At 37.9% G+C, this 57,671-nt stretch carries 54 protein-coding genes, 1 pseudogene and 1 riboswitch (1 of these 56 only partly in view); of the genes and pseudogenes, 20 read left to right on the top strand and 35 right to left on the bottom strand.

The window, feature by feature from the left end; genetic code table 11:
• A protein-coding gene (locus RT445_RS00345) for a carbon-nitrogen family hydrolase (RefSeq protein WP_274795475.1) crosses the window boundary here: on the bottom strand, positions 1 to 331 show its start. 464 nt of this gene lie to the left of the window's left edge; 331 of the gene's 795 nt are visible here — the first part of the coding sequence; its start codon is at positions 329 to 331; its stop codon lies beyond the left edge, outside the window.
• 96 nt (positions 332 to 427) lie between these two features.
• Here RT445_RS00345 and RT445_RS00340 point away from each other — a divergent pair, with 96 nt between their 5' ends.
• Positions 428 to 1,597 carry a pyridoxal phosphate-dependent aminotransferase gene (locus RT445_RS00340; protein ID WP_274795474.1) on the top strand — a complete coding sequence of 390 codons (1,170 nt, stop codon included), beginning with the start codon at positions 428 to 430 and terminating at the stop codon, positions 1,595 to 1,597.
• A 40-nt stretch (positions 1,598 to 1,637) separates the two neighbouring features.
• On the opposite strand, the gene RT445_RS00335 is transcribed toward RT445_RS00340, so the two are convergent.
• Positions 1,638 to 2,141: a PPC domain-containing DNA-binding protein gene (locus tag RT445_RS00335; protein WP_274795473.1), complete on the bottom strand. Its 504-nt coding sequence runs from the start codon at positions 2,139 to 2,141 to the stop codon at positions 1,638 to 1,640.
• A 122-nt stretch (positions 2,142 to 2,263) separates the two neighbouring features.
• A riboswitch (SAM riboswitch) is annotated at positions 2,264 to 2,369 on the top strand.
• An 89-nt stretch (positions 2,370 to 2,458) separates the two neighbouring features.
• On the opposite strand from RT445_RS00335, the gene RT445_RS00330 reads away from it, so the two are divergent.
• From RT445_RS00330 to RT445_RS00305, 6 genes are all read left to right on the top strand, one after another.
• Positions 2,459 to 3,289, top strand: coding sequence for a MetQ/NlpA family ABC transporter substrate-binding protein (locus RT445_RS00330; protein ID WP_274795472.1), 831 nt, complete (start codon positions 2,459 to 2,461; stop codon positions 3,287 to 3,289).
• 92 nt (positions 3,290 to 3,381) lie between these two features.
• Complete coding sequence (locus RT445_RS00325; protein ID WP_274795471.1) at positions 3,382 to 4,407, top strand: methionine ABC transporter ATP-binding protein; 1,026 nt, start codon at positions 3,382 to 3,384, stop codon at positions 4,405 to 4,407.
• Positions 4,400 to 5,071, top strand: coding sequence for a methionine ABC transporter permease (locus tag RT445_RS00320; protein ID WP_274795470.1), 672 nt, complete (start codon positions 4,400 to 4,402; stop codon positions 5,069 to 5,071). Before RT445_RS00325 ends, RT445_RS00320 begins: the two co-directional genes overlap by 8 nt.
• 10 nt (positions 5,072 to 5,081) lie before the next feature.
• Complete coding sequence (locus tag RT445_RS00315) at positions 5,082 to 5,861, top strand: enoyl-CoA hydratase/isomerase family protein (RefSeq protein WP_274795469.1); 780 nt, start codon at positions 5,082 to 5,084, stop codon at positions 5,859 to 5,861.
• A 14-nt stretch (positions 5,862 to 5,875) separates the two neighbouring features.
• Positions 5,876 to 7,036 carry an alpha-hydroxy acid oxidase gene (locus RT445_RS00310; protein ID WP_274795468.1) on the top strand — a complete coding sequence of 387 codons (1,161 nt, stop codon included), beginning with the start codon at positions 5,876 to 5,878 and terminating at the stop codon, positions 7,034 to 7,036.
• Entirely contained in the window at positions 7,033 to 8,229 is a 1,197-nt protein-coding gene (locus RT445_RS00305; protein WP_274795467.1) for a CaiB/BaiF CoA transferase family protein, read from the top strand. Before RT445_RS00310 ends, RT445_RS00305 begins: the two co-directional genes overlap by 4 nt.
• A gap of 77 nt (positions 8,230 to 8,306) precedes the next feature.
• Here the strand turns inward: RT445_RS00305 and RT445_RS00300 are convergent, their stop codons facing one another.
• The 19 genes from RT445_RS00300 to RT445_RS00210 form a co-directional block, all read right to left on the bottom strand.
• Positions 8,307 to 9,506 (bottom strand): glycine C-acetyltransferase, encoded by a 1,200-nt coding sequence (locus tag RT445_RS00300; RefSeq protein ID WP_274795466.1) that lies wholly within the window; start codon positions 9,504 to 9,506, stop codon positions 8,307 to 8,309.
• Positions 9,507 to 9,564: 58 nt separating this feature from the next.
• Complete coding sequence (locus tag RT445_RS00295) at positions 9,565 to 10,641, bottom strand: nucleotide kinase (RefSeq protein WP_274795465.1); 1,077 nt, start codon at positions 10,639 to 10,641, stop codon at positions 9,565 to 9,567.
• Positions 10,642 to 10,742: 101 nt separating this feature from the next.
• Complete coding sequence (locus RT445_RS00290; RefSeq protein ID WP_274795464.1) at positions 10,743 to 11,378, bottom strand: YczE/YyaS/YitT family protein; 636 nt, start codon at positions 11,376 to 11,378, stop codon at positions 10,743 to 10,745.
• Positions 11,379 to 11,495: 117 nt separating this feature from the next.
• Positions 11,496 to 11,990 (bottom strand): Cys-tRNA(Pro) deacylase, encoded by a 495-nt coding sequence (ybaK, locus tag RT445_RS00285; RefSeq protein WP_274795463.1) that lies wholly within the window; start codon positions 11,988 to 11,990, stop codon positions 11,496 to 11,498.
• A 24-nt stretch (positions 11,991 to 12,014) separates the two neighbouring features.
• A complete protein-coding gene (locus RT445_RS00280; protein ID WP_274795462.1) occupies positions 12,015 to 12,740 on the bottom strand; it encodes a hypothetical protein in 726 nt (241 codons plus the stop codon).
• Positions 12,741 to 13,019: 279 nt separating this feature from the next.
• A complete protein-coding gene (locus RT445_RS00275; RefSeq protein ID WP_274797259.1) occupies positions 13,020 to 13,595 on the bottom strand; it encodes a VanZ family protein in 576 nt (191 codons plus the stop codon).
• 123 nt (positions 13,596 to 13,718) lie between these two features.
• Complete coding sequence (locus RT445_RS00270; RefSeq protein ID WP_274795461.1) at positions 13,719 to 15,257, bottom strand: acyl-CoA carboxylase subunit beta; 1,539 nt, start codon at positions 15,255 to 15,257, stop codon at positions 13,719 to 13,721.
• A gap of 49 nt (positions 15,258 to 15,306) precedes the next feature.
• Positions 15,307 to 16,089: an enoyl-CoA hydratase gene (locus RT445_RS00265; protein ID WP_312505046.1), complete on the bottom strand. Its 783-nt coding sequence runs from the start codon at positions 16,087 to 16,089 to the stop codon at positions 15,307 to 15,309.
• Positions 16,086 to 17,003, bottom strand: coding sequence for a hydroxymethylglutaryl-CoA lyase (locus RT445_RS00260; protein ID WP_274795459.1), 918 nt, complete (start codon positions 17,001 to 17,003; stop codon positions 16,086 to 16,088). The genes RT445_RS00265 and RT445_RS00260 overlap by 4 nt, the downstream gene beginning before the upstream one ends.
• 14 nt (positions 17,004 to 17,017) lie before the next feature.
• Complete coding sequence (locus RT445_RS00255; RefSeq protein ID WP_004225532.1) at positions 17,018 to 17,230, bottom strand: acetyl-CoA carboxylase biotin carboxyl carrier protein subunit; 213 nt, start codon at positions 17,228 to 17,230, stop codon at positions 17,018 to 17,020.
• A gap of 67 nt (positions 17,231 to 17,297) precedes the next feature.
• On the bottom strand, positions 17,298 to 18,656 hold the full coding sequence (locus tag RT445_RS00250; protein ID WP_312505051.1) for an acetyl-CoA carboxylase biotin carboxylase subunit: 1,359 nt from the start codon (positions 18,654 to 18,656) through the stop codon (positions 17,298 to 17,300).
• A gap of 15 nt (positions 18,657 to 18,671) precedes the next feature.
• Entirely contained in the window at positions 18,672 to 20,306 is a 1,635-nt protein-coding gene (locus RT445_RS00245; protein ID WP_312505052.1) for an AMP-binding protein, read from the bottom strand.
• 220 nt (positions 20,307 to 20,526) lie between these two features.
• Complete coding sequence (locus RT445_RS00240; RefSeq protein ID WP_274795456.1) at positions 20,527 to 21,669, bottom strand: acyl-CoA dehydrogenase; 1,143 nt, start codon at positions 21,667 to 21,669, stop codon at positions 20,527 to 20,529.
• A gap of 110 nt (positions 21,670 to 21,779) precedes the next feature.
• Positions 21,780 to 22,397, bottom strand: a complete 618-nt coding sequence (locus RT445_RS00235) for a TetR/AcrR family transcriptional regulator (RefSeq protein ID WP_312505053.1) — start codon at positions 22,395 to 22,397, stop codon at positions 21,780 to 21,782.
• Between the two features lie 306 nt (positions 22,398 to 22,703).
• Positions 22,704 to 23,756: a YkvI family membrane protein gene (locus tag RT445_RS00230; protein WP_312505055.1), complete on the bottom strand. Its 1,053-nt coding sequence runs from the start codon at positions 23,754 to 23,756 to the stop codon at positions 22,704 to 22,706.
• A gap of 38 nt (positions 23,757 to 23,794) precedes the next feature.
• Entirely contained in the window at positions 23,795 to 24,901 is a 1,107-nt protein-coding gene (gene menC, locus RT445_RS00225) for an o-succinylbenzoate synthase (protein ID WP_313469224.1), read from the bottom strand.
• Between the two features lies 1 nt (position 24,902).
• A complete protein-coding gene (locus RT445_RS00220) occupies positions 24,903 to 25,715 on the bottom strand; it encodes a GNAT family N-acetyltransferase (RefSeq protein WP_274795453.1) in 813 nt (270 codons plus the stop codon).
• A gap of 23 nt (positions 25,716 to 25,738) precedes the next feature.
• Positions 25,739 to 26,854 carry a M20 peptidase aminoacylase family protein gene (locus RT445_RS00215; RefSeq protein ID WP_312505058.1) on the bottom strand — a complete coding sequence of 372 codons (1,116 nt, stop codon included), beginning with the start codon at positions 26,852 to 26,854 and terminating at the stop codon, positions 25,739 to 25,741.
• Positions 26,855 to 26,859: 5 nt separating this feature from the next.
• Positions 26,860 to 27,729 carry a MurR/RpiR family transcriptional regulator gene (locus tag RT445_RS00210; protein WP_312505059.1) on the bottom strand — a complete coding sequence of 290 codons (870 nt, stop codon included), beginning with the start codon at positions 27,727 to 27,729 and terminating at the stop codon, positions 26,860 to 26,862.
• Between the two features lie 235 nt (positions 27,730 to 27,964).
• Here RT445_RS00210 and RT445_RS00205 point away from each other — a divergent pair, with 235 nt between their 5' ends.
• Entirely contained in the window at positions 27,965 to 30,154 is a 2,190-nt protein-coding gene (locus RT445_RS00205; protein ID WP_312505060.1) for a DNA topoisomerase III, read from the top strand.
• Between the two features lie 346 nt (positions 30,155 to 30,500).
• Here the strand turns inward: RT445_RS00205 and RT445_RS00200 are convergent, their stop codons facing one another.
• The 5 genes from RT445_RS00200 to RT445_RS00180 all read right to left on the bottom strand — a co-directional run bounded on the left by RT445_RS00200 (position 30,501) and on the right by RT445_RS00180 (position 37,895).
• The gene (locus tag RT445_RS00200; protein ID WP_312505062.1) at positions 30,501 to 31,571 is read right to left on the bottom strand and encodes a glycosyltransferase family 2 protein; all 1,071 of its coding nucleotides are present in this window, start codon (positions 31,569 to 31,571) and stop codon (positions 30,501 to 30,503) included.
• Positions 31,572 to 31,729: 158 nt separating this feature from the next.
• Positions 31,730 to 32,485: a hypothetical protein gene (locus RT445_RS00195; RefSeq protein WP_274795448.1), complete on the bottom strand. Its 756-nt coding sequence runs from the start codon at positions 32,483 to 32,485 to the stop codon at positions 31,730 to 31,732.
• A 1-nt stretch (position 32,486) separates the two neighbouring features.
• On the bottom strand, positions 32,487 to 36,269 hold the full coding sequence (locus tag RT445_RS00190; protein ID WP_312505064.1) for a DEAD/DEAH box helicase: 3,783 nt from the start codon (positions 36,267 to 36,269) through the stop codon (positions 32,487 to 32,489).
• 112 nt (positions 36,270 to 36,381) lie between these two features.
• Positions 36,382 to 36,936, bottom strand: a complete 555-nt coding sequence (locus RT445_RS00185) for an NADPH-dependent FMN reductase (protein ID WP_274795446.1) — start codon at positions 36,934 to 36,936, stop codon at positions 36,382 to 36,384.
• A 125-nt stretch (positions 36,937 to 37,061) separates the two neighbouring features.
• A complete protein-coding gene (locus RT445_RS00180) occupies positions 37,062 to 37,895 on the bottom strand; it encodes an oxidoreductase (protein ID WP_274795445.1) in 834 nt (277 codons plus the stop codon).
• 231 nt (positions 37,896 to 38,126) lie between these two features.
• Between RT445_RS00180 and RT445_RS00175 the strand changes: the two genes are divergently transcribed.
• The 5 genes and pseudogenes from RT445_RS00175 (at position 38,127) to RT445_RS00155 (ending at position 42,427) form a co-directional block, all read left to right on the top strand.
• Positions 38,127 to 39,173 (top strand): PseG/SpsG family protein, encoded by a 1,047-nt coding sequence (locus RT445_RS00175; protein ID WP_274795444.1) that lies wholly within the window; start codon positions 38,127 to 38,129, stop codon positions 39,171 to 39,173.
• Between the two features lie 198 nt (positions 39,174 to 39,371).
• Positions 39,372 to 39,557: an SE1832 family protein gene (locus RT445_RS00170; RefSeq protein ID WP_274795443.1), complete on the top strand. Its 186-nt coding sequence runs from the start codon at positions 39,372 to 39,374 to the stop codon at positions 39,555 to 39,557.
• A 46-nt stretch (positions 39,558 to 39,603) separates the two neighbouring features.
• Positions 39,604 to 41,157: pseudogene (locus tag RT445_RS00165) on the top strand (ABC-F family ATP-binding cassette domain-containing protein); the annotation flags it as partial.
• 395 nt (positions 41,158 to 41,552) lie between these two features.
• Positions 41,553 to 41,957: a transcriptional regulator Spx gene (gene spx / locus RT445_RS00160; protein ID WP_274795441.1), complete on the top strand. Its 405-nt coding sequence runs from the start codon at positions 41,553 to 41,555 to the stop codon at positions 41,955 to 41,957.
• Between the two features lie 23 nt (positions 41,958 to 41,980).
• Positions 41,981 to 42,427, top strand: a complete 447-nt coding sequence (locus RT445_RS00155) for a MarR family winged helix-turn-helix transcriptional regulator (protein ID WP_274795440.1) — start codon at positions 41,981 to 41,983, stop codon at positions 42,425 to 42,427.
• Positions 42,428 to 42,903: 476 nt separating this feature from the next.
• Here RT445_RS00155 and RT445_RS00150 read toward each other — a convergent pair whose 3' ends face one another.
• Together RT445_RS00150 and RT445_RS00145 are read right to left on the bottom strand one after the other, a co-directional pair.
• The gene (locus tag RT445_RS00150; RefSeq protein WP_155592487.1) at positions 42,904 to 43,452 is read right to left on the bottom strand and encodes an RNA polymerase sigma factor; all 549 of its coding nucleotides are present in this window, start codon (positions 43,450 to 43,452) and stop codon (positions 42,904 to 42,906) included.
• Between the two features lie 302 nt (positions 43,453 to 43,754).
• Positions 43,755 to 44,879 carry a helix-turn-helix domain-containing protein gene (locus RT445_RS00145; protein ID WP_312505071.1) on the bottom strand — a complete coding sequence of 375 codons (1,125 nt, stop codon included), beginning with the start codon at positions 44,877 to 44,879 and terminating at the stop codon, positions 43,755 to 43,757.
• Positions 44,880 to 45,069: 190 nt separating this feature from the next.
• Between RT445_RS00145 and RT445_RS00140 the strand changes: the two genes are divergently transcribed.
• The 3 genes from RT445_RS00140 (at position 45,070) to RT445_RS00130 (ending at position 47,621) form a co-directional block, all read left to right on the top strand.
• Complete coding sequence (locus tag RT445_RS00140; RefSeq protein WP_313469219.1) at positions 45,070 to 45,825, top strand: SDR family NAD(P)-dependent oxidoreductase; 756 nt, start codon at positions 45,070 to 45,072, stop codon at positions 45,823 to 45,825.
• A gap of 20 nt (positions 45,826 to 45,845) precedes the next feature.
• Positions 45,846 to 46,589 (top strand): SDR family NAD(P)-dependent oxidoreductase, encoded by a 744-nt coding sequence (locus tag RT445_RS00135; protein WP_274795437.1) that lies wholly within the window; start codon positions 45,846 to 45,848, stop codon positions 46,587 to 46,589.
• Positions 46,590 to 46,727: 138 nt separating this feature from the next.
• Complete coding sequence (locus RT445_RS00130) at positions 46,728 to 47,621, top strand: AraC family transcriptional regulator (RefSeq protein ID WP_312505076.1); 894 nt, start codon at positions 46,728 to 46,730, stop codon at positions 47,619 to 47,621.
• 200 nt (positions 47,622 to 47,821) lie between these two features.
• Here the strand turns inward: RT445_RS00130 and RT445_RS00125 are convergent, their stop codons facing one another.
• The 4 genes from RT445_RS00125 to RT445_RS00110 all read right to left on the bottom strand — a co-directional run bounded on the left by RT445_RS00125 (position 47,822) and on the right by RT445_RS00110 (position 50,468).
• Positions 47,822 to 47,998 carry a Rid family hydrolase gene (locus tag RT445_RS00125; RefSeq protein ID WP_274797258.1) on the bottom strand — a complete coding sequence of 59 codons (177 nt, stop codon included), beginning with the start codon at positions 47,996 to 47,998 and terminating at the stop codon, positions 47,822 to 47,824.
• A gap of 86 nt (positions 47,999 to 48,084) precedes the next feature.
• On the bottom strand, positions 48,085 to 49,278 hold the full coding sequence (gene dpaL / locus RT445_RS00120; RefSeq protein WP_274795435.1) for a diaminopropionate ammonia-lyase: 1,194 nt from the start codon (positions 49,276 to 49,278) through the stop codon (positions 48,085 to 48,087).
• Positions 49,279 to 49,312: 34 nt separating this feature from the next.
• Positions 49,313 to 49,669, bottom strand: coding sequence for a M20/M25/M40 family metallo-hydrolase (locus RT445_RS00115; RefSeq protein ID WP_312505079.1), 357 nt, complete (start codon positions 49,667 to 49,669; stop codon positions 49,313 to 49,315).
• 64 nt (positions 49,670 to 49,733) lie between these two features.
• The gene (locus tag RT445_RS00110; protein WP_312505081.1) at positions 49,734 to 50,468 is read right to left on the bottom strand and encodes an amidohydrolase; all 735 of its coding nucleotides are present in this window, start codon (positions 50,466 to 50,468) and stop codon (positions 49,734 to 49,736) included.
• Between the two features lie 439 nt (positions 50,469 to 50,907).
• Here RT445_RS00110 and epsC point away from each other — a divergent pair, with 439 nt between their 5' ends.
• Together epsC and RT445_RS00100 are read left to right on the top strand one after the other, a co-directional pair.
• Positions 50,908 to 51,834: a serine O-acetyltransferase EpsC gene (gene epsC / locus RT445_RS00105; protein ID WP_274795433.1), complete on the top strand. Its 927-nt coding sequence runs from the start codon at positions 50,908 to 50,910 to the stop codon at positions 51,832 to 51,834.
• Between the two features lie 264 nt (positions 51,835 to 52,098).
• On the top strand, positions 52,099 to 53,481 hold the full coding sequence (locus RT445_RS00100) for a dipeptidase (protein WP_274795432.1): 1,383 nt from the start codon (positions 52,099 to 52,101) through the stop codon (positions 53,479 to 53,481).
• A gap of 51 nt (positions 53,482 to 53,532) precedes the next feature.
• On the opposite strand, the gene RT445_RS00095 is transcribed toward RT445_RS00100, so the two are convergent.
• Both RT445_RS00095 and RT445_RS00090 read right to left on the bottom strand, forming a co-directional pair.
• Complete coding sequence (locus RT445_RS00095; RefSeq protein WP_274795431.1) at positions 53,533 to 54,105, bottom strand: nitroreductase family protein; 573 nt, start codon at positions 54,103 to 54,105, stop codon at positions 53,533 to 53,535.
• 96 nt (positions 54,106 to 54,201) lie between these two features.
• A complete protein-coding gene (locus RT445_RS00090; protein WP_274795430.1) occupies positions 54,202 to 54,696 on the bottom strand; it encodes an amidase domain-containing protein in 495 nt (164 codons plus the stop codon).
• Positions 54,697 to 54,878: 182 nt separating this feature from the next.
• Here RT445_RS00090 and RT445_RS00085 point away from each other — a divergent pair, with 182 nt between their 5' ends.
• Positions 54,879 to 55,901 carry a DUF2804 domain-containing protein gene (locus tag RT445_RS00085; protein WP_274795429.1) on the top strand — a complete coding sequence of 341 codons (1,023 nt, stop codon included), beginning with the start codon at positions 54,879 to 54,881 and terminating at the stop codon, positions 55,899 to 55,901.
• A 94-nt stretch (positions 55,902 to 55,995) separates the two neighbouring features.
• Here RT445_RS00085 and RT445_RS00080 read toward each other — a convergent pair whose 3' ends face one another.
• Positions 55,996 to 56,712, bottom strand: coding sequence for a glycerophosphodiester phosphodiesterase (locus RT445_RS00080; protein ID WP_274795428.1), 717 nt, complete (start codon positions 56,710 to 56,712; stop codon positions 55,996 to 55,998).
• 169 nt (positions 56,713 to 56,881) lie between these two features.
• Between RT445_RS00080 and RT445_RS00075 the strand changes: the two genes are divergently transcribed.
• A partial coding sequence (locus tag RT445_RS00075) for a UvrD-helicase domain-containing protein (RefSeq protein ID WP_313469214.1) occupies positions 56,882 to 57,671 on the top strand: 790 nt, incomplete at its 3' end.

Genomic DNA, 57,671 nt, shown 5'->3' with positions numbered 1-57,671 from the left:
CCTTACTATATTCCCCTACAAGCTCTCCATGGCAATCAAATGTATACATCGTATTATAAAATTTATCGCCTTTTTTTATTGATACGGAACCACCTACAATATGTACACCAAGTTCCTTCGCTAAGTGTGCCAAAAAGGCTTTCGTTCGCTCACCATTGACATCTGCTAAGTCAGGCAATTTCTCTAGTGCATAGCCTGTATTCCACATTTCAGGTAGCACAATGATTTCTGCACCTTGTTCTGCCGCTTCTCGAATCTTGTTTTCTGCTCGTGCAAAATTTTCTTCTACTTTGCCAAAGCCAACGTTTAATTGAATACAACCTATTTTCATATCTATTCCTCCTCTAGACAATTAACAGAAAAAGTAATACTATTTGCTTCATATTCTTCATTAATAATTATTATATTCTGAAAAAGGTGATCATGCATGGAATTCTCTAAAAAACTACAGCAACTACCTCCCCAATTTTTTGCGGCACTCGTCCAAAAAGTAAACAGTGCCCTAGAGGAGGGACGTGATGTCATCAATCTCGGGCAAGGTAATCCCGACCAACCGACGCCACCTCACATCATTCAAGCTTTACAGGAAGCAGCAGACAATCCTCAAAATCACAAATATTCGCCGTTTCGTGGTATCGCCGAATTACGCCAGGCAGCTGCCAATTTTTACAAACGGGAATATAATGTTGATATAAATCCCGACACGGAGGTAGCAATTCTTGGCGGAACAAAAATAGGTCTTGTTGAGCTACCTCTAGCCGTATTAAACCCTGGTGATACCATGCTATTACCGGACCCAGGCTATCCAGACTACTTATCAGGTGTAGTATTAGGTGATGTAAATTTTGAGGTTATGCCACTTTTTGCTGAAAATAATTTCTTACCTGATTATCATGCATTACCTAATGAAGTGAAAGAAAAAGCCAAGCTACTTTATTTAAATTACCCGAATAACCCTACAGGTGGTACAGCAACACTGGCATTTTTCGAAGAGACTGTTCGCTTTGCCAAGGAACATAATATTATCGTATCACATGATTTTGCTTATGGGGCAATAGGATTTGATGGCAATAAACCTATTAGCTTCCTACAGGCAGAGGGTGCAAAAGACATTGGTATTGAAATGTATACACTATCGAAAACCTTTAATATGGCTGGCTGGCGTATAGGCTTCGCCGTTGGTAACGCCGATATTATTGCGGCTATTAATCTCGTTCAAGATCATTTGTTTTGTAGTCAATTCCCTGCAATTCAGCAAGCAGCAGCAGTGGCACTAACAGCCTCTCAAGAATGTGCAGATGAACTAAGGGCTACTTATGAACGTCGTCGAAATGTATTAATTGAAGAAGCTCAAAGAATTGGCTGGCAAGTTACGGCTCCGAAGGGCTCCTTTTTTGCTTGGCTTCCTGTACCTGTAGGCTACACTAGTGAACAATTTGCTGATTTATTGCTAGAAAAAGCTGATATTGCAGTAGCCGCAGGCAATGGCTTCGGTCAATATGGCGAAGGGTATATACGTGTTGGCTTACTTGTCAGCGAGGAACGCTTACGTGAAGCCATTCACAGAATTGAACAATTACAATTATTTACCGCTTAATACTACTATGTCCTGTAGCATACATTCTCTACAGGGCATGCTATTTTTCGATTTTTCTTGGTAGCTCTAAACCTTGCTCTAGCGGATAAAATTGTATATGTCCTGTTTCTTCATCCAATCTACGAATATGCTGAACGCCTTGAATCTCAGCCAGTACAATGTCCGCTGTAATAACGGGATTTCTACCTTTCAGAAAGTGTCCCCCTGATACTACACCCCATTGATCACTCATCGAACCATGGAAATGTGTTTCATATCCTCCATCTCGTTTACAGACAACACCAGATCCTTGAATAAATTCGAGTGGTCCCTCTTTTTCAATGACTTCACTAAAACGGACTTTAATGTGCGATGTTTCATCAGGTACTAAATAAACAAAGCTACTTTTTTGGAAGCTCCCAATACAACTTACAATTGTAGCAGACTCTATATGATTCTCCTCACAGAGCGCCTCAATTCCTTCCATGATGTCTGTTCCCATTAGAATACGAGCACTAATAACCTTGCCAAATGAACCAATTCCATAATTTACTCTTACAGACATTGTTCTCCCTCTTTCATAACAAAAAATTATAATAATATAAAAAATTTTAAAAATATTTATTGACTTACTATACCCCATAAATTATATTAGTTCTATCGGAATTACAAAAAAATATTATAAATCTCTTATCAAGAGTAGCTGAGGGACTGGCCCTATGAAGCTCGGCAACCTCCTTTTTAAAAGGAAGGTGCTAAATCCTGCAAACGAATTTCGTTTGATAGATAAGAGAGGACATCTTTTTCATGAGCCTCTCTTAGTTTGTAAGAGAGTTTTTTTATTTTCAAAAAACCGATAAAAACATTTTGGAGGTCATTTTCATGAAAAAGAAAAATAAATTTTTAGTAGGTTTAGCAAGTCTTACATTAGTAGCAGCTCTAGCCGGTTGTGGCTCTAAAGAAGATAGTAAAGGTCAAGCTGAGGCAATCGATGAAAATAAAATCGTCGTTGGTGTCACTTCTGGCCCACACGAGCAAATTGCAGAAGTAGCAGCTAAAGTAGCAAAAGAAAAAGGCTTAGAAGTTGAGCTAAAGTCGTTTTCTGATTATGTTTTACCAAATACATCGTTAGCTGAAGGCGATCTCGATGCAAACAGCTACCAACATGAGCCTTTCTTGGACACATTTAATAAAGATCACGATACAGATTTAGTACCAGTAGGCAAAACTATTTTAAATCCAATGGGTATTTACTCTGAAAAATATAAATCATTTGATGATATTCCTGATGGTGCCACATTTGGCTTACCGAACGACCCAACAAATGGGGCCCGTGCCCTCTTTGTTTTACAAGAAGCTGGCTATATTAAGCTAAAGGATGGTGCAGACTTAACAGCCTCTATCCGTGACGTTGAAGAAAATAAAAAGAATTTACAGTTCATTGAACTAGAGGCGGCTCAAATTCCTAAACAGCTTAGTGAAGTAGATGTAGCAGCCATTAATACAAACTTCGCACTAGAAGCCGGCATTAATCCTAAAGAAGACTCTATTCTATTAGAATCTACTGACTCACCATACGTGAATTACATTGTAGTACGTGCTGAAAATGAAAACGACCCAACCATTAAAAAGTTTGTTGAGGCTTACCAATCTGAGGAAGTACGTCAATTCATTGAAGAAGAATTCAAAGGTTCTGTGATTCCTAGCTGGTAATATGCTTCTATTAGCAGAAGAATCTGCTGTATTCCTCATGAGAAAACGAGCAGATTCTCACTTTTAGAAGGACGAGAAAGGAGCAATATCGTATGATTCAATTACAAAATATATCGAAAGAATTTAAGACGAAAAAAGGGATCATTAAAGCTGTGGATGGAATCAATCTTCATGTGAAAAAGGGACAAATTCATGGGGTTATCGGCTATAGTGGTGCTGGTAAAAGTACACTTATTCGATGTGTCAATTTACTGGAACGTCCTACTTCGGGAAAAGTACTGATAGACAATGTGGACATTACAGCCCTTTCGCTAAATGAATTACGTCAAACACGACAAAAAATAGGAATGATTTTCCAACATTTTAATCTATTAAAAACTGCAACAGTTTACAACAATATTGCTGTGCCTTTAAAACTACTAGGCTATAACGACAAGGAAGTAAAAAACCGTGTAGCAAAATACGCCGAAATTGTAGGATTAACAGAGAAACTGGATAGCTATCCTAATCAACTTTCTGGTGGGCAAAAGCAACGAGTTGCTATTGCACGTGCCTTAGCACAAGAGCCAGAGATTTTACTTAGTGACGAGGCAACAAGTGCACTCGATCCTGAAACGACCGAGGCCATCCTTGAATTGTTGTTAAAAATTAACCGCGAGTTAGGCATTACGATCCTACTCATCACACATGAAATGAATGTCATTCAGAAAATATGTGATGAGGTATCTGTTCTCGAATCAGGTAAGGTCGTGGAGTTTGGTACTGCTATTGAGCTTTTTGCAAAACCGAAGCACCTTACTACTAGAAAGTTTTTAAATACAATTTCTCAGCGTAATTTATCCCCTTCACTCATTGAGCAGTTAAACGTTTCTGGAAGTGTCATTCGTTTAACATTCCTTGGTGATAGTACGGGTAAGCCATTACTAGCAGAAGTCACGAAGGTGTACGATGTGCAACCGAATATTTTAACAGCTAATATTATTGAATTAAAAAACGGCATTGTTGGGAATATCGTGGTGCATTTACATGGAGAAACCCATATCGTCCAAAAGGCCCTAACCTATTTTACAGAAAATGGTGTTGCGGTAGAAGAATTAGGAGGCGAATTCAATGAGTAGTATTCAAAGCTTCTTTTCAGATTGGTCAGATGTCATTGGAAAATCAATTATCGAAACATTCCAAATGGTCGGAATTTCGCTACTCTTCTCCATTCTAATTGGTATTCCCTTAGGGCTATTAATCGTTTTAACACGACCAGGTCAATCCTTTGAAAATAAAATTATCTATCAGCTTTTTAATCTCATCATCAATATTATTCGTTCTGTTCCATTTATCATTTTATTATTCTTCATCTTACCATTTACCAAATTAATTGTTGGTACAACGATTGGTGTTAAAGGTGTTATAGTCCCACTAGTTGTTTATACAGCTCCTTATATTGCACGCTTAATGGAATCTGCTCTTTTAGAGGTGGATTCAGGTGTGGTAGAAGCTTATACAGCAATGGGCATAAAACGTCGCCATATTATTTGGCATGTCCTATTACGTGAAGCACGCCCATCGATTATTTTAGGCTTAACGATTGCCACAATTGGCTTAATTGGCGCTACGGCAATGGCTGGAATGGTGGGGGCAGGGGGATTAGGTGACCTTGCCTACCGTTATGGTCATTTACGCTATGAGGTTGATGTTATGTATGCCACTGTCTTTATCTTAATCATCCTTGTTCAAAGCATACAATCCATCGGCAACCGCTTTGCTGCGAAATTAAAGAAAGACTAGGAGAATGACGATGACAACTGAAATTTACGTAGAAAAAAACGGCTATATCGCAACGTTAGTGTTAAATCGCCCTGATAAACGTAATTCTTTATCGAGGGCGATGTTTAAGGCCATAGTAGACCAGCTTGAGCAGTTACGTACAGATCCTTCTATTAAGCTATTAATTGTTCGCGGTATCAATGAAGTTGCCTTTTCATCAGGTGCAGATATTAGTGAGTTTTTAGATATTCGTTATGCTGCTGACAATGCCAAAGCCTATAACGATATAGCTTTAAAAGCCATTGATGCCCTTTATAAATTTCCGCACCCTACCATTGCAATGATTCAGGGCTTAGCGATTGGCGGTGGCTTAGAGTTAGCAAACGCATGTGATTTTAGATTGGCCACACCGAATAGTAAGCTTGGTATTACGGCAGCCAATATTGGTATTGTCTATAATCTTGAAAGCACTAAACGCTTAATCAATATTGTGGGTGTCGCCAAGGCAAAGGAAATTTTATATACAGCCAACATATTTACAGCGGAAGAAGGAAAAAGCATTGGTTTAATCACAGCCTTACATGAGCCAGAGGATATTGAAAATGCCACATTGCATTTTGCAGAGCATCTATTAAGTAAATCATCCGTTGCAAATGCAGGCATTAAAAAAATCATTCAGGCGATTGTAGATGGTGAAAACGAAGAGAACGAAGAACTGGCCCAAACCGTTCTTAATTCATTTAGTTCAGACGATTATAACGAAGGCATTCAAGCCTTTTTACACAAAAGAAAGCCTATTTTCAATAAATAAGTGAGGTAGTTACGATGACAAACACGACTGATGGCGATCTACTGTTAAAGAATATTACTGCACAAGCCCCCTTTCCCATTTGCTTTGCTGACCTAGAAAAGGCTGTTGCAGAAAAAATAGCAGCTGGACCCTTCGGCTATATACGTTCAGGTGCTGGGGGTGAACAAACTTTACACAACAATCGTGCAGCGTTTAAAAAATACTCCATTGTACCCCGCTTTTTAAATGATGTCTCTAATGTTGATACGTCGATTCATTTGTTTGGTAAAACCTATCCAACTCCATTGCTTTTTGCTCCAGTTGGCATGAATGGTATGGTTCACGATGAGGGAGAGCTTGCCGTTGTCCGTGCTGCCCAACATTTAAATATTCCATATATTCAAAGTACAGTTTCCACTTATGCGCTTGAGGAAGTTGCCGAAGCTGCTCCAACAGCAACAAAATGGTTCCAATTGTATTGGTCTACAAATGAGGCAATTGCGTATAGTATGGCTGCACGAGCAGAGGCAGCTGGATTTGAAGCAATCGTTTTAACGATTGATACGGTAATGCTTGGCTGGCGAGAAGAAGATGTGCGCAACCAATTTTCACCACTAAAGCTAGGCTATGCAAAAGGAAATTATATGAATGATCCTGTTTTTACTGCCTCATTGCCTGATGATTCATTTGAGTCCTATGTACAGGGGGTTCTGCAAAATGTCTTCCACCCCACACTCAATTGGGAACATGTTCGAGAGTTAAAGCGACGCACTAATCTTCCAATATTATTGAAAGGAATTTTACATGCTGAAGATGCAAGGTTAGCAATCGACAATGGCATCGATGGCATCATTGTTTCCAACCATGGTGGTCGTCAACTAGATGGTGTGATCGGTTCTCTGGATGCCCTTCCTGCTATTGTGGAGACAGTAAATGGACAAATTCCGATTATTTTAGATAGCGGTGTGTACCGTGGTATGGACGCACTAAAAGCACTTGCTTTAGGTGCAGATGCTGTTGCGATTGGACGTCCATTTGTTTATGGACTAGCTCTTAATGGACAACAAGGTGTCGAGAAAGTGATGACCAATCTTTATGATGAGCTAAAGGTTTCCATCGCGTTAGCTGGTGTGACCTCAGTCAAGGGGTTACGTAACATCACATTAGTCAAAATTGATGGGACTGAAGATAAATGAAACAGGCATTAAAGGGAATAAGAGTTGTTGATTTATCCCAAGTATTAGCTGGTCCTTATTGCACAATGGTCCTAGCAGATATGGGCGCGGAAGTAATCAAAATCGAAAAATATCCTAATGGCGACGATACACGTACAATGGGTCCTTTTATTAGTGAAGAAAGCCATATGTATATGATGGTCAATCGCAATAAAAAAGGCGTTTGTATCAATTTAAAAACGGCTGAGGGACTAGCATTATTCAAAGAGCTTATTCAATCTGTAGATGTCCTTGTAGAAAACTATCGACCTGGTGTCACGAAAAAGCTTGGCATTGATTATGACACTTTAAAGAACATCAACCCTGGCCTTATTTATTGCTCCATTTCAGGTTATGGTCAAACAGGTCCTTATAGCCAAAAAGGTGGCTATGACATTATGGCCCAAGGATTAAGTGGCTTAATGCATATGACTGGCGAAGCGGAAGGCCGACCTGTAAAAGTAGGCTTTGCCGTCAATGATATTGCTGCTGCTCAAACAGCATTACAATCGATTTTGATGGCTTATATTTATAAGCTGCGCAGTGGTGAGGGGCAATATATAGATGTCTCTTTAGTAGAGTCCGGACTTGCATGGACTGTTTGGGAGGCGGCTGCTTACTTTGGACAAGGCGTGTTACCCGAACGGACAGGCACTGCTCATCGTGTTTCGGCTCCTTATCAAGGCTTCAAAACACAGGATGACTATATTTTAGTAGGTGCAGGTAATCAAAAGCTGTGGGAGATTTTTGCGACTAAGGTTGTCAACCGACCTGATTGGTTAAACAATCCTCTCTTTGCTACTAACTATTCTCGTGCTCAACATGTGAAAGTACTAGAGAAAGAAATTGAGAGCGAATTAGTGAAGCATAAAGCGACTTACTGGCTAGCACTTTTAGATAAACATGGTGTACCTTCAAGTCCTATCTACTCCTATGATCAAACATTGAATGATCCACATATTTTAGAGCGAGGCATGGTCTTGTCCTATGACCATCCAACTGCAGGACCAATGCGTACATTAGGCTTCCCAGCTAAGTTCTCACAAACACCTGGTCAGCTAACAAGTGCAGCTCCTACTTTAGGACAACATAATGAAGAAATATTACGAGCTTTGAATATTACCGATGAAGACATGCAACAGTTAAGAGCAGCAAAAATTATTGGCTCGAAATAAAGTGATTTCTCATTTTTACCATCTGTCCAGTTAAACTGATAAAAAAAGGCTTCCCCATCTCAGAGGAAGCCTTTTTCTTATTGAATAACGCCTAACTCACGACCAACTTTTTCATATATTGCAATCGCATCATCAAGCATTTCTTTTGTATGTGCAGCTGTTGGCATATTACGAACACGTCCTGTACCTTTAGGAACAGTTGGGAAGACAATTGATTTTGCATAAACGCCCTCTTCGAATAAACGTTTTGAAAACTCCTGTGTCAGCTTTTCATCCCCAATGATACAAGGTGTAATTGGTGTTTCAGACTCACCGATATTAAAGCCAAGCTTCTCTAAACCGGCCTTTAAATAGTTACCATTATCCCAAAGCTTATCGTGAAGCTCAGTGGAATCAATTAGCATTTGTACAGCTGCTGTAATCGCTGCTACATCGCCTGGCGGTAATGCTGTAGAAAATAAAAATGGACGTGAGCGTACTTTTAACCAATCAATTAAATTTTTCTTACCCGCAACATAGCCACCCACAACACCAATGGCTTTTGACAGTGTACCAATTTGGAAGTCGATTTCTTTTTCTAATCCAAAATGCTTCACAGTTCCTTTCCCTTTTCCTGTTACACCTGAACCGTGGGCATCATCGACATACGTAATTAAATCAAATTCCTTAGCAATTTCCACAATTTCAGGTAATTTAGCAATATCACCATCCATTGAGAAGACACCATCTGTAATGACCATAATCTTATTGTATAATCCTGATTCTTTCGCCGCTTTTGCCTTAGCACGTAAATCATCCATATCAGAGTGATTAAACGCGATGATTTTTGCCTTTGATAAGCGACAACCATCGATAATAGATGCATGGTTTAATTGATCAGAAAGAATTGCATCATTTTTATCCATGACAGCTGAAATGGCTGCCATATTACAATTAAAGCCTGATTGATAGGAAATAGCCGCTTCTGTTCCTTTAAATTCAGCAAGCTTTTCTTCTAATTTAACGTGTAGATCAAGTGTCCCGTTGATTGTACGAACAGCACCTGCTCCAACACCGTATTGTTCAATTGTCTCTTTGGCAATACGCTTTAATTCTTCATTAGTTGCTAATCCAAGATAGTTGTTAGAGGATAAGTTAACAAGATTTTTGCCACGAACCTGAATAATTGGGCCATTTGCGCCCTCTACTGGATCAATTTCATTGTATAAGCCTTGTTCATGTAAGGCTTGTAGGTTTTCATCTAAAAATGCATTCAATACTTTTGACAAGCGTATCATCCTTTCCTAGGAAAACTGTTCTAGCTCCTAGTTTAGCACATGCAAGCCATTAGCTAAATTACTTTGTTAATCTTTCGAATAGTGGCGCTGTTCTCTCACGCCATAATGATGCTGATAGACAATTATCAAATAGCCGGCGAACAGTATATTCTGCTTCTGCATACCGCTTTGAATGCCCCATCGCATCCTGTATCGCTTCTTTATATTGGGTACGTACTAAATCAATGGCCGTTTCAGCCTCATCAGAAAGTGCACAATGTTGCCCAATATCAAAGATTTTATCCCCTAATCGACCATCCTCTGGATTAAAGACATGGGGCTCTGTACTATCAAAGATACAAAAATTCAATTCTGGAATAATGACCATATCTACTGATCCTGCATCCAAACCACACCAGACGATTTGTGCATCAAGTCCCCTCGCATTCGCTTCATCAGCTAAGCTCTTCATTAATGAAGATTTACCTGTACCAGGCTTGCCTTTAATCATCAATCTAGTCGTGATGCCCTTTGTAATACTTTCAACTGTATTTTCGGCACCTCTAGGAGTTAATGTTCCAAGTAAACGATGTGTCCTCATGCCTGTTTTATTTAAGACAATGGATTGGAATACCTCTGTCTTTAAATTTTCCACTTGTTCATTCAATGCCTGCCAATTCATACAGCTTTGCGTGACAACCTCCCAATCATCATGAAGCTTGATTGCATGATTTAGCTTTGCAATACATTTATCACGCCATGTTGCTCGCTCCTCCATTGCCGTAGCTAGCTGTTCACCAACCTTTTCAAGCTGCACATCCTCTAAACAATCATAAAAGGATAATACACGATGCTTTGTACCGAGCAGCGTTGGCTCAATGTTCCATTCAGAGGCCCATACAAAAAGTCTATTACAGCCCTTTACATAAACGGCTTCAACAACCTCCTCTAATAAAGCGTGCTTAAACCACTCGACTGCAAAGCCTTGTTTAACATAAAAATAACCTAGCTCTTTTAACAGTTCTGACCCTTTAAAAGTTGGCGCGCCTTGCAAAAAATAAACAAGCTCCGCTTCTTCCATCATCTCTTTATATAAATGTTTCACACCTTGCCCAGTCAATGCGTGTCCAAAATAATATGTTACATTTCCATTCAAATGTCGTTCCTCCTTTAGCTTCTGCCCTGCATTATATGAAAGAACGCTAAAAAAGATGAAAAGCTACTCTTCTCCCTGACAGATAAAAGTAGCTTCTTAATTTAATAGAATGGCTTCATACCCTCTATATTCCCAATACATTTCATTAAAAGCTTACGACAATATGGTAATGAATACTGCACAATATAGCCTGAAGTTAAAGCAATTAATACCGTGCCCACTCCTACCGGCCCACCTAGAAGCCAGCCTACAATTGTCACCAAAACCTCGATACCCATTCTAGCTGTTTTAATGGATCCACCAAACTTTTCAACAAGGATCATCATTAAGGTATCACGTGGACCTGCCCCCATATTTGGCGCAATATACATGCCACAGCCGAAGCTTAAAACAAATAAACCAATGATAAAATATGTAATCTGAAGACTGTAAACATCTGTTGACGGCAATAGCCAGTTAAATACATCAATAAATGAGCCAATTAACAGCATATTTAACCAAGTGCCTATTTTGGGCCATTCGCGCAACACAATAGATGTTGAAGCAACTATAAAAAGTCCTGTTAAAATTGACCATGTCCCAATACTTAGCCCAAAGTTTTGAAATAATCCAACATGCAAGACATCCCAAGGGCTTGTACCAACAATTTTCCCTTTTATGGACATTGTGATGCCAAGTGACATTACAATTAAGCCTCCAATAAAGAATGCCCAACGCCACCCCATTATTTTCCGCATTTCGTCCCCTTCTCTCTATGTATGATATTGCACTACTGTATCATATTTTCTATGAAAATAGAGAGTTCTTGCTTATGCTACAGTATTAATCATACATAAAAATAACTACCCATTTTCTTACGCATGGGTAGTTGTAATTGGAGCAAGCTGCGCCTTTGTAACAGTTATTAAATCCTCTAACTGAACATGGATTTGCATGCCTATTTTCCCTGCACTCACAATAATACTACCTTGCTCTTGTGCGGAATCGTCAATGACTGTTGGGTATAATTTCTTCATTCCTACTGGGGAACATCCACCACGAACATAGCCGGTATAGCCAAGTAAATCTTTTACTGCGAGCATTTCGATTTTCTTTTCCCCAACTACCTTTGCAGCAGCTTTTAAATCCAGCTCTTCAGCCACTGGAATGACAAATACAAAAAGCTTTTGTGCGCTTGCCTTTGCTACTAGTGTTTTAAACACACGAGCAACAGGCTGACCAATTTTCTCAGCAACAGAGACACCATCAACCTGACCGTCTCCAATTTCATATTCAATCACATCGAAATGGATTTTTTGTTGTTCTAATAATCGAATTGCGTTTGTTTTCGCATGCTTTGCCTTTGCCATGTCAATAATCTCCTATCTACAGCATCAGGCTATCAAAGAGAACATATGATCCTTATCTGGACGATAGCCATTTTTCGTCATTTGAACGTGAGCTACATATTTTTCTGAGGCCTGTTTGAATGTTCTCAACTTAAATGCAATCTCATAGTTCTTACCGAAAATTGTATCTGCAAATGGGTCCAAATTCAATTCCTTGGAGAAACGTTCAGGAACCTTTACCTCAATCATGTCACGTACAAAAGATGGCTCACCTTCTTCTATTATGTCATCTGCAGAATGCGAATTATTTAACATTTGCTGTATTTGTGCGTTGACACTTTGTACCACACGTAAATCTTGCGGTGAAGGCTCTGTTGGTGCTAATGCTGCATGTCGTACCTGTTCTAAAATTTGTAATGTGTCATTTTGCTCTAGATTGGATACAGCAGAAGAATCAATGTTATCAGTAGTCCCTGCTTTATAGGCATGCTCATGTGCACGTACATAAGCTTCGGTTTGTTGTAGATCTTCCATTATTGCTTGCTGTTGAGGCGTTACTTCTTTTGCCTTTTCTTGTTGTTGCTCATATAAGTCTTGATCTGTACGCCCTAAAAGTAAATTTTCAAGCTCCAGCAATAATGGATTTTTCTTTGGCTGAAAATACATGGCATTTTTTCGATAGGCGTCTCCAGCCTCTTTTCGTTGCAAGATCTTTTTACGATTATATTGCGATGAAACTCTGTCTTGCTCCATAGAATTCAATATTTTCATAGTTTTCACCTCGCCCTTCTATTTACATATGCCAATAAGATACTAGATATGAACATATCTTCTAACACTATATCTATACCATCTGAACAGTTTCTGTACACTCATTATCGGAATTTTCATTATTAAATTCAAGTAGAAATGACTACTAACCACCTAAAGAGATATTAATTATTTTTTTCATTAGGTATAAAGACCTTCATTCATTGACAATTTTCATTTCTATTTCAGTAAAGTTTTCAACAATATAAAAAACAGCCCTTAAAAAAAGGACTGTTTTTCTCACTTTTTTGGTCTAATCAATATGCCCTTATAAGCTAAATAACCAAACCATGCACCAATTGTATTCAAAATTAAATCATCAATATCAGCAGAGCCAACCGTAAAAATAAATTGTATGGTTTCTACTGATAGACTTGCGAAAAAGCCCAAACAAATAATGACCCATGCTTTACGAAATTTCTTCGATAATAATGGCAATAAAAAGCCCATTGGAGTAAAAATTAATAAGTTACCAAGAAGATTTACGATTATGATATCCCAATTAAAATATTGAGAATAGTTTATATAGCGGAGAATCGTTTCAAAGGGAACAAAATTCGTAGTTAATCGCCAGCTACTATAATCAAACAAGCCTAAATCACCTATAGAATAATCACCCTTAAATAAAACAACTACGACATTTACTAAGCGATCAATGACTAACTTATAAAAAGCTATAAATGAATAAATACTAAATAAAATCCAACCCGTGACCTTTAATGGCAAATAATATGTATCAATGACATTTCGATATGGTAATGGGAGCTTCGCATTACCCTGAACATCCGTTATGTTGTTTTTAGACAAGCTTAACACCCACTTCCCTTTATTCCTTTTCATATTTTAATATGCTACTCTACACCATGCAAGTAGCTGAAAAAATTAACATTGAAAAAGCTGCCCCTAATAGCGGAGACAGCCCTTCAATTAAGTATATGGTTATACTGGATTTACCCCATGCTTACGCTGTGAGAATAATAAGTATTTTGACATATAAAGCTCTAAGCGATTTTCTAGTACTTTGCGTAAATCATTCGGCTCAATTACATCATCGATAATGAGCTCTGATGCTAAACGATACACATCTATTTCCTCTTGGTACTCTTTACGCTTTTCGGCAATAAAGCTTGCTTGCTCTTCTTTCGGAAGCTCTGCGATTTTATTAGCATAAACAGCATTGACCGCTGCTTCTGGCCCCATTACGGCAATTTGCGCATTAGATAATGCAATACAGCAATCTGGTTCAAATGCTGGACCTGCCATTGCGTATAAACCTGCCCCATATGCTTTACGAACAATGACCGTTAGCTTAGGAACAGTTGCTTCACTCATAGCAAAAATCATTTTTGCACCATGACGGATAATTCCTGCTTTCTCTACCTGTGTACCTATCATGAAGCCAGGAACGTCTGCTAGGAATAACAGGGGAATATTAAATGCGTCACAAAGTGAGATGAATTTTGCTGCTTTATCAGCCGAGTCATGGAATAGCACGCCTCCCTTAACGCGAGGTTGGTTAGCGATTATGCCTACTGATTGCCCATTAATTCGTGCAAGACCTGTAATTAGTTCAGGTGCAAATAATTTCTTTACCTCACAAAACGAATCTTCATCGATAATTCGATCAATTAATTTATACATATCGAAAGGAACATTTTGATTTTCAGGGATTAATTCCTCAATAGATTTATCAAATGAAGCAGGTGGTTTAGGTGTCTCTACTTTGCTTCGTTCTGCGTAGTTATTAGGGAAATAGCCTAAGTATTTACGAGCATAAGCAATAGCCTCTTGTTCTGTTTTGACAAGCACATCTCCACAGCCTGAGACTGAACAGTGCATTTTTGCGCCACCCATTGTTTCTAAATCTACTTTCTCACCAATCACCATTTCAGCCATTCGAGGAGAGCCTAAATACATTGAAGCATTGCCTTCCACCATGACAACGATATCACAAAATGCAGGAATATAAGCACCACCTGCTGCAGAAGGTCCAAACAGTAAGCAAATTTGCGGAACTTTTCCTGACAGCTTTACTTGGTTGTAGAAAATGCGACCCGCACCTCTACGTCCTGGGAACATTTCTAACTGATCTGTAATACGTGCACCTGCTGAATCAACTAAATATAATAATGGACAATTTAGCTTTTCAGCAGTTTCTTGAATACGAATCATTTTTTCAACTGTGCGTTTTCCCCAAGAGCCAGCTTTAATAGTAGAATCATTGGCTAACACACAAACTGTGCGTCCATGTATTTTACCAATACCAGTAACAACACCATCTGCCGGCAAATCTCCCGCCAAACAGTTTGCATAAAGTCCATCTTCTGATTGAAGACCATCGTCTAGTAATAGTTCAAGACGTTCACGTACAAATAGCTTGCCTTGTTGTGCATTTTTATCATGATATTTTGGTAAACCACCTGTTAAAATTTTGTCTTTCATTGTAGGTGGTGTATTTTCAGTCGAGATATTGCTCATGTTTATTCCTCCCTTTGCCCAATCAATTACACCGAAATATTTTAGTGCTTTATTTCCCTGAATATTGTGGTGTTCGCTTTTCTTGGAAAGCCAGCAAGCCCTCTAATCGGTCTTCTGTTGGTATCAATGCACTATATGCAAGTGATTCAATTTTTAATCCGGTAGCTAAATCTACCTCAACACCCTGATTGATCGCGACTTTAGCTTGCACTAAAGAAAGTGGTGCATTTTTAGCCATTTCCAGCGCAAGCTGTTGTGCCTTTTCCATTACCTCATGTCCTTCATAAACATGCTCAACAATACCGTAATTTTTAGCTTCTTCAGCATTCAGCCTACGTGCTGTATAAATCAATTCCTTCGCTTTACCTAGGCCAATTAAACGTGGAAGCCGTTGTGTTCCACCAGCACCTGGAATAATTCCGAGAGAGGTTTCAGTTAGACCTAGCTGGACATGTGTAGCGGCAATACGTAAATCACAAGCTAATGCCAACTCTAGACCACCTCCAAAAGCTACGCCATTAAGCACTGCTATGACAGGCTGTGCAAGTGTCTCAACTTTTGCCACCGTCGACCCAATTAGTTGCACGATTTGCTTTACTTGGCGATCAGACATCCCTTTGCGCTCTTTTAGATCAGCGCCTGCGCAAAATGCCTTTTCCCCTTCACCTGTCAGTAAAACTACACGCACTGCAGGATCTCCATTCATTTGATCAAGTGTGTCTGACAACTCACGAAGTAACTGAACAGACATTGCATTTGCAGCTTCTGGCCTCGAAAGGGTAATAAGCCCAACACTCCCCTCCAGTAATTCAAAACGAACAAGTTGCGTCATAGTTGATTTGCACTCCTTTCATTACGGACAATGGCCATTTGCTTCGATGCAACAGCTTTTCCTAATTTCTCTTCAATATAGAGTGCTGCCTCTAGCACTTTCTGGCGATCTATTCCTGTTTCAATGCCCATCTCATCGAATAAATACAACAAATCTTCTGTAGCTACATTTCCTGAAGCTCCCTTAGCATATGGACAGCCCCCTAATCCACCAAGTGCACTATCAAACTTTGTAATCCCCATTTCTAAGGATTTCATAATATTAGCTAGTGCCGTGCCTCGTGTATCATGAAAATGCATGGCAAACTTTTCAGGTACATATCTTTTTAGTAATTCCTCTAAAAGATACTCAACCTGTGTTGGTACACCAACACCAATTGTGTCACCAAGTGATATTTCAGCCACGCCTATTTCCAGTAATTTATCCGTTACACGCAGTACCTTGTCTGGATGGATATATCCCTCATAGGGACAACCAATAACTGTTGAGATATAACCTCGAACTTTTTTCTTTGCTGCTTTTGCCCCTATAACGACTTCCTCTAATATTGGAAAGGTCTCTTCTATTGTTTTATTAATATTGCTTTGATTATGGCTCTCACTTGCAGACATGAAAATACTAACTTCATCTACTTCAGCCTGTAATGCACGTTCTAAGCCACGCATATTGGGTACAAGTGCTGCATAGGTAATATCCTTATTCCTTTTGATAGCTCGAAGAACTTCGACTGCATCCGCCAATTGAGGAATCCATTTCGGATGAACAAATGAAGTCACTTCGATGTAACTTAATCCTGTTTGACTTAATAGATTGACTAGTTGTACTTTATCTACCGTGGTAATATGTGTTTTTTCATTTTGCAAACCATCACGGGGACCCACTTCTTTGATCATGACATGCTTAGGTAGCTGCATAAAGAGGCCTCCTCTTATTCAATTTCTAAAATATCATCGTCAACGTTAATGAAATCTCCTTCATTAGCGATAATTTTTGTCACCACGCCATCCTCTTCTGCAGCAATTGGAATTTCCATTTTCATTGATTCTAAAATAGCTACATCTTGACCTGCTGTCACTTTCTCACCTTCTGTTACAACGATTTTCCACACTGTACCTGCCATGCTTGCTTTTACTGTTGCCATTGTCATTCGCTCCTCGTTATTTAGTCATGCATTCGCCCTTTCTAAGAAGCACGAATGCATTGAAATTCTATTTTGTTTCTGCTAATTGTGGTAAATAATATTGCTCTACAAATTTAGTTGTTGTATCGCCTTTTAAAAATTGATTATGTGTCACAGTTTTCAATAGCATTGGAATATTCGTTTGAATACCCTCGACTTTATATGCTTTTAATGCTTGGATTAACCTTTCACAGGCAATTTCTCTCGTTTCTCCCCACACTACTAGCTTACTTATCATTGGATCATAAAATGGTGTTACGGCTGAACCTGCTTCGACACCACATTCATGTCTAATCCCTTCACCTGTTGGTAATTCAAGCGCTGTAATAGTACCTGGCGAAGGGAAAAACGTAGAAGGATTTTCAGCGTATATACGCACCTCAATGGCATGCCCTTCTTTAGTAATACTTTCTCTCGTAAATGTTAGAGCTTGCTTAGCAGCAATTTTTAATTGCTCTTCTACTAGATCAAGCTTGGTAATTTCCTCTGTTACGGGATGCTCTACTTGTAATCTTGTATTCATTTCTAAGAAGTAAAAGTTTTGATTTTCATCTACCAAGTACTCTATTGTTCCAGCATTGACATAGCCAATATGCTTTGCAGCCTTAATTGATGCTTCAAGCATTTTTTCTCTAGTCTCTTGAGAAATAAACGGTGATGGCGCTTCTTCTACAACTTTTTGATTTCTACGTTGAATAGAGCATTCACGTTCAAATAAAGGAACGACATTACCTTGATGATCTGCGATAATTTGCACTTCTACATGATGAGGATTGGCGATAAATCGTTCCATATACATTGTGCCATCACCGAAAAATGACTGAGCACGCTTTTGATTTCCCTCAAAAGCCTTGGCTAGTTCCTCAGCATTGTCAACAAGCTGCATACCGATACCGCCACCTCCAGCCGAGGCCTTTAACATAATTGGATAACCTAAACGCTCGGCGATATTAGTAGCTTCTGCTACATCTTTGACAGGATGTTCTACTCCCTCTACAATAGGCACACCAGCAGCTTTCATCGTTTTACGAGCCTCTAATTTACTGCCCATTGAAGCTATTACATCAGCACTTGGTCCAATAAATACTAAACCTGCCTCTGTGCATCGCTTCGCAAACTCTGCATTTTCTGATAGTAGACCATATCCAGGATGAACGGCCTCTACGCCACTTTCTTTTGCGATTTCAAGAATACGGTCAATATTTAAATAGCTCTGTGCAACAGGTGGTTTTCCAACACAGTAAGCCTCATTTGCATCCTTTACATGCAAACTTTCTGCATCTGCCTCGGAATATATAGCAACCGTATGAATATTTAGGCGCTTACATGTCCTAATCACACGTCTAGCAATCTCCCCACGATTGGCAATTAATATTTTGTTGAACATATCCACTAGCCCCCCTTACTGTACGGTCATCATAAAATCTTCTCGTAATTTATATTTTTGAACTTTTCCAGATGCAGTCATTGGATAGTTATCGATAAAGAAAATATGTTTTGGAATTTTATGTCTAGAGATCTTATCTCGACAAAATTCTCGAATCTCTTCTTCGGTCACTTGCTCCCCTTCTTTCAAAATAATCCAAGCTGCCGCTTCCTCTCCGTAAATAGGATCGGGTACACCAGCAACCTGGACATCTGAAATTTTTGGATGTGTATAAAGAAATTCTTCAATTTCACGAGGATATAAATTTTCTCCTCCGCGAATTATCATATCTTTCAAACGACCTGTCACACGCACATAACCAGCTTCATCCATTGTTGCCAAGTCACCTGTATGCAGCCAGCCTTCCTGATCAATAGCAAGCTCTGTTTCTTCCTGGTTTTTATAGTAGCCCTTCATTACATGGTAGCCTCTTGTACATAACTCGCCTTGTTCATTCCTAGGCGCTTCATCCGTTGTACCTGGAACAACAATTTTCACTTCCAAGTTGGGTAATGCACGGCCAACTGTTTCCACTTTTAACTCTAACGGGTCATCTGTTCTCGTCTGTGTAATAACTGGCGATGATTCTGTTTGACCATAGCAGATTGTAATATCTGTCATACCCATTTTCTCAATAACTGCTTTCATGACCTCTATCGGGCAATTTGAACCTGCCATCACTCCTGTACGTAAGGTCGAAAGATTGAAGGACGCAAAGTTTGGTAGATTAAGCTCGCTAATGAACATCGTTGGTACACCATGTAATGCTGTACATTTTTCTTGTTGAACAGTTCTTAGCACCTCTTCAGGTGAGAATTCCTGCACAGGTACCATCGTTCCCCCACTTGTTGTAATAGCTAAAGTTCCTATAACACAACCGAAACAGTGGAAAAATGGTACCGGAATACATAGACGATCCTCCGCTGTTAAACGCATGCACTCCGCAATATTGACAGCATTGTTAACTAAGTTAAAATGCGTTAACATCACACCTTTAGGAAAGCCTGTTGTACCAGACGTATATTGAATATTAATGACATCATCATAATGTAGAGATTGCTCTCTTTGTTCTAACTGTTCCTCAGTCACTTTCTCTGCAGCCTTCAATACATCTGACCAATTTAGTACACCGGGATATTTAGTTTCGCCGATTAAAATAACATTTTTTAATAAAGGCAGTCGCTTTGATTGCAAATTACCTGGTTCACAATGTTCAAGCTCTGGACATAACTCTTGTAGTGTATTAATAAAAGAATGGTCTCGATAATTTTCAATTAAAAAAATCGTTTTGGCATCAGATTGTTTAAGTAAATACTCCAACTCGCTTGCACGATAATTAGTATTGACCGTAACGATGGGCGCACCCATCTTCCCTGTACCAAATTGAAGCTGTACCCACTCCGGAACATTCGTTGTCCACACCGCGATATGGTCACCCTTTTCAATTCCTAAAGCCATTAAACCTCTCGCAACAAGTCGTGCTTGATAATTTAGCTGCTCATAAGTCATACGTAAATCTCTATCAGCGTAAACTAAAGCTTCATTCTGTGGATACTTTTTCGATTGTTCATCTAGCAATTGACCAATTGTTTGATACACCAGTTCTGCCATTAAGATCCCCCTTATATTTATGCTTACTTCTTTCAGCAGAGATCTCCCACCTCTATTGGTGATGAGATAAATGCGGATTCAAGCTACTTTCAGTGGATGTCCAAACATCCACTAAAAGAAGTGAAAGCCTTCGGCGAATGCCGTGGAATCGGAAAGGAGTGCTTTGTGCAAGCACAAAGCCGATTCGGGACAAATTATGCCGAAGCATAATTAAATAGAATTAACAGCCAATTAGACGAGAAATGACGAGTCGTTGAATTTCAGATGTACCTTCACCTATTTCCATTAACTTGATGTCACGTAAATGACGCTCTACATCGTATTCTTTCATATACCCTGAACCACCATGAATTTGAATTGCCTGATTACATGTACGGAAGCCCATTTCAGAAGCAAATAGTTTAGCCATTGCAGCCTCTTTGCCGAATGGTTTCTTTTGATCTTTCAGCCATGCCGCCTTATGTACTAATGTACGAGCAAGCTCTATTTCCATCGCCATATCAGCTAATTTAAATTGGATCGCTTGTAGCTTCGAAATAGGCGCACCAAATTGTTCACGTTCCTTTGCGAACTTTAGTGCCTTCTCATAAGCAGCCTGTGCAATCCCAACAGAAAGAGCAGCAATCGAAATACGTCCACCATCAAGTGTATTTAAAAACTGGCTAAAGCCTCGCTTTTCGTCCCCTAAAAGATTTGCTCTTGGCACACGAACGTTTTGCAACACAATCTCACAAGTATTGGAGCCACGAACACCCATTTTGTCATAATTACAGTTAATCGTTACACCAGGTGTATTTGTTGGCACAATAATAGAAGAAATAATTTTTTTTCCATCTTCACGTTTACCAGTTACCGCAGTTACAATAATTTGTCGAGCGTATCCTGCATTGGTAATCCAACATTTTTCTCCGTTAATAATGTAGTCATCACCATCAATAACAGCTGTGGTGCGCGTGCCACCAGCATCTGAACCTGCATTGGGTTCTGTTAAACCGAATGCTCCTAATGTCTCACCCTTTGCTAAAGGCACTAACCATTCTTGCTTTTGCTCCTCTGTACCGAAGTTGTAAATTGGCGAAGCGCCTAGGCTAACAGCAGCAGCGTAGCTTAAACCTGTTCCCCCACATGCACGACCAATCTCCTCTACAGCTAAAGCATAGGACACCGTATCCCCACCTGAACCACCATATTCTTCAGGAAATGGGATACCCAATAAACCTAGTTCCGCCATCTTCTTAAAGCTCTCTATTCTCATTGTTGATGTCTCATCAACCTCACGAGCATACGGTTTAATCTCTTTCTCAGCAAAATCACGCACCATGTCTCGAATCATTGCTTGCTCTTTTGTTAATTCAAAATTCATCCCTAATCCCCCTAATGTTCAATTTGTCATAGTAGATGTAGCTTAATGACAAGCAAATACCGACTAGTCGGTCTGTAAAAACAAATAATAAAACCAGCGTTTCCTACTGGCTACACCTTTATCATAAATTGCTTCGCTTCTTCCATTGCTTGTTCCGTTACAATCGCACGTAATACCATATCAGTAAAAACTTCAGTAATTTGCTCCATTGTTAATGGCCCTGATTGCTTAAACCATTTATATGTCCAGTTAATCATCCCAACAATTGCCATTGTGACAATTGTACAAGGTAATTCTGTACGAAAATCTTTTGTTTCTTGACCCTCGGCTATCACTCTTTGTAAAATATCACGATAGTGGTCTCGCTTTTTATGAATCGTGTCACTATATTCATCTGAAAGTGAGCGACTCTCCTCATAAAAAATTGTAATATGTGCTTGATACATATCGAATACTTGTGTCAGCGTTTGTAGCATGGCACATAGACGTTTGATGGGTGTATCATATTTGTCATATGCATCCTGTGATTGTTGAATAACATACGAAATAAAGACATCATGAATTTCATATAACAGTTCGTCTTTTGATTTAAAATTATGATAAAACCCACCCTTTGATGCCCCAATGTATTCTACAATGCGATCGACAGTTACATTGTGATAACCATCTTGCTGAAACAATTCAACTGAAGCGTCTACAATTCTTTGTTTTAACGTTTTTTTTACCATAGGCACCTATCATCCTTCATCTAGCTCTATACTCCATCACTCCTTATAATCAGGAAAAAGTATTTAAATCCATAAAGCATTCTGTTTTTTCCTAATTATAAAAATACTATGACAATATAAATATAGCATTCTCAAAAATTGGTGTCTAGCAACAAATAGCTTTTTTCTATAATTTCGAGCATAATTTTTACCTAAAACAGAATTAAAGGATTTCACAAACACAAATCAATTGTATGATGTACATCTTTCTTTCATTACAAAATACAAAAAAATTTCCCTCGCATTAACACAAGGGAAAATTCCTTTTTATACAACTTTCGGTAGTTTACGGAGCCATGAAATAATAACAGCAACAATTAAGGCGAAACCTAAGTAGCCCATTGTTGAATAGACTTTACCAACTAATGTAGTAAATCCTACTAGGCTTGCAGCAAAACCTATCAATCCAATAACTACAATACTAACCTTAAAATATTGATGGTCTGGCGCAATAAATCGAACTGTAAATGAATAGAACATTCCTACCGCAGTATTGTACATCATGCCTAGTAAAGCAATGGACATTAAGACACCTACTATAGGGTGTATTTGTTTTGCTAATTCTAATGTTGGCATTGCTGCTCCATCAACAACATTTATTTTAGCAAACATGGCTATATTGATTAGTACAATTAACACACCAAGCATTAAACCGCCAAGTAGTCCTCCTCTGCCAGCAACTTTGCGGTCTTTTACTGTTCCACCCATCACAATTAACATTGCAGCACCAGCAGCGATATTATAGGAAACATAAAGCAACGCTCCCATTAGCCAATTAGACGCTGCAGACGGTTGTGCTTTCGCTAAAGCATTTTGCTCTGCGATGGATATATCCATTGTAAAAATGGAATATATCAAAATAATAAAAATGATACCCATTAAATAAGGGGTCACTAATGCTATTAAATTAATAATATTGTTAACATTTAATAGTAAGGTTAGTATGGTTACAACGACCATAAAAATACTACCAACCACTGGATTGATGCCAAACATTTGATGAAATGTCGATCCTGACCCAGCAAACATAACTACAGCAACACCAAATAAGAAAAACGTGATAACGATATCTAAAATAATGCCTACATATCGCCCTCCAATATGATAGATAACCTCTTTATGTGATGTTGTTTGTAGATCTGTCCCTAATTGTGCTAAACTCATCCCTAAAAATGCGAAGGCAAGTGTAGCAACAATGGCACCTATAATACTGTACAAGCCAAAGCTTGTAAAATACTGCATAATTTCCTGACCCGATGCAAACCCTGCACCAACAATTAAGCCTACAAATGCTCCACCTATCTGCCAACTTTTTTTCATAGCACACCTACTATTCTATTATATGAACTTAAGTCTAATTATTGATATGTTTTCTGTGCGACTGTGAAGGAACTAACCGTTTCCCTATTTATTTCATAACCAATTCCTATTTGCTGTGGTACTTCAATGTAACCATCTTTTACAACTACTTCTGGTTCGATAATATCCTTTTCCCAATATCGATTAGAGCCGGCAGTATCTCCTGGTAATATAAAATTCGACAACGTTGTTAAGGCCACATTGTGCGCACGACCAATACCAGATTCCAACATGCCGCCGCACCATACAGGAATGTTATGGGCCTCACAATAATCATGTATTTTTTTTGCTTCCGTTAGGCCACCAACACGACCAATTTTTATATTTATAATTTTGGTGCTACCTAATTCTACAGCCTTTCGTGCATCTTCTAATGAATGGATACTTTCGTCCAAACAAATTGGTGTTTCGATTAATTTTTGCAATGAAGCATGATCGATAATATCATCTGAAGCAAGTGGTTGCTCAATCATTGTTAAGTTAAATGCATCAAGTTGTTTCAATGTTTCAGCATCTTCTAGACGATAGGCTGAATTGGCATCTGCCATAAAGGCTACATCAGGAAACGTTTCCCTTAATGTACGCATAACCTCTACATCCCAGCCTGGTTTTATTTTGATTTTCATGCGTTTATAGCCTTCCTTAACATAGCCGTCAACTAACGCAACTAACTCCTCGATTGAATTTTGTATTCCAGTACTAATACCTACTTCAATTTTATCCTTTTTACCACCAAGTGCTGTTGTTAGGGATTGGCCAGTTTGCTGCGCATATATATCCCAAATTGCTCCTTCAATCGTCGATTTCGCCATATTGTTTTTACGAATGGGCTCAAATAATTGACTGACTTCATCAGGGTGATGAATCTCTTTATTTAAAATAAGAGGAATGAGGAAGTCTTCAAGCATATGCCAGTTTGTTTGGAGTGTTTCTTCATTGTACCAAGGTGAATGAAAGGCAACTGATTCTCCCCAACCAATTAAGCCTGATTCCTCTTTAGCCTCAAGGACTAAAAAGTCCCTCTCATCAAACGTGCCAAAGCTTGTTGTAAACGGTGCTTTTAATTTCATCTTCAGTTGTCGTATTGTGATTTCTGTAATTTTCATTTTAATTTGCCCCTTCCAAATTTAAAGCTGCTTTTTTCACGAAAACATATTCGTTAAAGTATTCTTGTTGCTGCAGTGAAATAGCGGCATACCCTGCTAAAAATAGCTGCTTTAGTATATTTCTTGTTTTGAAACGCCAATCCAATGCTAAGCTAGGATTTTGTGCTTTTAAGGCTTGAAAGTCCTGAGGAACAGGTAGCGTATACATCTCTTCCTTAAATTCCAAATTTTCAGTCATTTCTAAACATAATAAACCCTGCTTTGTAAGTTCACAGCTTGCCACTGGTATTGCATTCGCTACTTCTATTGCAATGTCATTCACCACATAATCTGAAGTTAAATGCCAGCTCACCTCAAATCGATCAGAGGGCAGCCCTTTATTGAAGCCATCCTTCATTTCACCGTAGCAATTTTCTATATAGGTATAACAAATACCCTTTAATTTAGATAGATTAAGATAAGCATTTCGGGTTTCGAGAGGGTCAAATGTCCATACCATTAAATCATAGCCACGATCAATAGCAATAGCTCGCTGTTCATACTTTAACTTTTCTCCTATACCTAGGGATCGGTATTTTTCATCAATCCCTAACATATGAGAGCATAGATAGCTTTTGCCTTCTCGAAAACCCGCAAAACCATAACTAAAACCGACTAATTTATCTTCTTGATAGGCACCTACAACGATGCCCCCATTTTTCACTGCGGTAAGCGTTTGATGGAGAGGAATTGCAGGCATGCCCCACACATCAAACTCTAATTGCTGAACTTGCTCAAGTTGTTCTATTGTTTTGATTTCTCTTATCTCTATCATAGCTATCTCTTCTTTCTATATCTTTATAATGCTCTTAAAATAGCCCTTGTAATAATATTTACACCTATTAAAAGCCGATCTTGATTAAAGGTCATTTGCGGATGGTGTAAGCCCGGAGTAACCCCACAGCCTAATCCAAGCATTGTAGCTTTAAGCTTCGGACGTTCATAGGTATAAAAATGAAAATCCTCCCCTCCTGGTGTAACAACTGGTGGAGCACAAGCCTTTTCCCCAACTACATCAATAATAGCTTCCTTCATATGTTGTAAGGCTTCATCATCCACCAATGCTGCCACTATATGAGCATCGACCTGTAAAAAAATCTTGGCACCATACATCGCTTCAACAGACGCTTTTACACGCTCCACCCCCTCTGTGATTACCTGCATCACTTCATTTGTTTGGGCTCGTGCATCAATGCTAAAGCTAGCTTTACCAGGAATAATATTTGTGGAGGTGCCTCCTGCATTAAACTGTGTCATTTTGACAGAGGCAGAGATAGTTGGATCCGTCCAAATTTTTTGAAGACCTTCGACAATCGCTGCTCCAACCTCAATTGCATTAATGCCAAGTTCTGGTCGTGCGCCATGTGCCTCTTCCCCAATAATGGTCCCTGTAAAAAGCTTTGCTGCTCCGTGGTATAATGCTGGCGCATATGACCCATCCTGTAATTCCTTTAATGGTCGAACATGAACACCAAATAAATAATCTAAATCATCTATAATACCTTTTTCGACAAATGCGCGGGCTCCTTGTGCCTTTTCCTCAGCAGGTTGAAATAGAATGCGTACAGCACCTGACAATAAATGCTCCATGTCCTTTAACAGCAATGCAGTTCCAATAGCCATCGTCATATGACCATCGTGTCCACAAGAATGGTTAGCTTGAAAGACACCATTCACCTCCTGCCAAAGTGCATCTATATCAGTGCGAAACCCTACTCTAGGTGTTCCTTTACCAATATCAACATAAAGTCCTGTCATATCTTCAAAAAGCTGCGGCTCCATCTGGGCCTCTCTCAATAAATTTGCTATATAGTGCGTTGTATTGTGTTCTTGCCAACTAACTTCCGGATGTTCATGTAAATGTTTAAAAATATCTGCCAGACGTGGCTGTAACTTTTGTAATACTTGATTCATAGTAGTCAACTCCATCGGTTTGCTAAAAAGCTATTTTGGAAATCATCATATTTTACGCGTTGATTTTCATAATAGTCATGATCTTGTGCAGTCATCCCAGCTATTAGAGTATTTAAAAATGCTATGAGTGCTGGCATAGCATCTATTGTGGACACTTCTTGTTGTTGTTCGTTCACAAAGGTAATGGTTGCATATTGTGTAATAGGTGCAATTTGAGAATCAGTAATGCCAATAATCTCACATTTTTTTTCTTTTAATTCAGCTGCAAATTGGATCGGTTCTTTAAAATAACGGTGGAACGATAAAATAATTACTACACTATCCTCATCAATCTCTTGGATAGCACGTATGACCTCACTTGTCTCAAAATTTAACAGTACAACATTTGGTCTCAAAAGATTTAATGTAAAATGAAGCCATTGTGCAGCTAAATGGGAGGAGCCATTCCCTGCAATATATATTTTTTTCTTCTCATGGAGCAATACTGAAGCTCGATTAAAATCTTCCTCATGAATATTTTTAGCCATATTTAAAATGCGAGATGCATCTTTTTCCATAGTCTTTACATAAAAACGTGGATTTTCAAAAAGAGCTTGCTTCGATTGCAAATAATTTTGCAAACTACTTGCATTTCCTTCATTAAATAAATGCATTGTCACTTGACGTTGCAATTGTGCATAACCAGATAAGCCTAACGCATAACAAAAGCGGATAACTGTCGTTTCACTTACTCCAGCCTTTTCCCCTACATATGAAGCGGAGTGAACTCCAACTGTCTGTAAATTTTTTAAGATGAATGTAGCTACCTTTTGTTGACTTTTGGACAACTCTTGATATTTCTCTTGAATCATTTGCTGAATTGTTTGGTTCCCCATAAAAGAAGCGCATCCTTTTTTTATTTATATTTTGAAGCCTTCACTTCATTTTTATGTACACTAGCCTAACATACATATTTTCTGAATTCAATATTTTTTCTGAAATTTTAGTTTTATCATCTCAATTGCTCAAGATCTTTTCATCGACATTTAACAAATTTCGCTTCAGTTAAACTGCCAACCCACTCAACCTATGCTATATTTAAAACCATGGAACTATGAAAGGGTGTTAACAATGGCAAAAAGCGTAGTAATCGCTGAAAAACCTTCTGTAGCACGTGATATTGCACGTGTGCTGAAGTGTACTAAAAAAGGAAATGGCTTCCTTGAAGGAGATAAATACATTGTTACTTGGGCGCTTGGACATCTTGTAACACTAGCTGACCCTGAAAGTTATGATGTGAAATATAAAACGTGGAATCTTGAAGATTTACCAATGCTTCCTGAACGCTTAAAATTAACTGTCATTAAACAAACTGGTAAACAATTTAATGCAGTCAAAAGCCAACTTACACGTAATGATGCAAGTGAGGTAATTATTGCGACAGATGCTGGACGTGAAGGTGAATTAGTAGCACGCTGGATACTTGATAAAGTAAAGATTAAAAAACCACTTAAACGCTTATGGATTTCTTCAGTAACCGATAAAGCAATAAAAGATGGTTTTGCCAATCTAAAGCCTGGCAAAGCATATGATAACCTCTATGCATCTGCTGTAGCTCGTTCTGAGGCTGATTGGTATATCGGGCTCAATGCAACTCGTGCTTTAACTACTCGCTTTAATGCACAGCTCAACTGCGGACGTGTCCAAACGCCAACGGTCGCTATTATTGCCGCACGTGAGGATGAAATTAAAAATTTTAAAGCCCAAACTTATTATGGTATAGAAGCACAAACGACTGACAATTTGAAGCTTACATGGCAGGATGCAAACGGTAATAGCCGTTCATTTGATAAAGAAAAAACTGATATCTTAGTTAAGAAACTTGGAAATAGCAATGCCATCGTTGCTGATATTGAAAAGAAACCTAAAAAATCGTATGCTCCAGGCCTCTATGATTTAACGGAATTACAGCGTGATGCCAATAAAATTTTCGGCTACTCTGCAAAAGAAACGCTGAATATTATGCAAAAGCTTTACGAACAACATAAAGTATTAACATATCCACGTACTGATTCTCGCTTTATTTCTCAAGATATCGTGGCAACAATACCTGAACGCTTAAAGGCGTGTGGCATCGGTGAGTATCGTTCGATCGCTAACAAACTACTTACTAAACCAATCAAGCCTACAAAGGCCTTTGTCGATGATAGTAAGGTCTCAGATCACCATGCCATTATTCCAACAGAAGGCTTTGTAAATTATTCTGCGTTTACAGATAAAGAACGTAAAATTTATGATCTTGTTGTGAAACGATTCCTAGCGGTGCTACTTCCTGCTTTTGAATATGAGCAATTAACATTACGTGCAAAAATAGGCGATGAAAGCTTTATTGCCCGCGGAAAAACAATTTTATCAGCTGGCTGGAAGGAAGTTTATGAACATCGCTTCGATGATGACGACTCGACGGATGATGTAAAGGAACAAATACTACCACGAATTGAGAAAGGTGATATATTAAAAATAAAATTGCTTGCCCAAACATCTGGTCAAACAAAACCACCTGCTCGTTTTAATGAAGCTACACTGTTATCAGCGATGGAGAACCCAACAAAATACATGGCTACGAATGATAAAAAACTAGCAGACACATTAAAATCTACGGGTGGACTTGGCACAGTGGCAACACGAGCTGATATTATTGATAAGCTTTTTAATTCCTTCTTAATCGAAAAACGTGGTGGTAAAGATATATATATTACTTCTAAAGGTCGTCAACTACTTGATTTAGTGCCTGAGGAATTAAAGTCCCCTGCCCTCACGGCTGAATGGGAGCAAAAGCTTGAGCTCATTGCAAAGGGCAAGCTCAAAAAAGATGTATTTATTAGCGAGATGAAAAATTATACACAAGAAATTGTGTCTGAAATTAAGGGCAGCGACAAAAAATATAAACACGACAATATCTCGACTAAATCCTGTCCAGATTGCGGAAAACCAATGCTTGAGGTAAATGGTAAGAAGGGGAAAATGCTTGTCTGTCAGGATCGTGAGTGTGGTCATCGTAAAAATGTCTCACGTACAACAAATGCACGTTGTCCACAATGTCATAAAAAATTAGAGCTTCGCGGTGAAGGCGATGGTCAAATTTTCGTTTGTAAATGTGGCTATCGTGAAAAATTATCAGCCTTTGAGGCAAGACGTAAAAAAGAAGGCGGAGGCAAGGTAGATAAACGCTCCGTACAAAAGTACTTAAAGCAACAAAAGAATGAGGAACCAGTGAACAATGCACTTGCTGAAGCATTGAAAGGTTTAAAATTCGACTAAGCAAACTGAGCAAATATTGCGCCTAGAAAGGATGACGGAGGAAAGGAAATCACCTCCCTCACCTTGCTAAACGTTCTTTTGCTGTAACATCACTATCTTCTACAACATAAGAGCAAATTTACATTTAGTGTAAATTTGCTCTTTTATTTATGCATACTCAAATCCTCAAAACATATCTTGAATTGACCGAATATTCTTTATATTAAAGGAGGATTTATTAGAATGGAAGCGAAAAATTTTAGACCACGGAATGTGATTTTTATGACGATTGTTGTTGGTGTATCTGTGTTAATTGGTCAAGCTATTTATGTTCTGTTTATAGATGTGCCATTCCCATAATAAGTAGTTAACTCTTTAATTGTCTGAGCAAATATTTTTCATTCTCTATTATTTCCTGATGATTTGGTTTCCATTTTTGCGCCTCTGAATTATGCTGATAGGCATTTTCAAATAACCGTAACTCCCTATAAAGCAAACTTAATTGCAAATGGGGAATCCACGTTGAGTAAGCCCATTTTTGGATCGTCATCGTATCAACAGGAGCTTGTTGCAGAGCTTGGGAATACCAATAAATAGCCTCTTTATATTTCGATTGTTCCATAAAAAATTGGCCCATTCGGCAACATGCTTCTGGCTTTGGTCGATCATATAAGAAAGATTGCAAAATAGATTGCTGGGCCTGTTTATCATCATGTAAGCGTCGATAGCATTCCCCAACATGTAAGCAAGCCTCAATACGGTCATCTACTGTTCCTAAATCATGATCCAAAAATGTATTGTATTGATTGATCGCTTCTAAGTAACGTTGATGCGTTTTTAGTTCATTAGCATAAAAAAATAGGTCTCTTGCTGAAAGTGAATGTCCCTCTTTTAGTAAACCTTCATAAATACAAATATTACGATAAAGATCTCTGGATAATGGCAAATGTGTGATAGCTATATCACTATGATAAAACGGACCTGATACCTTTAATTCCTCATGAACAGCACCTTCCCATTGAAAATGACTTGCCCTTTTTACGAGACGAACATTTCGTTTACTACACTCTACTACTCCATCATGATCAAGTGATAGGTAGTAATCCATCGTTACCGCGTCAATAGAAGGAAATAAAGATTGCTTTAATTGACTGAACTTGTATTGGTTTTCCTTTGTTATGACGTCATCTGCATCAAGCCATAAAATATAGTCTTTTGTTGCCTGTTGAAAGGAAAAATTACGCGCCTTGGCAAAATGATCAGACCAAGGAATATCATAAATTCGAGAGGTATAATTCTGAATAATAGTCTTCGTACGATCAGTTGAACCTGTATCAATGATATTGATCTCGTCAACTATATGTTGAACCGAATCTAAACATCTTTCAATTGTAGATTGTGCATTTTTAACAATCATACATAAACTAATCGTTAACATCTGGTCCCCTCCTTAACCATGTTGAAATGTACACTCTTGCAGTATTTTATCGAAAAAATATTCCAATTATCACCCGACTTTTTAATTTATCGTGAAAACACAAAAAAACGAACGCGATACACGTTCGTTTTTGTTTTAGATTTTGAACTTCTGCTGAATCAAGATAAATATTGCTCTCGCCATGTTAGTTGCTCTTTGTCAGTAAGCTGTTGCTCAAGATAATGATCCCATCGATTGAGAAACGTATTCCACACACGTACAAATAGTATATCTTGTTCTTTATCATAAAGAACAAACTCTAAACATGGGCTATCATTAATTTGTTGCGCTTCCGTTTGAACAATTTTTGTGATGACTTTTTGGGAGTTGCCCACTTCCTCTTCATTCTCCTCTTGTAATGCTGCTATCACCAGTGATTCTTCAAACTGCTCCTGTTGTTCTGCTTTTTTATCAATATAACGATATAGCTCTGGTAGGTCATCGTATTCTTCTCTATTATCTGCATCAATAGTTAGAAATGATTGATGGCAAGGACTGAAGTAAAGCGTGGTCTTTTCTATTTCTAGCTCTTCCTCAAAGATTCCCTGTTCAAGCTGCAGCTGTCCTTTTTCAGTTAGACTATAATAGTTATCCTCTTTCTTCATAAGGTTGACTCGAACCATTAAAGAAACCAAATCCTCAATAAATAATGGATCTACAAGCAAAAGCTCACTCAATTCAAGAGTACTTTCAAAATCAGCCTCTTGGATGCTTATTAGTAGCATGGTCATTAAGACATCCATTGTCGAACGGCGCACAGGCTCATACATTACCTCTACTGTCCTAATGGGAATACACCATTCAGCAGTTTTGACAATCTTAATATTGCGATTTTGTTGAAGCTCACGCATTAGCCGTTGCTGTAATTTTGACAATCTACATCACCAATCCTTCATGATTACGCAAGCCGTTGTAGGATTTTACTGTATTTAATAAATTAGTATACATTTCTCTTGTATCTTGATGTTTTGCACGTTTCGCAAACATTTCAGCACTGCCAATAAGCAATAGTAACTCACGGGCACGAGATAGCGCGACATTTAAGCGACGATAATCTTTTGCAAAGCCGATGTCTCCCCCCTTAGGAGTATTTCGAACCATACTCACTAAAATAACATCCATTTCCATACCTTGGAACTTATCAACTGTTCCTGTTCTAAACTGCAAATGCGGTAGCTGTAATTCTTGCTGTAGGAGACGATTTATTCTCTTTACCTGCTCACCGTAAAAACTAATGACACCGACACTTTTCTTTGCGTCTTGCGGTATTCGTCCTGCTTCTTTTGCTACCTTAACTGCATCATTTAAGTCTAATAAAATATGACGGATTGTTTGTAACTCTCCTTCATTATAACGACTTGTTCCACCCTTCACTTGCTCCTCTAAATAGGGTTTTTCAGTAGGGATATCAATCCAAAGTAAATGATCATGTCGTTTTACAAATTGCCCCTCTAAGCCATGATCCCTTGCTGCATCTGAATCTGGTAAACCACATTGTAAACCATTTTCCTCCTTCGCATAAAATGGTGTGATGCTTTGCATAATTTTTTCATGCATACGATATTGGAGTGCTAGCATTTGTTTATGTGTTGGAGGCAGATTATTAAATAAACGTTCAAATAATGACTCTCGTAATAGATTTTTCAATTCTTGTGCGCCTTCAAAATTTGGATTTTCTTCTAGCATCGCCTTTAAAGTTTCCTCCAGCGTATCGTCTCCTAACAGTGGAGGTAGCTGATGATGATCACCTACTAAAATAACTTTTTTTCCCTTAAGCATTGGTAATAGTAGCTCTGGTGGTGTAGCCTTTGAAACTTCATCAATAATGACAACATCAAAAGTAGGATAATTCTCCATAAATTCTTTACTTGCGGACGCTACACATGTTGTTCCAATAACGTTCGCATGACGCACATACAATTTTCGAATTTCATCTAAATCATACTCTGTTGCGTTTTGAAGTTTTTCACGCCACTGTTCTTGTAGCTTTTTGCGAAGTGGTAGCTGTTTTTCCTGCCTGTGCAATGTTTCAATTGCTTGTTTGGAAGTTTGAATAGCTTCCATCACCTCTTCAGCCGTTCTCTCTGGCGTTGATTGCAAAAGTTTTGTATATGTTGCTAATTGCTTTTCTTTCTTCAATCCAGCTATATTAATGTCTTTTATCCGTTCTTCCATTTGTGCTAGCTGCTGCTCTATATCATGTAAGCTTGTTGTGACAGTCTTCAGTGAGGCTTGCTTTGGCACTAGTTGAACTTTTGCCTGTTCCACTGTCTCTAGCTGCTTACTTGCTTGCTGTAGAGCTTCTCGAGATTGTGCTGAAAGTATCTTTAAATATTCAACTGATTCTTCTGGCTCCTCAGCAATTTGAAAAGTATTTGCTAATTGTTGTAAACGCTCTGTATGCTGTAAAAATGGTTGCAGCTGTCGTTGGTAACTTTGCACATCAAAGCTAGTTATTGCACACTCCTGATGAATTAAAGTCATGAGATTTTTTCGGAAAGAATCGTATTCCTGATCCTTATGCTCTTGTTGTTGTTTTAGTGCTACTCCCTTTTGCCAAACGTAATCACGACGCATATATAGCCCAAGCAAATAACTTTCGATCATATCATTTGCTGGTGCTTGGCCATCCTGAAACGCAGTGTTTAACTGTGCGAATACACCTGTAAGGTTTTGCAAAGAAAACGATTGTACTGGTTGCAATCTACTTTTAGCAAATGCTCGTTCCTTGACTTCATGAGTAACTAAAGCCTCTAACTTCGCAATTGCCTTTTGTAGACGCGCATTGATTGTGGACCATGCCTCTAAATCTTTGGCATCTTCTAAATGTTGTAAGCGATTCATTTGATGTGACAGTACATGAGAAGGGCGAATTTGATAATGTTGTAAAAATCGCTCGATTAGCTCAAAGGATGTTAATGTATGGATATACTTTTGTGCTTCCTTCATGATAACTAGTCGATTACTTTCGATTTCATATTTATGTTGAATTTCTTGAAATTGCTGTGTTAGCTGCTGCTTTTGTTCTTGCAATTCCTTATATTGAGCTGCCGCTTCTAGTTGTTCCACTTTACGTGTAGTTTCTTGAATCGTACGTTGTAATTGCTCAACAGAAGGATAATCTGCAAGTGTCTGCTCAAGCTGCTGTACAATTGGTTCAATTTGTGCAAGCTGTTTCTCATAATGATCTTTTTGGGCTTCACTTGACTGTTGATCCGCCTTAGCAGCTTTTAATTCTTTTTTTAATGCTTGAATTTCCTGCTGTAAAATAGGTTCATCAATAGCCGCTTGCTCTTTTGCAGCTATTTCCTGTCTTAGTTGCTCTAGCCATTGCTCTAATTTTTCTAGTTCATTTTGTGCTTTTTCAACGTTTGCTTTTAACTCTTGCTCACGTTCTGGGAATACCAATATAGCCTCTTCAATTGCCGCCAATGTTTGTTCCCGCCACTGAAGAGCTACATTTTCCTCTATAAACTTTTTGCCTTCCTCCTCAATACTTTCCGTTCTACCATATCGTAAAATACGAATTTCTTGATTGGATAGCAACCGTCCTAATGCATTATCGACTGCTAAATTTGATTGCGACGCAACAAGTGTTTTTAAACCTGCCTTTACATTTTGCTGACAAATCTCTGAAATCACGGTTGTTTTCCCCGTACCTGGAGGACCTTGTATAACATATAAATCCTCAACAGATAATGCACCTAAAACAGCGCGTCGTTGATATTCATTTAAGTTATTATGAAACTCAATATCTTCTCGTAGCTTGGACGCTCGGACTGTTGGACGCCGTTCAAACAGGATTGTTTCTAGATTAGGGTTCACTGCCTCTCCCTTCTCTAGCTTTGTAAAGCCGTTGCGTAGTCTTCTAATTTGACTTAGTGTCGCAAAATTACTGAAACTTGCTTGTTTCGAGCGTAGATTAAGCTGATCTTTACGAGCTAAATCCTGAACGAAAGGTTTTAAATCAATTTCAACTGTTTGTTTTCCAGCGTTCGCTTTTAAAACTTGTCCAATTTCACCGCGAACCCCTTGAATGCTTACACTTAATCCTTCTAACTGCTTCCATTCTTTATTCTTTATGTAGGGACATACAATGGTTAACCGTGTAAAATCCTCATTAAAATAGCTTTGCTTAAATTCGCTATGAATATCGTCAATGGTCGCATCGCGTTCTTGGATTTTTAAATAGCCTTCCCAACTAGCTATACGTTTTTTTACATATTCTGTACGTTCTTCCGCTATTGGAAGCTGTCTTATTTTCGTATGAAGCTCTAGCGGAATACCTGCACCATTGTTAGGTTTTGTAACAAATTGCAAGGCAGCTGCTAATCGACGATTTGTATTGATTGGCCCACGCATATGGACAAAACGAATATTTGTCGCTAGCAATCCTTCCACCTTTAGCACACAATCCATAATAACGGTTTTCTCAGCAAGAAAATCGTGTAATTTTTCATTGTCTTGCGCATTAAAATAGATGGATAAAAATGTTTCACCAACTGTTTTAGCTTTCCGTTTTTCAATATAGACGGTAAAAGATCTTTGTAACGCAAAAAAGGCATGCTCGTTTGCTGAGCATTCCTCTACCGCTTCCTTCGCCTTATTGGTCAAAATAAGATTACAGCGTTGTTTTTCTAGTAAAGCGATGTCCTGCATGAGCAGCCCTCCCTCCTGTGTCACTAAAGTTTTATTTTATCACATCCCAAAAGAATACTTACAAAGAAAAATCCCCTGCACAGTGATTTCTTACCACCGTACAAGGGTTATTTTAATGTTGATCAATTGTTTCCTTCGGCAAATTCTTGCTCATTTCGCAATATTGAACAAATACACGTGCTAATTCACGTAACCGGCTGTGCACATCTTCATCTACAATTTTATTATCTGCATCAAAATGTGATGTGTGTGTGTATACATAGTTAGGCGTTACAAGAGCACGGAAGTAATCCAAAATCGGCTTTAATTGATTTTCGACTACAAGATGGTGCTGATATGTGCCTCCATTCGCAACAATGGATACTGGCTTATAACGCATTGTTTTAGGATGTAAGAAGTCGAAAGCATTTTTCAAAACACCTGGAATGGACGCTTGAAAAATAGGTGTTGCAATAATATAAGCGTCTGCTTCCTCAAATTGTTGAATCATTTTCTTCATATCATCGTTGAGTGGTGAACCATCCACAATTTGATGCTTATATTGACTAAAATGCATCATTTCTAACTCGAAACTAGCATCTAATTCTTTAATATATTGTTCCACTTGCTCTAAAATAGCACCTGTTTTACGACCAAACATTGTGCCATCAACGAGTAAAATTTTCATCTTTACTTTGCCTCCACATTCATCTTCTACAATAATATTGTAACAAATGAAAAGTGGCTCGGAAAGAACTGTAGTGTGGAAAGGAACAATTTCAGTCTTTAGGCGGAACGAAAACACTATTTACATTATTTTTTCTCTTGATCGCGATGCCGAAAATGGACTTCCTTATCAATAACTGTTTCCTCAAGCTTATATTTATCTCGATTAATAACTACATCACGATTTACTTTCTCGCCTTCATGTAGCTTATCCCAGTTAAATAATACCTCTCTTGAAATGGTATCTTCTGAAGCTTCGGGATACTCGCATGTTGCTAATTCATCTGACGAATAAATAGTGACTGACTGCTGCTTACCATATAAGGCAATGATGATCATAGCCTTAGCCACCTGTGAGGCATCAATTGCTCTAGAGCGTTTAAAAGGTCCTATTAGTAGAGGATGTGCAAACTTTAATAGTTTTTCTCCTACCTTTTCCCCTAATCGAAATTCATCCCGATCTCCTACTAACAGTGATGGTCGGATAATAGAAAGCCTCTGTAAACCCAACTCCACTAAATCATGCTCTAGTTTTCCTTTAACCCGATTATAGTAAAAAGGCGAATTTTCATTGGCTCCCATTGCTGTGATGACGATAAAATGAGGAATGCCACGTTTTTTTGCTAAGGAGGCAATTGCTAATGGATATTCAAAATCTACCTTTTCAAACATCTCACGAGAACCTGCTTTTTTTATAGTTGTTCCTAAGCAACAATACAATTCATGAGCAAATTCAATATCTTGTTCTTCTATCTGATCAAAATCACAAATTTTCACTTCTAGCTTTGGATGTGTAAAAGTTGGCTTTCTCCGTGCAATAACTGTTACTGAAACATATTCATTATTGTTACATAGTTGTTCAACAAGAGAGGAACCCGTTAAACCTGTTGCCCCTACAACAATCGCCGCACGCATGCTCATGCTTCTCCCCTCCTTCTCCATAATTTACATTAACGTATGTTTCTTTCCTTATCTTGGCCTTACTATATATATCGACCAATTTTATGATGATTAAAAAGTTAATTATGATGTCCTTCAAGATAGCAATTTAGAAGATTCTCTAAAGTCCATCGTGACCAAATCCTAAATTTTACACATACTTGTTCTTTCTTCGCCATAATTTAAAGAGACAGAGGAAAGGGTGGGATACATTTGCAAAAAGAAACGCAAGCAATTGAACCAAAAAAAACGATTGTTTTCATTATTGAAAGCTGTATTGATAAAGGGCTGTATCCTTTTGAACGGGTTTCAACATTAGCTAAGCTACTTACTAATGAGAAAGTTCTTATATTTGTAAAGACTCCTTCGAATGAAGGTATTCAAATTTTAATGAATGAAGGTCTTTCTCCTATTTTATTTGACCATTTTAACGAACTGCCTAAGCAAATCAAAGGAATTCAGCCTGATTTAATTGTCAGAGATGGGCGTAACTCTGAAAGCTGGCAAGTACAAGATTTACGACCTTTCTGTAAAACCATTATTCACTTCGATGACTTTGGTGAAGGTGGTCAAGCCTGTGATTGTGTATTACTAGCACTCTATCAAGAAGTTAAAGATTATTTACCGTCGCATTATATTGGCGGAAGTTTTGTTTTTGCACTACCAGAAGCTTATCAACAGTTTGACGACATCCCTGACAATAAAACACCTGAAAACCCTCCCCATATCGTTGTTGCTTTCGAAGATGGGGACGAGCATAATTTAACCTACCGAACACTTCGACACTTAACTCAACTACAAATTCCACTACAAATTACAGTTATGATTGACGATAGCTATCGCCATGCAACAGATGATTTGCAAATGATGGTTCTAAGTCGTCGCAATACCGCTATTCTTCGCGATAAAAACGCACTCCTTAAACTATTACCGAAAGCTGATGTCATTATTTGTAATGCTAACTATACACCTTATAAAATTGCTTCTTATGGTGTGCCCTGCATTACACTTGCACAAACTGAAGCTGAACTACTACATGCTTTCCCTCGGGAGCATAACGGCTTCATTCATCTTGGACTTGGTCGTAAAATGAAGCAATCACAAATCCAAAATGCTGTTATGGAGTTCCTTTTACATGAAGCTCGCAGTGAACGGGCTGTAAGAAAGCAGCGACAACTCAATCTTGCAGCAAACAACGAAACACTCCAAGCTTTACTTTTAGATTTTGCTTATGATCGTCATAATATCGCTTCTACTTAGTGCTACTTCGAAGATGATTATGATACAATATATAAGAATTTTTCACTCCAGCTCTTCTTGTGAAAGTTGGAACATAGGCAGATTCAAAAATTATCAGAACCCGATTGATTTAAATTATAAGCGGTGGGGGCTCAAAAAAACCTCCATCGCTTTTACACGCATTCGCTATACAAACATTCTCATAAAGGAGTCATAATCATGCCAACAAAAAGCGATATTGAATACCAAATTAAAGAGTTAAAAATGGACTATATGAATTTACAAGGTGATATCGAAAAATTAGAGTCTACTGGGCACAACGATCAGGTATCAAAAGCAGAGCAACGCCTTGCTAATATGGAAGCTAAGCTAGCAGAACTTAATAAACAATTAGCTGAACTATAAAATGTAAACACGAAGGATAGTTGGAGGAACTAATATGGCAATATAAACAGTTGAAAATTTAGGTCATTCTTTTGGTGATCGTACACTCTTTAAAGATGTTTCGTTTCGATTAGTAGAAGGTGATCACATTGGACTCGTAGGAGCTAACGGTGTAGGTAAATCTACATTAATGGGCATCATAACGGGGCAAACAATTCATGATACAGGAAAAGTTGAGTGGCTTCCTGGTACACATTATGGGTATCTAGACCAACATACTGTACTAACTGCTGGCAGAACAATGCGTGAGGTGCTACGCGATGCCTTTTTACCATTATACAAAAAAGAAGAAGAGCTAAATGACATTACAGGGAAAATGGCAGAAGCATCACCTGAAGAATTAGAGGTTCTGCTAGAGCAAATGGCGGAAGTTCAAGATGCACTCGATGCGGGCGATTTCTATTCTCTTGATATGAAAATTGAAGAGGTTGCACGCGGACTTGGTCTTGATGCCATTGGCTTAGAACGTGATGTAGCTGCCCTTTCTGGTGGACAACGTACAAAGGTTTTACTAGCAAAGCTGTTATTAGAAAAACCGAAAGTCCTATTACTAGATGAGCCTACGAACTATTTAGATGAGGAACATATTACTTGGCTAAAGAACTATTTAAAAAACTATCCATATGCATTCCTCCTAATTTCACATGATACAGAATTTATGAACGAGACAGTGGATGTTATTTTCCAACTTGAGTTTTCCAAATTAACGCGGTATACAGCAACCTATGAAAAATTCCTAGAGCTTGCTGAAATTAATAAACGCCAGCATATTGAAGCATATGAAAAGCAACAGGAATTCATCAAGAAACAAGAGGACTTTATCGCTAAAAATAAAGCGCGCTATTCTACTACTGGACGTGCAAAATCTCGTGCTAAGCAGCTCGATCGTTTAGAACGAATTGATCGACCAGAGACGGCTGTAAAACCTGAATTTGGTTTTAAAGAAGCACGTTCATCTGGCCGCTATGTTGTAGAGGCTGAAAATTTAGTCATAGGTTATGATAAGGACAAGCCATTGCTTCCTCCACTAACTTTTGCCATTGAACGTGGCGAAAAGATCGCGCTAGTAGGCATGAATGGTGTAGGTAAATCAACATTACTAAAAACGATGCTAGGGAAAATTAATCCCCTTGGCGGAAAAGTGGTTCGAGGTGATTACCTTTATCCATCTTACTTTGAGCAAGAGGTTAAAGCAGAGAAAATCACTCCAATTGATGATGTGTGGAATGCCTTTCCTTCTATGGAACAAGCGCAGGTTCGTGCCGCTTTAGCAAGAGCTGGTTTAAAAACGGACCATATTACACGCCCACTCAATTCATTATCTGGTGGTGAGCAAGCAAAAGTTCGTTTATGTAAATTAATGATGGAAGAAGCTAACTGGCTTCTTTTTGACGAACCGACAAACCATTTAGATGTAGATGCAAAAAATGAACTAAAACGTGCTATGAAAGAATTTAAAGGCACCATCGTACTAGTAAGCCATGAACCAGAATTCTATGACGGGCTAGTAACAAAGGTTTGGAATGTACAAGATTGGTTCACTTCTGGACAACAAAGCTAATATCAAGAGCAGTTCCCACATATTATAGGGGCTGCTCTTTTAATTTTTTTGAAATTACTATGTATAATTAGACATCTTTAAACATAATATAATCAGTGGACTAACAATTTACATTCATATTTTATAATCTCTCTCCTCTAGGACAAGCCCGTGGGTAACCCAAAACCCATTACACCAAGACACTATACTTACATCATTGTAAGCTGAATAAATGAAACCTTTTGCTGTATGCTTCGTATACTTAATATAACTAAAAAAATATTTTGCTATTGAGAAAATATTTCAATTAACTATTGATTTATATATAGCTTACTAGTAAGATATATATAGACCACTTAACTTACTAATAAGCTATTTGTAAAATATAATCTAAAAAAGAAAGCGAGGAATGAAGAATGACAGTTACAATTTACTCACAAGCGAGCTGTTCTTCATCCAGAAAAGCACTTAAATGGTTAAAAGATCACAACATTGAATATAAAGAAAAACGTATTACATCTCACCCTCTTACTCTTGCAGAATTTAAAGAAATTCTAAGTATGACGGAAGATGGCACAGATGAAATTATCGCAACTAACTCGAATGATTTTAAAAACTTAAATATCGATATTGAACAACTTTCTATTCAAGAGCTATTCGCTATTATCCAGGCACACCCAAGAATGTTGCGAAGCCCTATTTTAATAGATGAAAAACGTATTCAAGTTGGTTACAATGAGATGGACATCCGTCGTTTTATCCCACGTAAAGTGCGTGCATACGAATTAAATGCGATGACAAGATTGGCACAAGAAAGCTAAAACAGTTTTGGAGATGACCTTCTATGGATCAAGAAAAACAAAAAGCCATTACCTCATTGTTTGAAGTCGTTTCATCTATTGAGCGTAAGTGGGCAAACGAGTGGAATAATCATAATGTGCTCGGCTTTTCAAAATCCCATATTTTAATTTTAGACTACTTATCGCAGGAGGGCCCAAAACGCCCTTCTGCTATTGCTGAGCGGTTAAAAGTAACCACTGGTGGCGTCACAGTGTTAACAACAAAGCTTATTAATGGAGGCTTTATTGAAAAAACACAGCACGCTACAGACCGACGAGCTTCTCAACTTGTCATAACTGCTGAAGGAGAAAATATCCTAAAAGAATCTCGTCAACAAGTGAGCGAAATTATTAACAATATGTTTGGGATGCTAACAGCAGAAGAACTGCAAACATTACGAAATATTTTTTCTAAATGTCTATTGGATGTTGAGACGAATCGATCAGAATAAAGAACTCAAAACAATCTATAGCATTTTTGTAAAAGGTAAAAAAGGCTTACTCTTTCGCAAAAAAATGTTATTTTTTTAGCAAAGGTCTCGCATATAAAATGAAAGTGTTTACTCATTTTATTGTTATTGTGACTAATTATAGAGAGCCTTTCCTTTCTCTAAAAAAGTCATAATGAGCATAAAGCCTTTGTAGCTTAGTTGATTGGAGAGGAGACAATGTCACTTCTATGGGATATGCCTCACAGATGAGACCCTTGAGCGAACAAAGTGAAATGACTCATCGGACTCTCCCCTGAAATGGGGAGCTGGCGGAACGAAAATCAGCCCAGTCAAAAGGTCTTTTTTCTATTAGTTACCTCATTTCTTTCACAACATGAAAAGATGCATTCGCAAATATTTGCGAATGCATCTTTTTTTGATTAGCCGAACGAATACTTCTGTCTAAGTACTTGTGGTAGGCGACCAATCGGCTTTTATTACGCTGGTAGCACAGATTCCACAATAGCTGTATCCGACATGAGCATTTCTTTTAAACGAGCCTTTGCACGGAACAAACGAGACTTCACAGTTCCTATGGAAACTTTCATAATCGTAGAGATTTCTGCAAGTGAATATTGGTCTATGTAGAAATACCATAAAGTTTTTCGATAAATGGCATCTAATTGCTCCATTTTATCTTGGACTAGTTTTGTGACAATATCCTTTTCAATTTTTTCTTCTGTTGAAATATCATTATTGGGAACCAAATCTAAAATCGGTACGTCTAATGTTTCAGGTTGGTTCATCATATATTTACTACGACGCACTTTTTTACGATAGCGGTCTCTAAAAGTATTCATTGTAATAGTTGTCAGCCAAGCTTTAATATGCTCCACCTCAGCAACGCTGTCTTCATAGCGTACAACCTTAACCCAAACTTCTTGCATTAAATCCTCAGCTTCTACATTATTGCGAGTTAGTTTTAAACATAAGTGATATATATAACGATTGTACTCCTCGTATACGCCTTCTAATTTTTCATTCATTGTGTATGCCTCCGCTTCTTGTTCTTGCTTCTATACACATTCTCGCAAAATAATGTATTACACTCTATCGCATTGGCTTTCAATTTCATTACAATCGTGTAAGCTTAAACGCTTTTGCTTGTAATATTCGTAAAAATTGTTTTACTACTATATTTCTTTCCCTGCAGCGGATAACTAGATGACAATACTTCCCTATTTTCATAACTATATTTTAAATAATAATTATTTTCAGAAAGGTGTTGAGACATTTTAGGTAGACAACATACTAAAAATGCACTCCTAGCAGAAGTGCATGTGTTTGTTTAGCTTAACAGTCCTAGACGAAAAGCAGAGGCAACGACCTGTGTTCGATTTTTCGCTTTGAGTTTTGTCATTAGACTACTTACATAATCTCTGACTGTATGCTCACTTAAAAACAAGAAACCGCCAATTTTTTTATTGTCATAGCCTTCAGCAAGCAAGCCAAGTATCATTGACTCCCTTTCTGTTAAATGTAGCTCTGTATTTTTTTCTACCTTCTCACCCTTACGCGATAAAAATAACCCTAGACGATTTCCCACTTCTTCTAGAAGCAATAACTCTTCTTTTGTACAATCAAATTCTTCACCTAGCTGATCGAATGTCAGCCATCCAAATAACTGGTCTCGTCGCATAATAGGGATAAAAATAATGGAGGATAAATTAAATAACTGAATATGCTCCTCCTTCACGTAATTTTTAGGGTTTTTTAAATAAATGGGTTTTTTTGAACTAAGTATCGTGTTATCCCCAGTTAGCTGCCCTTTCATACTTTGCACCTTAGAAAGCTCTGCTCCAATAACTCCATAAAATTGATTGGACCATGGGACATAAGCGTAAAAAACGCATCTTTTATAACTAAAATACTCTTCGCATTTTTTTAAAATATAGGCTAAGTCCTGATAACCTGTGGAACTAATCAACAATTTATCAAGCCTATCCAGTAACTGTAAATACTTCAATTCCTGATTATCTGTAGATCGATAATTAGCATTGTGATCTCCCCCATAGTAAAGCTGTACTAGAAACGTAAATTTTGATAGCACATACATTAAGATGGCGTTCGTTCGGCTACTCTTTTGCTGAATCATAAAGGTAATCAATGCTTTCTCAAAAATTAATTGAAATAAATTAAAGCTCTTCTTATCAATAATAGACAGCTGTGATTGAAGCCACGTAGTAAAAAATGATTTATCATCTTCATTTAATTCATCAATGTTTGTATGTGTCGTTAAGCGTAAAAACGAATCCAGTAGCATAGCTACCCTTTTTTGATCAGATTCGGCTATAGAAGGTTCTAGATTAAGATAAATATTTGTATTCTCTTCAATTTGTTTATGATGAATTTTAATAAATAACACAAATTCCTGCAGTGTTACTTCTTCAACTGACTGAAACGGATGCGTCATAGGAAAATCTTCTCCTTCACACTAAAATACCCCTATAAATGGAGGATATTCACTCACTATATTATACAGCATCTTATAGGATAGTATTTCAAATTGAAAGGAGTAAGATGAAAGTATCGCTAAACAATGCGAATACTTTTGAATCCTTAGGTAACCATAAAACCGAAATAATGAAAGGTGCGTGCTAGCAATGAGACTGGAAAATCAAGTAGCCATTATTACAGGTGGAGGTACAGGAATCGGGAAAGAAACGGCACTATTATTTGCTAAAGAAGGAGCAAAAGTAGTCATTACTGATATAAATGAACAATCTGGTAACGACACAATCCGAGATATTCAAGCTATTGGCGGAGAAGCATTATTTGTTCGTCATGATGTTAGCAATGAAGATGACTGGAAAAAAGTCGCAGACGAAACAATAAAAACATTTAACAAAGTAGATATCCTATTCAACAATGCGGGTATTTATATTATTAAACCACTCGCTGAGATCGAACTATCTGATTGGAATGGTTTAATGTCCATTAATGTAACAGGTGTCTTCCTAGGTATGAAGCACATTATGCCACTTATGGCTAAACAAAATAAAGGTTCTGTTATAAATGCTTCTTCTATTGCTGGTCTAACAGGCGCTGCTGGACATGTATTATATGGAGCTAGTAAAGGCGCTGTTCGCATTATGACTAAAGATGCCGCAATGGAATATGCCCCATATGGTGTACGCGTCAACTCTATTCATCCTGGCTATATTGATACAGGTATGGCAGATTATGCATCAGCATCAATAGGAAGCTCTAAAGATGAGTTAGGGAAAAACTTGTTCCCATTAGGTCGTTTAGGCTCTGTCAAAGAAGTAGCGCAAACCGTTCTATTTTTAGCTTCTGATGAATCTTCATTCTCAACCGGTGCTGAATTCGTTATTGATGGTGGAGCAACTGCAAAATAACAATAAAGGTGGTCTTTAAAATGAAATTACAAGATAAAGTAGCGATCGTAACAGGCGGTGCTAGTGGTATCGGTGAGGCTACAGTACGCCTCTTTGTCCAAGAAGGTGCCCAAGTAGTCATTGCCGATTTTTCTGACCGTGGTCAAAGTATCTCAGAAGAATTAAATGGTGCAGGTTTTGATACATTATTCATAAAAACAGATGTAACAAACGAAGAAGACATTCAAAATATGATTAAGGAAACAGTTAATAAATACGGTAAACTTGATATTATGTATGCAAATGCTGGCGTAGCAGATGATGCACCGGCACATGAGCTATCGTTCGAAAAATGGAAAAGAACCATTGATATTAATTTATCAGGTGTATTTCTTTCTGATAAATATGCAATTGAACAATTCCTTGCCCAAGGAACTGGTGGCGTTATTGTCAATGCTGGTTCCATTCATAGTTTCGTTGCCTTACCAAATCCTACAGCCTATTCATCTGCAAAAGGCGGAGTAAAATTATTAACTCAAAATTTATGTACAGCTTACGCTAAACAAGGCATTCGTGTAAATGCAGTATGTCCTGGCTATATCGATACACCCTTACTTGCTGAAGTAGATGCTCAAAAGAAAGAATATTTAGCGTCCCTTCATCCTCAAGGTCGTCTTGGTAAACCAGAAGAAATTGCCAAAGCTGTACTTTTCTTAGCGAGCGACGACTCAAGCTTTGTCAATGGTACAACTCTACTTGTCGATGGTGGCTACACTGCTCATTAATAAACATAAAGGGTCTGAATTCGGTTTTTTCCGAATTTCAGGCGCTTTTTTTTAGGTTTGAAAACCAGCTAACATAAGTGACAAAAAAAGAAAAAATTAATTATAATAATCCAAAAGAAAAGTATTGAGGTGATACTTATGCAAAAGATTATTGTATCAACTGATGAAAATTTAAGAGAATTAACAAAACATCATACTTTTGTTATGCCCATTGCATGCTATAAATCAGTCATCTCAAACGATAACTCTAATCATATATATGGTTACGTTCCCCTTCATTGGCATGAAGAAATTCAATTTGTTTCCGTTTTACAGGGTGAAGGAATTTTTCAAGTAAATGAGGAATACATCGAACTTAAAGAAGGAGATGGTTTGTTTATAAATAGCGGTCGATTGCATATGTCAAAAAGTAATACAAGTTGCACTTTTATCTGCTTAAACGTCTCTCCTCACTATATTTTATCGCAAGAGCTCTATAATATTTATGTAAAACCGTATATAGAAGCAACTAATTTACCCTATATCCTAATAAATACGGATGAACTTTGGGGAAAGAATATCTTAAATGCTATTTATCAAATATATCAATATATTGATCAAAAACCACAAAAATATGAGGTTGATATATCAATTAAGTTAACGTTTATTTGGAGGAATTTAATCGCTAGTGGTTTTCAATTACAATTTATAGAATCAGAAGAATTGAAAAACAATAGAGTTAAAGGAATGCTAAGTTGGATTCATCAATATTATATGGAAAAGATAACGTTAGCAGATATAGCACGTGCAGGGCAGCTTAGTAAATCGGAATGCTGTAGATATTTTAAAATGAGCCCTTTGAATTATGTGATCGATTATCGCATTAAAAAAAGCTTATATTTATTACAGCGAAGTGATTTTTCTGTTACGGAAGTCGCTTATCAAGTAGGATTTAATAGTACGAGTTATTACATTAGCAAATTTAAAGAAATAATGCGTACGACTCCATTAGCCTATCAAAAAAAGATTTTAAATAACGGACCTTCAAATTAAAAGGTTTAAGTCCTATTAAACAACGGACTTAAACCTTTAATTTAGGAAAATATATTTTATCTGTAGTATGCGATCACCTCTATTTCTACTAATGCATTTTTTGGTAAACACCACTGCATAAACTGCATGAGCAGGTAAAATATCACCAGCAAAATATTTCATATAAATTTTATTTACTGTGGCAAAATCATTGATGTTATTTAATAATATGATTTTTTCACTACATTTGTAAAATTAAACCCTGCATCTGCTAGAATACTTTTTATGTTTTTAAAACCTTGATGAGCTTGCTCTTTTACTCCCCCTTCTGGAAACTCTCCTGTTTTAGGGTTTATAGTAAGCTGCCATGACACGAATAAAAAATCTCCAGCTTTAATTGCTTGTCAATAAGGACCAATTGCTGCTGATGCCTTATCTGTTGATACTTTTTCAATACTCATTATGCTATCTCCTATAGGATGGTTTATATTGAATATGCCCCATCCCATACAACCTTTTTATAATGTGTGGCGTCCGTATCACCTTCCGTGCTAAAGAATAGAATTTTTGAATCTGCAGTAAGGTTTAATTGTTCCTTTAATTCTGCGTACTGGCTTCGTCTTAAAATTTCGCTTACAGCCCCTACCCCAACTGCCCCAGATTCACCTGAAATAACTTGTACATCACCCTTAATCGGTGCTGCTAAAATTCTCATTCCTTGCGCAGCGATGTTGTCTGGGCAGGAAAGAAAGGCGTCAGCATAATCTTTTAAAATTTCCCAACCTAATGTACTTGGTTCACCGCAAGCCAACCCTGCCATAATGGTATCCATATCACCTTTTACATAGTGTAGTTCACCATCATTTGCTTCGGCCGTTTTAAATATACAATTTGCCTTGTCTGGTTCTACAACAACGGTAATTGGGCGCTCTTCACCATAAATGTTTGCGAAGAAACCTTGAACTGTTGCTGCTAGTGAGCCAACACCAGCTTGAATAAAGATATGTGTAGGCTTTTCACCTATCTCCTTAAGCTGCTCATATGTTTCTACCACCATTGTGATATAGCCTTGCATAATTCTCTTTGGTATTTCCTCGTAGTTTTCCCATGCTGTGTCCTGGACCAATACCCAATTATTTTTCTCAGCATGTTCAGCAGCTAAACGAACCGTATCATCATAATTAACAGAAGTAATAGATGCATTAGCTCCTAAGTTTTTAATATGTTGTAATCTTTCCTCAGAAGATCCTTTAGGCATATATACAACAGATTTTTGTTCCAATTTTTTTGCTGTCCATGCGACACCTCTGCCGTGATTTCCATCAGTTGCAGTAATAAAAGTCATTTCGCCTAATTTTTCTTTCACTTCAGGTGAAACAAGCTTGTCGTAAGTTACATTGGCAGGATCAATATTTAATTGACTTGCTAAGTGTTGTCCAATCGCATAGGAACCACCTAAAGCTTTAAATGCGTTCAATCCAAAGCGATATGATTCATCTTTGACAAATACTTTGCTAACATTTAATTCCTGAGCCAACTTATTTAAAACAGCTAAAGGTGTTGGTTCATACTGTGGGAAACTTTTGTGAAATGTATGCACTTTTTGAGCTTCCTCTACGCCTAAAAAATCAATGTTAATACTAGGTTTTTTCTTTCTATTAAGCTTTACTAACTTCATATTTAATCATCTCCAATTCTCTGTAAGCAATCTATTATTTTGCTAGACATAGTTTAATAATTTCGGCAAAGAATTCAGCACCTGTTTCTAAGATTGCGTCATTGTAATCGTAATGGGAGTTATGCAGTGGAATGACTTCTTCATCTTCATCTTTACTTCCAAGGAATACAAAGCAGCCGGGAATTTCCTCTATAAATTTACCAAAATCCTCCGAGGCCATGATTGGTACACAATCACTGTTTGTATTTTCTACACGAACAACATTGTTAGCTGCTATGATAGCCGTTTCATTGCATTCATCCCAGTTAATTGTCGGCGAAAATTCATGAGTATACTCAAATTCGCACTCTGCACCGTGCATGGCACATATACTTTCACAAATACTTCTCATTCTTTCTTCTAAAAGTTTTTGAACTTCTGGAGTAAAGCTCCTCGTATCTCCTTTAATTTCTACATTAGAGGGAATTGCATTTCGAATTCCATCTGAATGAATTTCTGTACATGATACAACTGCTGTTTGAAGCGGATCTAGATTTCTCGCCACTACTGTTTGGTGCAAGAATAATTTCTGCTGCTATTACTAAAGGATCAATACCCATATGTGGACTTGATGAATGTGAGCCTTTTCCTTTAATTCGAATAACAAAGTTATCTTCGCTAGCCATAATCGGACCTGACTTAGTATGAATCGTTCCAACTGGTAATCCCGGCATATTATGCAGGCCGTAAATTGCGTCAACTGGGAAGCGTTCAAATAATTTATCGTCCATCATCGCTTGAGCACCTTTTCCAATTTCCTCAGCAGGTTTAAAGATGAATCGAACAGTACCATTAAAGTTTTTTCGAGTAGAAAGTAATTTAGCGGCTCCTAATAAAGTAGTCATGTGACCATCATGTCCACATGCATGCATTTTTCCTTGATGTTCTGAGCGATAAGGAAGTTTCTTCACTTCCATTAGATTTAATGCATCCATATCAGCTCGTAATCCAATAATCCCGTTCCCTTCTCCAACAGTAAGGCTTGCTACAACACCTGTACGCCCGATATTTTCATGTACCTCTAAACCCATCTTTTTGAGTTCTTGTGCTATATAAGCCGATGTTTTTACTTCCTCGAAAGCAGTCTCAGGAATTCTGTGTAATTGTTGTCGCCATTCTTGTAGTTGTTTTTTAAATTCTGCGTTACTCATCATATACCCCCTGATTTTTATCGAATAATTCCGATTATCACAACAAGGAATTCCATGCTGCCATCCCCCTACTTTGTGATTTATATAAATGAAACTTTTAGTATACTCTCCTCCCTCTACAGGCATTTTAATCTTTAGTTAATTCTAAAATATATAAGGTTATTATTTAATTTTATAAATATATTGAGGTATGTTCATTTTAGCGGGGATAAACAAACGACAGCAAAAGGAGAATCCCTTTTAATTACAAGTTTTTCAGAGGTAAATAAAAAAGTAATCTACAAATAAATATAAATATTGTATATAGACTTATTACACTTCTTCTCAAATAATACTTGTTAAAAGAATTTGAATAACTATCTCATAAATGGATGAAATGCTATATACTTTTATTACATCAGTATTTTTATATTATGAAAGTGAAGGGTGTGATTTATTTATGAATTTAAATGATTGGCTAAATGAAAAAGTTCCAGAAATCACAAGTTCATTAAACGATATTAACCGGCAATATGTTGATATCGAAAATTCAATAGGCTTTGTTGGGCGCAATCAAATTTATAAAATTTTAGATAATTTTCACGAAGTGCTGTTCCCAGGTATTCATACGGCTCCACCGATCGATAATACTCGAATTAATATTGTAAGTAGTAATAAACTGCGTGAAACGGCATTAGATTTACGTGATATCATTGAAAAAGTATTAATTTACAATATGGAATATAATAGCGATACAGACAACTGCACGTGTCAAGAGGATGCGGACCGTATTGTAATGAAGTTAATCTCCCAATTCCCGAATATCCGTAAAATTTTGCAAACAGATATTCAGGCAGCATACAACGGTGACCCGGCTGCTCTTTCTACAGAGGAGATTTTATTAAGCTATCCATCAATCGTAGCTGTATATATTCACCGTATTGCACACGAGCTATATGAACAGGGAGTACCGATTGTGCCACGTATTATGTCAGAGTATGCACACAGTTTAACAGGAATCGATATTCATCCAGGGGCAACAATTGGAGAATCCTTCTTTATCGACCATGGCACAGGGGTCGTTATCGGTGAAACATGTAACATAGGCAATAACGTCAAAATCTATCAAAGTGTTACATTAGGGGCATTAAGCTTCCCTCTTGATGAAAATGGTAATCCAATTAAAGGAATTAAACGACATCCTAATATCGAGGATAATGTCGTTATTTATGCAGGTGCAACAATTTTAGGTGGCGAGACGACGATCGGCCATGATTCAGTGCTAGGCAGTAATATTTGGCTAATGAATTCAATCCCACCCTATTCACGTGTCTACAACTCACCACCATCACCAAACATTAGTAGCAGTAAAACAAAAAAGAGTTAATATAAACTCATCTTCCCTACAAATTTCATAGATGAGCTAACAAATAAAAGATCTCCACCAAACCGAATTAACCCCCGGTGGCGAAGATCCTCCCAAAGACACTGTTGAGCCAACAGTGTCTTTTATATATGAAACAGGCATCTATGCTGAAAGAAAAAATTACTCCCTCTGAATCATAAAATCAGAATCGCAGCTTTCAATACTTTCGAGTTTTGATATGCTATACTATTTCTATTATCGAAATATTAGAAAGAGGGATGCTAGATGACTAATTTACAGCAATTAGATGCTTATTTTGTAGAACATCGTGAAGCACATTTAAATGAATTGAAGGAATTTTTACGAATTCCAAGTATTAGCTCTTTATCTGAACATAAGGAAGATATCCAACATGCCGCACAATGGTTAGCTAGTGCGTTTGAGAAACTAAATCTTGAAAATATCTCTATTACCCAAACAGCTGGGCACCCTGTTGTCTATGCAGATTGGCTACACGCTGAAGGAAAACCAACGATTTTATTTTACGGTCACTATGATGTGCAACCGGTTGATCCATTAAATTTATGGGATAGTGAGCCGTTTAATCCTACAATTCGCGACAATAAATTATTTGCTCGTGGTGCTAGTGATGATAAAGGGCAAGTGTTTATGCACTTAAAAATGATTGAGGCACTATTTGCGACAACGGGGACTTTACCAGTTAACGTTAAATTCATTTATGAAGGCGAAGAAGAAATCGGCAGCCCACACCTACCAGCCTATGTAGAGCAAAATAAGGAAAAATTAGAAGCAGATTTAATTTTAATTTCTGATACAGGTCTCTATGGTCCTGGTAAGCCTGCGGTTTGCTATGGCTTACGTGGTTTAACAGGCATTCAAATTGATGTTCGTGGGGCTAAGGGAGATTTACACTCTGGACTTTACGGTGGTGGCGTACAAAATGCCATTCATGCATTAGCTGAAATTTTAGCATCCTTCCGTGATGAACATGGAACAATTCAAGTTGATGGCTTCTACGATAAAGTATTGCCTTTAACAGAGGAAGAACGTGAAGCTTACCTTGCACTTGGCTTTGATGAAGAATCAGTTAAACAGGAAGTTGGCGTAAAAGAATTATTCGGTGAACAAGGGTTTTCATACTTAGAACGAACTTGGGCACGTCCAACACTTGAGGTGAATGGTGTATTTGGTGGTTTCTCTGGTGAAGGCATCAAAACAGTTTTACCTGCTGAAGCTGGCGCTAAAATCACATGTCGTCTTGTTCCAAACCAAGAGCCTGATGAAATTGTCGCCCTTTTAAAAGCGCATGTTGAAAAGCATAAGCCTGCTGGTGTGGAAATTAACATTTCTGAATTCGATAAAGGTCGTCCATTCTTAACTCCATTCGACCATCCATTTATCCAAGCAGCAGGACGTTCTTATGAAAAAGTGTATAATGTACCAACTGCTTACACACGTGGTGGTGGCTCTATTCCTATCGTCGCTGCATTTGATGAAATTTTAGCATTACCTGTGGTGTTAATGGGCTTTGGTCTATCAAGTGAAAACTTCCACGCACCAAACGAGCACTTCCATCTAGAAAACTTCGATAAAGGCTTACGTGTTTTAAGTGACTATTTATTCGAGGTTGCTGAATTACAAAAATAATAGTTTCTAACAAATAAAAATCCCATCGCTTTTTAGCGAAGGGATTTTTTGTTACTCACCAAACACAGTGACAATTTCAGCAGCCTGTTTGCGTTCTCTACCTTTTGGCACTTCATCAAAATAGCCAACTTGTAGCATGGCAATGACACGCTCTCCTGGTTGAACTTTCAGGGCCTCACGGAATTTTGGATTGTCTAAGAAGGCTGGTGTTTTCCAGCAAGAGCCGATTCCTCTATCCCACGCCAATAATTGTATATTCTGAATGAAGGTACTTGCAGCAGCGTAATCTTCTAGACGCTCTTTTTGACGAGCATCCTCTGGCACGATAACAAAGGCATAACCACCTGGTAATGTAAACTTCATCATTTGCTTTGCTAAATCTTCACTTGAAAGCTCCTGCCATTTTGGAATAGTCAGGTCACGTAATAAATGATGCAGATCTACAATTTCCTTTCCACAAGCTACTACTAAGCGCCAAGGCTCTCGGTTACCGTGATTCGGGGCCCATACTGCATCATCAATAATAGCCATTAAATCTTCACGCTCTACAGGCTGACCATTAAATTTTTTAATGGATCGTCGTTGCATAATTGCATCTCTAACAGATAAAATTTGTTCGCTCATATATCTATTCTCCTTCTACCACAAGACAACATATTTAAATTATTTCTTCTATCTTTCACATTATCATAAAATGATATGCTTTAACACTACCTCTTCCTATGCAAAGCTGTCGTCTATATGATAGAAAAAGTAAGTCATGCTCGGTGTATAGGCTGTAGAGTCCTCGTAAAAATACGGTCGATTAATACTATCCGAGGTATGCGCATTCACATAAGGTATGCCATTTTGAATGCTTGTGACAATCACAGAGTGGTCGATCCTTCCATTTCCTTGAAAATCATAAAAGATAACATCTCCCAGCTCTAATTCCTCAGCATATTGCACACGCGTGCCTTTTAATCCAGTTGTAGATCCCTCTAAATACCATCTTAATGAGTGGGCTACGGACCAGCTAAAGCTCCAATTCCCTTGTTGCATCCACCACCCTTTATCTCTGCTAGGTGCTCCTCGCATTGGTGCGCCGCCTGCTAGTAAGCACTGAGATATATAATTTGTGCAATCAACATCAAAATTAGGAAACGCAGGATTACGTCTATTCCACCATAAATTGGCATACTGAACAGCAGCCTGTCTGTTATACATTTTCGCCATACATCCCCTCCTCATGCCATCATATGTCTACTTATATATTTCTATTAGTTAGGTCCTTCCTCTTATTCTTACCTGAAAACAGCTATAATCAGCATGTTCTTTTCCATTTTCAAGAACATTTTTGCTACAATAAGGTTTAAAGAAATGTAGATTTTATTTAATGACCAGAAGGGATGTTCAATGTGAAGCAGCATGCTGAGAAAGAAATTTTGCAGCCAACTCTTTTATGCGATAAAAAGGGTAATTTAAATCCAGCAGCCATCGGATTTGCACGTAAACCACTCATTAATAGTAATTTAAGCGGTCATATCATGCGTAAAAAGAAATGGAACTATTGGTGTGTCTATGGTGATGAAATCCTTTTCTCTGCTACAATTAGTCATCTAGATTATGCAGCAGTCTGCTTCGTTTATTTTCTTGAATATGAAACACAGCGCTATTTCGAAAAAACGATTACAATTCCCCTCGGTGGTAAATTAAAAATGCCTTCACAGGTTTTAGAATCCGTTTCCTTTAAAAATAGCGAAATGATGATTGATCAATTATTTATTCAAAATGAAACCCATTTATCGGTTTCCATACCAAACTTTGATGGAGACGTTTTACGTGCAAAGCTTATTATTCAACATCCTCCTACAGACGAAACTTTAAATGTTGTCATCCCTTGGAATCGTAAAACATTTCAGTTTACAGGCAAGCATCATATACTACCAACTTCAGGTTTTGTCACAATTGGTACTCGACGTTTTAATTTCTCAGCTGAAGAAAATTTTGCAGTGTTAGATTATGGACGAGGTATTTGGCCCCGTGAGGCATTGTGGAATTGGGGAATGGCTTCCCAGCGGGTTCGTGGACGACGCATTGGACTTAATTTAGGAGGTAAATGGACAGACGGCACTGGCATGACTGAAAATGCAATTTTTGTGGATGGTAAAATGACAAAAATACATGAGGATTTATTGTTTCAATATGATTCCGAGGATTATATGCAGCGCTGGAAAGTAAAAACAAAATTCTCTAATCAAGTCTCACTAACATTCTCTCCATTTTTTGAACGTGTTGCTCAAACAAATGCGAAATTGGTTAAATCAGAGGTACATCAACTATTTGGTTATTATGATGGCTCCATTCTACTCGATAATGGTGAAACACTGGTTATTCAACAGATGCTTGGAGGCATTGAGGAACATCGCGCTAAATGGTAGTACACATCTTATAGAAGACGCCGCTTCCCGTGGGTATTACTATAATAACTTGTTATTCCACGGAAGCTTGATGTCTCCTAGCACCCCCATTGCTCTAGCTAAGGGCAAGAAGTATTTTCTCAGGATCATCTGTAAATATCGCGTGTATACCAAGCTGTTGCAAAGATCGGGCATGGCGCTCATCATTAACTGTATAAACACGAACGATTGCCCCTTCAGCTAATGCTAATTTAACTGATTTGCGAAAGGCTGTCGGTAGACTAACATGTAGTGCTTTAGCTGGGATGAGAGCAATATAAGTCGTAAAATCCACTAAAACCTCTGCGAACAATGCTGCAATTTCAATATATGGCGCAATTTGTGAAACGGTTTGTAAGGATTCATGGTTGAAAGATGAAATAATGACTCGCTCTGTCATTTGCTGTGCTGCAACCTCTTTGAGAACAAGTGCTTCAATTCCTTCGTATGAAATAATATCTGTCTTCAGCTCGATATTAATTCGATGATTTGTACCTGCAAACAGCTCCAATACTTCTCCTAGCGTAGGGATCGTTTCTCCGCTGAATTTCGGCGACATCCACGAACCAAAGTCAAATGTACGTAACTGTTGTAATGTAAAATCTTTCACATAGCCTGAACCATTAGAGGTACGATCAATTGTTTCATCATGTATGACTACCACCTCTTTATCTGCTGTTAAATGAACATCTAGCTCAATTCCCGCAATAGGAAGCCTAGCTGCCGCTTGAAATGCCGCAATTGTATTTTCTGGGTAGCGTGCCGAGACACCTCTATGTGCAAAAATATCCAAAATCATTAACCTCCTCTATTTCCTTTAAAGAAACTTAAAAAATAAAGCTTTCCAAACCTCAATGTAATAGTAGCATAATTAACTTTTCTGCTTTCACTTGATGGTAAATATTATATATAGTAGTATGATAATCTACTTTGAAATTGTAAGTACCTAGGAGGTGCTAAAAATGACTGTACAACATCCAGATTTTCAGGCTGAAGTAGAGCGGTTGGCATATACCCAAAGATATATGCAGCAAATACTCAATGAATCACAAAGAGATTTACAATCGGCCCAGGAAAATATTCGTAAATCTATGGCTGACCTTGATTACTTAGATTCAAGTTTAAGTTATTTAAATATCTTAACAAATGCCAGATTCTTTGAAATGGCTCGTAACCAAAAGGAAGGCCTAGAAGCTGTTCGTAAGAAGCCATACTTTGCTAGAATTCATTTCCAAAAGACAGGCGATCCAGAGGAATTTCTCTACATCGGGAAAACCTCACTCTTTCATCGCGAAACCCATGAGCCCATTATTGTTGACTGGCGCTCACCTGTAGCCAATGTCTATTATGATGGACGTCTTGGCGATATGGAATATGATGTCCGCGGAGAAGTTCATAAAGGACATCTCTATGCTAAAAGACAATACAAGATTGAGAATGGCGAATTACTCGATATACGTGATATTGACTTAACAACAAACGATGAACTACTGCAAGAAGCGTTAGCTGGGAAAGCAGATGTTCGACTAACCGAAATTGTCTCGACAATTCAAAAGGAGCAAAATGACATTATCCGAGCACACCTTCGTCAACCAATTATTGTGCAAGGTGCAGCAGGTAGTGGAAAAACAACAATCGCTCTACACCGTATATCTTACTTCCTCTACACAATGGGTGAGAACTTTAATCCAGAGCAGCTCATGATTTTAGCACCAAATAAGTTATTTATTGATTATATCGGAGATGTTTTAC

Source organism: Lysinibacillus sp., from assembly GCF_032093475.1.
GTDB lineage: Bacteria > Bacillota > Bacilli > Bacillales_A > Planococcaceae > Lysinibacillus > Lysinibacillus irui.
Note: the sequence above shows the minus strand (reverse complement) of the source record. Positions and strands in the feature narration are given on the sequence as shown.

Bases quoted from the DNA above. Each gene is read 5' to 3' on its own strand.
- RT445_RS00340 (WP_274795474.1), top strand. From the start codon at position 428: ATGGAATTCTCTAAAAAACTACAGCAACTACCTCCCCAATTTTTTGCG.
- RT445_RS00335 (WP_274795473.1), bottom strand. From the start codon at position 2,141: ATGTCTGTAAGAGTAAATTATGGAATTGGTTCATTTGGCAAGGTTATT.
- RT445_RS00330 (WP_274795472.1), top strand. From the start codon at position 2,459: ATGAAAAAGAAAAATAAATTTTTAGTAGGTTTAGCAAGTCTTACATTA.
- RT445_RS00325 (WP_274795471.1), top strand. From the start codon at position 3,382: ATGATTCAATTACAAAATATATCGAAAGAATTTAAGACGAAAAAAGGG.
- RT445_RS00320 (WP_274795470.1), top strand. From the start codon at position 4,400: ATGAGTAGTATTCAAAGCTTCTTTTCAGATTGGTCAGATGTCATTGGA.
- RT445_RS00315 (WP_274795469.1), top strand. From the start codon at position 5,082: ATGACAACTGAAATTTACGTAGAAAAAAACGGCTATATCGCAACGTTA.
- RT445_RS00310 (WP_274795468.1), top strand. From the start codon at position 5,876: ATGACAAACACGACTGATGGCGATCTACTGTTAAAGAATATTACTGCA.
- RT445_RS00305 (WP_274795467.1), top strand. From the start codon at position 7,033: ATGAAACAGGCATTAAAGGGAATAAGAGTTGTTGATTTATCCCAAGTA.
- RT445_RS00300 (WP_274795466.1), bottom strand. From the start codon at position 9,506: ATGATACGCTTGTCAAAAGTATTGAATGCATTTTTAGATGAAAACCTA.
- RT445_RS00290 (WP_274795464.1), bottom strand. From the start codon at position 11,378: ATGCGGAAAATAATGGGGTGGCGTTGGGCATTCTTTATTGGAGGCTTA.
- ybaK (WP_274795463.1), bottom strand. From the start codon at position 11,990: ATGGCAAAGGCAAAGCATGCGAAAACAAACGCAATTCGATTATTAGAA.
- RT445_RS00280 (WP_274795462.1), bottom strand. From the start codon at position 12,740: ATGAAAATATTGAATTCTATGGAGCAAGACAGAGTTTCATCGCAATAT.
- RT445_RS00270 (WP_274795461.1), bottom strand. From the start codon at position 15,257: ATGAGCAATATCTCGACTGAAAATACACCACCTACAATGAAAGACAAA.
- RT445_RS00265 (WP_312505046.1), bottom strand. From the start codon at position 16,089: ATGACGCAACTTGTTCGTTTTGAATTACTGGAGGGGAGTGTTGGGCTT.
- RT445_RS00260 (WP_274795459.1), bottom strand. From the start codon at position 17,003: ATGCAGCTACCTAAGCATGTCATGATCAAAGAAGTGGGTCCCCGTGAT.
- RT445_RS00255 (WP_004225532.1), bottom strand. From the start codon at position 17,230: ATGGCAACAGTAAAAGCAAGCATGGCAGGTACAGTGTGGAAAATCGTT.
- RT445_RS00250 (WP_312505051.1), bottom strand. From the start codon at position 18,656: ATGTTCAACAAAATATTAATTGCCAATCGTGGGGAGATTGCTAGACGT.
- RT445_RS00245 (WP_312505052.1), bottom strand. From the start codon at position 20,306: ATGGCAGAACTGGTGTATCAAACAATTGGTCAATTGCTAGATGAACAA.
- RT445_RS00240 (WP_274795456.1), bottom strand. From the start codon at position 21,669: ATGAATTTTGAATTAACAAAAGAGCAAGCAATGATTCGAGACATGGTG.
- RT445_RS00235 (WP_312505053.1), bottom strand. From the start codon at position 22,397: ATGGTAAAAAAAACGTTAAAACAAAGAATTGTAGACGCTTCAGTTGAA.
- RT445_RS00230 (WP_312505055.1), bottom strand. From the start codon at position 23,756: ATGAAAAAAAGTTGGCAGATAGGTGGAGCATTTGTAGGCTTAATTGTT.
- menC (WP_313469224.1), bottom strand. From the start codon at position 24,901: ATGAAAATTACAGAAATCACAATACGACAACTGAAGATGAAATTAAAA.
- RT445_RS00220 (WP_274795453.1), bottom strand. From the start codon at position 25,715: ATGATAGAGATAAGAGAAATCAAAACAATAGAACAACTTGAGCAAGTT.
- RT445_RS00215 (WP_312505058.1), bottom strand. From the start codon at position 26,854: ATGAATCAAGTATTACAAAAGTTACAGCCACGTCTGGCAGATATTTTT.
- RT445_RS00210 (WP_312505059.1), bottom strand. From the start codon at position 27,729: ATGGGGAACCAAACAATTCAGCAAATGATTCAAGAGAAATATCAAGAG.
- RT445_RS00205 (WP_312505060.1), top strand. From the start codon at position 27,965: ATGGCAAAAAGCGTAGTAATCGCTGAAAAACCTTCTGTAGCACGTGAT.
- RT445_RS00200 (WP_312505062.1), bottom strand. From the start codon at position 31,571: ATGTTAACGATTAGTTTATGTATGATTGTTAAAAATGCACAATCTACA.
- RT445_RS00190 (WP_312505064.1), bottom strand. From the start codon at position 36,269: ATGCAGGACATCGCTTTACTAGAAAAACAACGCTGTAATCTTATTTTG.
- RT445_RS00185 (WP_274795446.1), bottom strand. From the start codon at position 36,936: ATGAAAATTTTACTCGTTGATGGCACAATGTTTGGTCGTAAAACAGGT.
- RT445_RS00180 (WP_274795445.1), bottom strand. From the start codon at position 37,895: ATGAGCATGCGTGCGGCGATTGTTGTAGGGGCAACAGGTTTAACGGGT.
- RT445_RS00170 (WP_274795443.1), top strand. From the start codon at position 39,372: ATGCCAACAAAAAGCGATATTGAATACCAAATTAAAGAGTTAAAAATG.
- spx (WP_274795441.1), top strand. From the start codon at position 41,553: ATGACAGTTACAATTTACTCACAAGCGAGCTGTTCTTCATCCAGAAAA.
- RT445_RS00155 (WP_274795440.1), top strand. From the start codon at position 41,981: ATGGATCAAGAAAAACAAAAAGCCATTACCTCATTGTTTGAAGTCGTT.
- RT445_RS00150 (WP_155592487.1), bottom strand. From the start codon at position 43,452: ATGAATGAAAAATTAGAAGGCGTATACGAGGAGTACAATCGTTATATA.
- RT445_RS00145 (WP_312505071.1), bottom strand. From the start codon at position 44,879: ATGACGCATCCGTTTCAGTCAGTTGAAGAAGTAACACTGCAGGAATTT.
- RT445_RS00140 (WP_313469219.1), top strand. From the start codon at position 45,070: ATGAGACTGGAAAATCAAGTAGCCATTATTACAGGTGGAGGTACAGGA.
- RT445_RS00135 (WP_274795437.1), top strand. From the start codon at position 45,846: ATGAAATTACAAGATAAAGTAGCGATCGTAACAGGCGGTGCTAGTGGT.
- RT445_RS00130 (WP_312505076.1), top strand. From the start codon at position 46,728: ATGCAAAAGATTATTGTATCAACTGATGAAAATTTAAGAGAATTAACA.
- dpaL (WP_274795435.1), bottom strand. From the start codon at position 49,278: ATGAAGTTAGTAAAGCTTAATAGAAAGAAAAAACCTAGTATTAACATT.
- RT445_RS00115 (WP_312505079.1), bottom strand. From the start codon at position 49,669: ATGAGAAGTATTTGTGAAAGTATATGTGCCATGCACGGTGCAGAGTGC.
- RT445_RS00110 (WP_312505081.1), bottom strand. From the start codon at position 50,468: ATGAGTAACGCAGAATTTAAAAAACAACTACAAGAATGGCGACAACAA.
- epsC (WP_274795433.1), top strand. From the start codon at position 50,908: ATGAATTTAAATGATTGGCTAAATGAAAAAGTTCCAGAAATCACAAGT.
- RT445_RS00100 (WP_274795432.1), top strand. From the start codon at position 52,099: ATGACTAATTTACAGCAATTAGATGCTTATTTTGTAGAACATCGTGAA.
- RT445_RS00095 (WP_274795431.1), bottom strand. From the start codon at position 54,105: ATGAGCGAACAAATTTTATCTGTTAGAGATGCAATTATGCAACGACGA.
- RT445_RS00090 (WP_274795430.1), bottom strand. From the start codon at position 54,696: ATGGCGAAAATGTATAACAGACAGGCTGCTGTTCAGTATGCCAATTTA.